Annotated in this window: 35 protein-coding genes (1 of these 35 running past the window's edge); 25 read left to right on the top strand and 10 right to left on the bottom strand. The window is 47.5% G+C overall.

Features of this window, described 5'->3' with window-relative positions:
* The 3 genes from DDR33_RS21635 to DDR33_RS21625 all read left to right on the top strand — a co-directional run.
* Positions 1–1,118 carry the 3' portion of a putative sensor domain DACNV-containing protein gene (locus DDR33_RS21635; protein ID WP_109417896.1) on the top strand. It extends 19 nt beyond the left edge of the window, so 1,118 of the gene's 1,137 nt are visible here — the last part of the coding sequence; its start codon lies off the left edge, out of view; the stop codon is at positions 1,116–1,118.
* Positions 1,119–1,245: 127 nt separating this feature from the next.
* Positions 1,246–3,966 (top strand): carboxypeptidase-like regulatory domain-containing protein, encoded by a 2,721-nt coding sequence (locus DDR33_RS21630; RefSeq protein WP_109417895.1) that lies wholly within the window; start codon positions 1,246–1,248, stop codon positions 3,964–3,966.
* Between the two features lie 121 nt (positions 3,967–4,087).
* Positions 4,088–4,858, top strand: a complete 771-nt coding sequence (locus DDR33_RS21625; protein ID WP_109417894.1) for an N-acetylmuramoyl-L-alanine amidase family protein — start codon at positions 4,088–4,090, stop codon at positions 4,856–4,858.
* 20 nt (positions 4,859–4,878) lie between these two features.
* Here the strand turns inward: DDR33_RS21625 and DDR33_RS21620 are convergent, their stop codons facing one another.
* The 4 genes from DDR33_RS21620 to DDR33_RS21605 all read right to left on the bottom strand — a co-directional run bounded on the left by DDR33_RS21620 (position 4,879) and on the right by DDR33_RS21605 (position 7,268).
* Positions 4,879–5,748 (bottom strand): DUF4349 domain-containing protein, encoded by an 870-nt coding sequence (locus tag DDR33_RS21620; protein ID WP_109417893.1) that lies wholly within the window; start codon positions 5,746–5,748, stop codon positions 4,879–4,881.
* A 127-nt stretch (positions 5,749–5,875) separates the two neighbouring features.
* A complete protein-coding gene (locus DDR33_RS21615) occupies positions 5,876–6,268 on the bottom strand; it encodes a DUF2721 domain-containing protein (RefSeq protein ID WP_109417892.1) in 393 nt (130 codons plus the stop codon).
* A gap of 1 nt (position 6,269) precedes the next feature.
* The gene (locus DDR33_RS21610; RefSeq protein WP_109417891.1) at positions 6,270–6,683 is read right to left on the bottom strand and encodes a DUF2721 domain-containing protein; all 414 of its coding nucleotides are present in this window, start codon (positions 6,681–6,683) and stop codon (positions 6,270–6,272) included.
* A 42-nt stretch (positions 6,684–6,725) separates the two neighbouring features.
* A complete protein-coding gene (locus DDR33_RS21605; protein ID WP_146198824.1) occupies positions 6,726–7,268 on the bottom strand; it encodes a hypothetical protein in 543 nt (180 codons plus the stop codon).
* 82 nt (positions 7,269–7,350) lie between these two features.
* On the opposite strand from DDR33_RS21605, the gene DDR33_RS21600 reads away from it, so the two are divergent.
* The 9 genes from DDR33_RS21600 (at position 7,351) to DDR33_RS21560 (ending at position 25,419) form a co-directional block, all read left to right on the top strand.
* The gene (locus DDR33_RS21600) at positions 7,351–8,979 is read left to right on the top strand and encodes an ABC-F family ATP-binding cassette domain-containing protein (protein ID WP_109417889.1); all 1,629 of its coding nucleotides are present in this window, start codon (positions 7,351–7,353) and stop codon (positions 8,977–8,979) included.
* Between the two features lie 164 nt (positions 8,980–9,143).
* Complete coding sequence (locus DDR33_RS21595) at positions 9,144–11,240, top strand: sensor histidine kinase (protein ID WP_109417888.1); 2,097 nt, start codon at positions 9,144–9,146, stop codon at positions 11,238–11,240.
* Between the two features lie 8 nt (positions 11,241–11,248).
* The gene (locus tag DDR33_RS21590; RefSeq protein WP_202913813.1) at positions 11,249–15,286 is read left to right on the top strand and encodes a two-component regulator propeller domain-containing protein; all 4,038 of its coding nucleotides are present in this window, start codon (positions 11,249–11,251) and stop codon (positions 15,284–15,286) included.
* Positions 15,287–15,435: 149 nt separating this feature from the next.
* Positions 15,436–16,749, top strand: coding sequence for an IPT/TIG domain-containing protein (locus tag DDR33_RS21585; RefSeq protein WP_109417920.1), 1,314 nt, complete (start codon positions 15,436–15,438; stop codon positions 16,747–16,749).
* A gap of 18 nt (positions 16,750–16,767) precedes the next feature.
* Positions 16,768–17,748, top strand: a complete 981-nt coding sequence (locus DDR33_RS21580; RefSeq protein ID WP_202913812.1) for a glycoside hydrolase family 43 protein — start codon at positions 16,768–16,770, stop codon at positions 17,746–17,748.
* A gap of 45 nt (positions 17,749–17,793) precedes the next feature.
* Positions 17,794–20,805, top strand: coding sequence for a SusC/RagA family TonB-linked outer membrane protein (locus tag DDR33_RS21575; RefSeq protein WP_109417885.1), 3,012 nt, complete (start codon positions 17,794–17,796; stop codon positions 20,803–20,805).
* A gap of 19 nt (positions 20,806–20,824) precedes the next feature.
* Entirely contained in the window at positions 20,825–22,387 is a 1,563-nt protein-coding gene (locus tag DDR33_RS21570; RefSeq protein ID WP_109417884.1) for a RagB/SusD family nutrient uptake outer membrane protein, read from the top strand.
* Positions 22,388–22,414: 27 nt separating this feature from the next.
* Positions 22,415–23,365, top strand: coding sequence for a glycoside hydrolase family 43 protein (locus DDR33_RS21565; RefSeq protein ID WP_109417883.1), 951 nt, complete (start codon positions 22,415–22,417; stop codon positions 23,363–23,365).
* 41 nt (positions 23,366–23,406) lie between these two features.
* Complete coding sequence (locus DDR33_RS21560; RefSeq protein WP_109417882.1) at positions 23,407–25,419, top strand: hypothetical protein; 2,013 nt, start codon at positions 23,407–23,409, stop codon at positions 25,417–25,419.
* Between the two features lie 104 nt (positions 25,420–25,523).
* On the opposite strand, the gene DDR33_RS21555 is transcribed toward DDR33_RS21560, so the two are convergent.
* On the bottom strand, positions 25,524–26,267 hold the full coding sequence (locus DDR33_RS21555) for a hypothetical protein (protein WP_109417881.1): 744 nt from the start codon (positions 26,265–26,267) through the stop codon (positions 25,524–25,526).
* A 223-nt stretch (positions 26,268–26,490) separates the two neighbouring features.
* On the opposite strand from DDR33_RS21555, the gene DDR33_RS21550 reads away from it, so the two are divergent.
* From DDR33_RS21550 to DDR33_RS21520, 7 genes are all read left to right on the top strand, one after another.
* Complete coding sequence (locus DDR33_RS21550; protein WP_109417880.1) at positions 26,491–26,685, top strand: cold-shock protein; 195 nt, start codon at positions 26,491–26,493, stop codon at positions 26,683–26,685.
* Between the two features lie 76 nt (positions 26,686–26,761).
* Positions 26,762–27,211: a cold shock domain-containing protein gene (locus DDR33_RS21545; protein WP_109417879.1), complete on the top strand. Its 450-nt coding sequence runs from the start codon at positions 26,762–26,764 to the stop codon at positions 27,209–27,211.
* Between the two features lie 66 nt (positions 27,212–27,277).
* Positions 27,278–27,847 carry an RNA polymerase sigma-70 factor gene (locus tag DDR33_RS21540; protein WP_109417878.1) on the top strand — a complete coding sequence of 190 codons (570 nt, stop codon included), beginning with the start codon at positions 27,278–27,280 and terminating at the stop codon, positions 27,845–27,847.
* Between the two features lie 67 nt (positions 27,848–27,914).
* Positions 27,915–29,045, top strand: coding sequence for a FecR family protein (locus tag DDR33_RS21535; protein WP_109417877.1), 1,131 nt, complete (start codon positions 27,915–27,917; stop codon positions 29,043–29,045).
* Between the two features lie 179 nt (positions 29,046–29,224).
* The gene (locus tag DDR33_RS21530; RefSeq protein ID WP_109417876.1) at positions 29,225–32,662 is read left to right on the top strand and encodes a SusC/RagA family TonB-linked outer membrane protein; all 3,438 of its coding nucleotides are present in this window, start codon (positions 29,225–29,227) and stop codon (positions 32,660–32,662) included.
* A gap of 11 nt (positions 32,663–32,673) precedes the next feature.
* Positions 32,674–34,158, top strand: coding sequence for a RagB/SusD family nutrient uptake outer membrane protein (locus DDR33_RS21525; protein ID WP_158280828.1), 1,485 nt, complete (start codon positions 32,674–32,676; stop codon positions 34,156–34,158).
* A gap of 39 nt (positions 34,159–34,197) precedes the next feature.
* Positions 34,198–35,694 carry a TlpA disulfide reductase family protein gene (locus tag DDR33_RS21520; RefSeq protein WP_158280827.1) on the top strand — a complete coding sequence of 499 codons (1,497 nt, stop codon included), beginning with the start codon at positions 34,198–34,200 and terminating at the stop codon, positions 35,692–35,694.
* A 46-nt stretch (positions 35,695–35,740) separates the two neighbouring features.
* Here DDR33_RS21520 and DDR33_RS21515 read toward each other — a convergent pair whose 3' ends face one another.
* From DDR33_RS21515 to DDR33_RS21505, 3 genes are all read right to left on the bottom strand, one after another.
* On the bottom strand, positions 35,741–37,423 hold the full coding sequence (locus DDR33_RS21515) for a RagB/SusD family nutrient uptake outer membrane protein (protein WP_109417873.1): 1,683 nt from the start codon (positions 37,421–37,423) through the stop codon (positions 35,741–35,743).
* Positions 37,424–37,441: 18 nt separating this feature from the next.
* Positions 37,442–40,429: a SusC/RagA family TonB-linked outer membrane protein gene (locus tag DDR33_RS21510; protein WP_109417872.1), complete on the bottom strand. Its 2,988-nt coding sequence runs from the start codon at positions 40,427–40,429 to the stop codon at positions 37,442–37,444.
* 799 nt (positions 40,430–41,228) lie between these two features.
* Entirely contained in the window at positions 41,229–41,624 is a 396-nt protein-coding gene (locus tag DDR33_RS21505; protein ID WP_109417871.1) for a hypothetical protein, read from the bottom strand.
* A 221-nt stretch (positions 41,625–41,845) separates the two neighbouring features.
* Between DDR33_RS21505 and DDR33_RS21500 the strand changes: the two genes are divergently transcribed.
* Both DDR33_RS21500 and DDR33_RS21495 read left to right on the top strand, forming a co-directional pair.
* The gene (locus tag DDR33_RS21500; protein WP_109417870.1) at positions 41,846–42,808 is read left to right on the top strand and encodes a hypothetical protein; all 963 of its coding nucleotides are present in this window, start codon (positions 41,846–41,848) and stop codon (positions 42,806–42,808) included.
* Position 42,809: 1 nt separating this feature from the next.
* On the top strand, positions 42,810–43,445 hold the full coding sequence (locus tag DDR33_RS21495; RefSeq protein WP_109417869.1) for a hypothetical protein: 636 nt from the start codon (positions 42,810–42,812) through the stop codon (positions 43,443–43,445).
* 7 nt (positions 43,446–43,452) lie between these two features.
* On the opposite strand, the gene DDR33_RS21490 is transcribed toward DDR33_RS21495, so the two are convergent.
* The gene (locus tag DDR33_RS21490; protein WP_109417868.1) at positions 43,453–44,568 is read right to left on the bottom strand and encodes an acyltransferase family protein; all 1,116 of its coding nucleotides are present in this window, start codon (positions 44,566–44,568) and stop codon (positions 43,453–43,455) included.
* A 523-nt stretch (positions 44,569–45,091) separates the two neighbouring features.
* On the opposite strand from DDR33_RS21490, the gene DDR33_RS21480 reads away from it, so the two are divergent.
* The 3 genes from DDR33_RS21480 to DDR33_RS21470 all read left to right on the top strand — a co-directional run bounded on the left by DDR33_RS21480 (position 45,092) and on the right by DDR33_RS21470 (position 48,421).
* The gene (locus DDR33_RS21480; RefSeq protein ID WP_109417867.1) at positions 45,092–45,925 is read left to right on the top strand and encodes an SMP-30/gluconolactonase/LRE family protein; all 834 of its coding nucleotides are present in this window, start codon (positions 45,092–45,094) and stop codon (positions 45,923–45,925) included.
* Positions 45,926–46,162: 237 nt separating this feature from the next.
* On the top strand, positions 46,163–47,239 hold the full coding sequence (gene rsgA / locus DDR33_RS21475; protein WP_109417866.1) for a ribosome small subunit-dependent GTPase A: 1,077 nt from the start codon (positions 46,163–46,165) through the stop codon (positions 47,237–47,239).
* 222 nt (positions 47,240–47,461) lie between these two features.
* The gene (locus DDR33_RS21470; RefSeq protein ID WP_109417865.1) at positions 47,462–48,421 is read left to right on the top strand and encodes a bifunctional helix-turn-helix transcriptional regulator/GNAT family N-acetyltransferase; all 960 of its coding nucleotides are present in this window, start codon (positions 47,462–47,464) and stop codon (positions 48,419–48,421) included.
* A 243-nt stretch (positions 48,422–48,664) separates the two neighbouring features.
* On the opposite strand, the gene DDR33_RS21465 is transcribed toward DDR33_RS21470, so the two are convergent.
* Entirely contained in the window at positions 48,665–49,723 is a 1,059-nt protein-coding gene (locus tag DDR33_RS21465; protein ID WP_109417864.1) for a hypothetical protein, read from the bottom strand.
* 383 nt (positions 49,724–50,106) lie between these two features.
* On the opposite strand from DDR33_RS21465, the gene DDR33_RS21460 reads away from it, so the two are divergent.
* Positions 50,107–57,671: RCC1 domain-containing protein (locus DDR33_RS21460; protein WP_109417863.1), on the top strand; the 7,565-nt coding region annotated here is incomplete at its 3' end.

The following is a 57,671-nucleotide window of genomic DNA, read 5'->3' as shown; positions in this document are numbered from 1 at the left end:
ATAAACCGGCACGAATGGTTGCGGCTGCAATAGAAACACATTTCAAAGAGAATCTGAAAACTGCATCCCTGAAGGATACGGGCGATGTTGCCAGCATACCTTCGGCGCAGGTGATTGAAGCGATCATTGATGCGGCGTTCTGGGCCAGCCTGCGGAAGGAGGAAGGGAATCCCCCGAAGATCTCTATTGCGTTTCTTACTCCGGAACAGGCCGGTGACCCGCTTTTGTTTGAGCACCGGATGCCTTTGACTACTGGCATTCTAACCAAACTGGCACCGGGATTGGAGCGCGCCGGCATTCATCTGGGTGTTTGCCTGGAAGACGGCGAGTTGTTTATATGGGGCACCACCCTGAAGATTCCTAACCTTTGTTTTGTCCTGGATGTATCCGAACCAGGTCTGCTGGTGATTAAACACAGGCGTGTATGTGGTTTTGGTAAATTCTCGAACGTGGCGGTGCTGAAGGGCGACCAGGTGAAAATAATAGATAATAAGGGAACGCTGCTGTCTGATTGCCCTCCCTTGCTGAAGATACTGCTTGACCTGGAAGCGCCCGGTGACTGGAGCGATCCGATAAACATCCTGATCCAGCTGGCTGTTTCCATGCGTTCTCACCGGCACGGAGGAGCACTATTGATCGTGCCTGACGATACCGAAGCATGGCGCAATTCTATCATTCATCCTATTCAATATTCTATCTCGCCGGCATTCTCGGGACTGGCCTCGTTGACCAGGAACAGCGACCTGCATGGGGCTGACCGGCAAAGTTCACTGAACCGGGAAGTGGATCATCTCGCAGGGCTTACAGCCGTTGACGGAGCTACTGTTATTAACAGGCGGCATGAACTGCTGGCTTTCGGTGCCAAAATTGCCAGGAAGAGGGGAAATGATGATATCGGTTTTATCTCGCTGATAGAGCCGGTGCAGGGAGGCACAGTCAGTGTGGTGCACCCCGGACAAATAGGAGGGACGCGGCACCTGTCGGCGGCCCAGTTTGTGTATGATCAGCGGGATGCCCTTGCGCTGGTTGCGTCTCAGGACGGCCATTTTACGGTGTTTTCGTGGTCGGACGCTGCTGAGATGGTGGCCGCATACCGGATCGAGTCGCTGCTGCTCTAGCTCCGGTCCACCGGCAAGGGGCTTTGTATGATCTTCGTTAAAAAATGTAAAAGAATTGTTCCGGCTTGCCCCCGCAAACCGGAAATGAATATATTTACCATTCAATTAGAAGATCAGGGGACATTAGATGAATACCAATAAATTTTTGACTTCGCTGTTTGCATTCATATTCACCATCAGTTTTTCTGTTTTTTCGCAGCCAGATACGATCAGTATTAACTCGATTGTAGAAAAGGCGCAGGCAATTACAGAGGGCCGGCCGCTGGAAAAGGTGCACGTACATTTCGACAAACCTTATTATGCTGTGGGGGATACGATCTGGTTTAAGACTTATCTGACCAGTAATCTTCACCTGCCTTCCCAGCTGAGCAAAGTGGTCTATGTGGACATCAGTAACAGCCGGGATTCTATTATAGAAACCCTGAGGTTACCCGTTCGGAACAGTGTGGCCTCCGGCAGCCTGACGCTTTCCCCGATGAACTTCAGGCAGGGAAGTTACCAGTTCAGGGCATATACCCGCTGGATGCTCAATTTTGCGGACGCCTATTTCTTCACTAAAACGATCAACATAGGGAACACCATGAATAAGGAACTTACCACCCATATTTCCCTGCAGGGCGAACCCGCTGATAAGGGATATAAGGTTAATGCAAAAGTTCTTTTTAAGGATGAAACCGGGAAACCCTACGTAAATAAGAAGGTAAACTGGCGGATCATTGCCGGCCTTGAAACTTTGAGTAAAGGCCGCGGAACGACCGATCAGAGCGGTTACCTCGTGGTAAATGCCGTCCTTGCCTCGATACCGGTAAAAACGCCGCAGCTTGAAACGGTGATTTCGGTAAGCGATCAGAAGGATCTGACAAGTACGTTCTCTGTTCAGCCTGCATTCAGCAAGCCTGATATGCAGTTTTTTCCCGAGGGGGGAAGGCTTATTTCGGGGGTAAGTTCGAATATTGCGTTTAAAGCCATCAGGGCTAACGGGATGGGAATAGAGGCAAGCGGTACTGTTACCGACAACAGCGGTACAACCGTGGCAAAGTTTAATTCGCGCCACCTCGGAATGGGGATGCTGAACTTTACTCCCGATGCGGAGAAGACATATAAAGCGAATGTCACCTTTGCTGACGGATCGAAGGCATCTTACGATCTTCCGAAACCGCGCACATCCGGCATTGGCCTCGCTGTGAATGCCATGGCACCGGATAATATTGCGGTCAGGATCGCTGCCACACCTGCCTACCTCGAGCGGCACCAGGATGAGCCTTTTTATATTATCGCGAGGAGCGGGGGGGTAACCTGCTATGCAGCTCAGACCCGTCTTCAGAGTGCCGTACATAACGCTGCTATTCCAAAAGATAAGTTTCCTTCAGGGGTGGTAGAGATTACTCTTTTTACGGCTACGGGATCTCCGGTAGCAGAGCGCCTTGTTTTTATTACCCATCCGAATACACCGGGAATTACCATGAATTCGGATAAACCGGCTTACACGACCCGCCAGAAGGTAAAGCTGGGGATCACTGCAAAATATACGGGCCAACCGCTGGAAGGGTCTTATTCTGTAGCGGTTGTAGACGAGAGTAAAGTGCCTTATGACGAGGATTCTGAAACCAGTATCATGAGCTCCCTGCTTCTCTCTTCAGATCTTAAGGGGTATGTTGAAAAGCCGAATTACTACTTCCACCAGATGGATGAAAAGAAAATAGCTGATCTTGATGTTCTCATGCTGACGCAGGGATACCGGTCTTATTCTTACCGCGACATCCTCGACGATAAAGTGCCTGCAGTGAGCTATTTACCGGAACAGGGCATTGAGATATCAGGAACACTGAGGATGAAGAACGGGCTGCCGGTGAATAAGGGAGTAGTTCAGTTCATTGTTCCTGAAAAAGGGGTGTCGGCAAGTGCCCAGACAAATGCAGAGGGCAAGTTCAGGTTTACCAACCTGGTATTTCCCGACTCTTCAAAGGCGATCCTTAGTGCCCGGGGGAATGTCAATTCGCGCAACATGATGATCATGGTGGACGGCGATGTTTTGCCGGGAGCTACTCCGAATGTGAACCAGGGTGATGTGATGATCAATATCGACAGTACGCTGAACCCCTACCTGGCGAACAGCAAAAAAGTATACAGGACGGCTGTGGTGCTTCAGGAGGTTGTGATTAAGAGCCGGGCCACTCCGAAGCCGAGCCATAAGGATTATCCGGCATTGAGCGGTCTTAGCGCCATGCCTGACCAGCTGATCCCCGGGGATCGTTTTCAAAGCTGCCCGTTTCTTCTCGATTGTTTAAAGGGAGGTACGATGGGGATGATGTTCTCGGAAGAAAACTTCTATATCACGAGGGATTATAATTCGGGAAACAGGACACCTGTCCAGGTATTCCTGAACGGGATGCCGGTAGATGCGATCAACCTGAGTTCGGTTAATTCTTCCGAAGTGGAATCTGTTGAGATATTCCTTCGCGACGATCTGGGGACTGTAAACCGCCTTTATAACACCAACGGGGTACTGGTGGTAAACACGAAGAAACCGCCTAAAGGAACTCCCGTGAAGTTGTCGGATCTCCAGGAGCTGCTGCCCCAAAGCAATCTGATAAACTTTACTCCTATGGGCTATCAGAAAGCCCGGCAGTTTTACTCTCCGAAATACGCGGTGGTGAGAAGCGGGCCGGTTACGAACGACCTGCGGAGCACCATCTACTGGAATCCATCGGTGGTGACAGATGCTGAAGGGAAGGCCAGTGTTGAATTCTTTAACGCTGACGGACGAGGCCCCTACAGGGCTGTTGTGGAAGGAATGGATAAGGACGGAAATATGATGAGAACGATTTATCGTTACACTGTGAAATAAGTAAACTTTATAGCGTTACAGACGTAGAACCGGCAGAAAATACCAGCTATTTTAAACATCTGCGGAAATAGTTTGTATGGTAGTTTGTAAATTATAATTTTTGCCCAAAGTACAGATTTTGATGATTAGACTATTTTTTTACGTTGCTTTTGCTCTCTTTGTATCCCTTTCGGTGTATGCTGATAACCTTCCCTCAAACGGGGCGGCAGGGACTTTTACAGTTGTTGTGGACGCAGGCCATGGCGGTAAAGACGGTGGCACCCGGAGTGCCCGCACAAATGAAAAAGACGTAGCGCTGGATGTTGCTTTAAAGCTGAGCCGGGCTCTGAAAACAAAGGGAATTAAAGTGGTTCTGACGCGGAGTACGGATGTGTTTGTCCCTTTGTATGAGCGTATAGAAAAGGCCAACGACGTAAAAGCTGACCTCTTTATCTCAATCCATTGTAACTCGCTTCCCTACAATAAAAAGAACAGGGCCGCAATCAGGGGGGTAGAGACCTATGTTTCCGGTTTTGGCCGCCTGGATGAGCAGGACATCGCGATCCGGGAAAATGCTTCTATCCTCCTTGAAAAGGATTACAAGAAGAACTATAATGGCTACGATCCAAAAGACCCGGAGAGTATCATTTTGTTATCGCTGATGAAAAATGCCTTCCGCACTAAAAGCATCCAGCTTGCCAGCCTTCTGCAAAAGGAGTATAAAAAGGTGGGAAGGATTGACCGGGGCGTTCACGAAAAAAGCCTGGCGGTGCTGGCCAGAGCTTCTATGCCTGCAATTCTGACTGAAATCGGCTATCTCAGCAGTCCTTCTGAAGAGACTTATATGAAATCGGACAGCGGCCAGGAAGAGATCGTATCCTGCCTCCTGAACGCTGTCCTTGCATTTAAATAATTCTCTGCTTCTTCAGAATTTTAATTCTCTTTAGGGTGCAGGATCAGCTTGTTCCTGGTTTTCAGGTAGCGGTATATAAACCATATTGCGGCGGCTAACAGCAAGATTGCCCATAGGTTGCTCAGGGCGATCACAATCTCAAGTAAGAAATACCACCCATATTCAAGAGCATCTGTGAAGCGGTTATAAAACGGCTGCCGGTATGCAGACAGGTCGCCGTTTGCTGCTTTCTCTTTTCTCACCGATTCATTCTGATAGAAGGACAGGGCAACCATGCTGTACTTTACGTCCTGGTCAATCCTTTGTGTATTTGCCTTTTGATCAATCATTTCATCGGACCTGGCGATCAGGTCTGTCACTTCTCTGCTTTTAACGGCTTTGTCTCCCGCGTCTTTCAGTAATTTTTCCCTGCTTTGCTGCTTCAGCTGTGTGGCAATGTAGTCTACACTTTTGTCGTCAATCTGAAGCTTGCTGTTGTTGAGATAGGAGGATAAAGCATTTACCTCATTGATGAACTCTTCGAGGTGGAGGGAGGGGACCCTTACGTTCATCACAGCCCTCGTGGTATACGAACCAACCAGAAGCACAGAATCCTCTGATAGCTTGATCGTCTTGCTGCTGTTCTCCATACTTTCAATATCCAGGTTCATAACCATTCCGCCGAGACTTCGTGCCTTATCGGAGATAAGCCGGCTGCTTTTATTGACATCGGATACTTTAAAATCCATACTGGCCGTTTTTACCAGTTTCTGAGAGGGGTCTGAAGCCGGGTAATCACTGCTGGCAGAATCGGCAGCAGAGTAGACACTACTTTCTTCCGTTTTGTTAGAACTGCAACCAGCTATGAGAACAGCCGTTGCAAACAGGATAAGCTTTTTTGATACTTTCATAGAGGTTGGTTTTTATATTTAATCCTGATGAGGATTGAAATGTAACCCGGAGCGGGATTTATTTTCCGGTCACCAGGCGCTGGCTGTGCCGTGATAAGACAGCCGGGAAGTTGGCAGAGAATGGAAATTACCGGGGTGTTTCGTCGTCCAGGGCGCGTTTTAAGGCATCTGAACTGAGCCGGATCTCCCTGAATGACAGGTAAAGCGCAGTCATAAGCAGGATCATGCTGATCCAGAAGGTGTAATATGCCAGGGTTTCCAGGGAGCTGAACAGCAGAAAGATGGTGGCGATACAGAGAAAAAAGCTTAACGTACCGAAAGCCTGCATGTTCTTTATCAGGTAGATACGCCTTTTGAGGTTTTCTATCTGTTCAACCAGGTGAGTAGCACTGTTGTTCTCATATTGCTTTTTTAATGTCCGCACCAGGCGGGCCAGCTGGACAAACTTTTCTGTATAGGCGAGCAGGATCAGCGATATCGCCGGGAACAGAATAATCGGTGTGCTGACAGAAAGGGTCATCTTATCGCTTTTTGTCTTCCCTTATTGATTCTTCGAGATCGCTCAATTCTATTTCCAGTGCTTTTACCGAGATCTGCGTTTCCCTGAAGGAGATGAGCAGCGAAATCATCAGGAGCAGAAGGCTGAAGCCAAATGCATACTCTGCGATCTTTTGCTGATTGCTATAGAGAAGCCACATAGACAAAACGCAGATCAAAAAGCCCATAATTCCGCAGGCCTGCATATTCCTCACCTGGATAATCCTTTTCCTGATATTGCTGATCTGGCCGAGCAGGTTAGGATTTTTGTTTTCGGAATACTGGTTTTTTAAGTTCCGGATCAGGCTTGCCAGTGCCAGAAAACGGTTGGTGTAAGCAAGAAGCAACAGAGAAATAGCCGGGAATAAAAGAGCCGGGGTTGTAAGAGTTAATTCCATCGTAACGGCTGTGATTTAACAGTGCAATAATACAGAATGTATTTATTTTGCGGCCAGCTTATGCAGGATCTTTTTTCCACGGCTTTGGATCGCCGCAGTACCATCCTTCATCAGGAACTCTATCTGCGCCCTTAGTTCTTCCCCGATCCAGTCCTCTTTCTTCCTGAGCATGAAAAGGATGCTCATGCAATTTGCTTTTACGGCAACGGGGATTTGTTCATCAGCCAGCCACACAAAGGTGGGTTCGATAATAGCGGCGTAATCAAATGGTTCAGGAATGGCGTTCGTTTTGAGCAAATGCATCATGATCTTGCTGAAGTGACGCTGGCAGCTGTTATTTGACTGGTCTCCGTAGCGCTGCAGAAAAACCGGGATATTTTGCCTGAACCCTTCCGGGTATTGCAGTGCCGATGTTTCCAGTACCCACGCAGCCCTGAAAGCAATTTCGGGCTCATGATGGAAAGACAACAGGAGCAGTTCGTGCATTAGAGCAGGTTCACTGACACAGATATCAGCGATTCTCTGGCTTCCCCGTTTGGTTAAGCTGGCTTTAAGTTGTTGGATTAACTGGTCTTTTGTCATCATAAAAACATGCTAAAATAAACCTTTTCAGGCTTTTGCGATATTAAATTGATATCCCTACCTTTGCCACCTTATTTGGCAAGGCATGATCACGGTATCCAATCTATCTCTACGTTACGGCAAACGCACTCTCTTTGAGGACGTTAATCTTAAGTTCTCGCATGGCAACTGCTATGGGGTCATCGGCGCTAACGGCGCAGGAAAATCTACTTTCATGAAGATCCTGAGTGGTGAAGTAGATCCGAGCTCGGGTTCGGTGAGTATTACACCGGGAGAACGCATGGCTGTATTGAAGCAGAATCACTATGAATTTGATGAATTTTCGGTGATCGAGACCGTACTTATTGGTCATAAAGAGCTGTATAGTGTGATGAAGGAAAAAGATGCCCTCTACGCGAAGGAAGATTTTACAGATAAAGACGGGGAAAGGGCAGGAGAGCTTGAAAACATCTTTGCTGAAATGGACGGCTGGAATGCGGAGAGCAATGCTGCAACCTTGCTCAGCAACCTGGGAATAAGTGAGGACCTTCATTACAAGCTGCTGAAAGAGCTGGACGGAAATCAGAAGGTGAGGGTGCTTTTAGCCCAGGCTCTCTTTGGAAATCCCGACATCCTGCTGCTGGATGAGCCTACTAACGACCTCGATATTGATACCATTGCATGGCTGGAAGATTTTCTGGCGGGATATGAGAATATCGTGCTCGTGGTTTCTCACGACCGTCACTTCCTGGACACCGTTTGTACGCATATAGTGGATATCGACTTCGGAAAGATGACCATCTTCTCCGGTAACTATTCATTCTGGTATCAGTCGAGCCAGCTGGCCTTACGTCAGCGTGCCGATCAGAACAAGAAGATGGAAGACAAGGTGAAAGAGCTGCAGGAATTCATCCGTCGCTTTAGCGCGAATGCTTCCAAATCAAAACAGGCTACCAGCCGTAAAAAGGCCCTTGATAAGATCAACCTGGATGAGATCAAGCCTTCAAACCGTAAATATCCTGCTATCTTGTTTAATAACCAGGGGCGCGAAGCCGGTGATCAGATCCTTCAGATTGAAAACCTGCGGAAGGAATCTGCGGGTGAAGTGATGTTCTCCGGTATCGACCTGATGGTGAATAAAGGGGATAAGATTGCGGTACTTTCTCAGAACAGCCTGGCTACAACAGCTTTCTATAATATCCTGATGGGAAGGGATACCGATTTCAGCGGTAGTTTTAAGTGGGGGGTAACCATTAACCCGGCTGATATTCCGACAGATAATGCTGAATACTTTGAAGGTAAAGATCTCAACCTGATAGACTGGCTGCGTGAATATTCGGAAGTCGACAAAGACGAGCAGTTTATCCGCGGCTTTTTAGGAAAGATGCTTTTCTCGGGAGAGGAAGTGTTGAAGAAATGTTCGGTGTTGTCGGGAGGAGAGAAGATGCGTTGTATGTTCTCCAAAATGATGCTTCAGCAGGCAAATGTACTCCTGTTTGATGAACCTACCAACCACCTCGATCTTGAATCGATCACCGCCCTCAATAACGGCATGAACGATTTCAGGGGAACAATCCTCTTTACATCGCGTGACCACGAGCTTACCAACACGGTGGCTAACCGCATCATAGAGCTTACCCCCGGCGGACTCATTGATAAACTGATGACGTATGACGAGTATATCAGCAGCGAAACAGTTAAACAACAGCGGGACGAATTGTATTCGCTCGCCTGAAATAAAAGAAGACAGAAATAAAAAAAGCCGGTATGCAATAACAGCATACCGGCTTTTTTTATGATCAGTTATTTAGTGTAGGACTCTTTTATTATTTTTAATGGATTTATGCTGACTGTCGTTGAAATATTCAGTCGGCTAATCTTTAAATAATATGGTAATTGATGAGTATCGGGGAGAGACAAGGAACAGGGTGTAATGATCTTGCGCGTCAGGCGCTTGAGGCGGGCGGAGCAGGGTATTTAGGGGACATGGAGCCTCTTCAGCTTAACGATCAAATCGGAATGCTGAACGAAGCAGAAGATAAAAACGCTCTTAAGACCGCGGAAGAAATGCTGTTTCATACAAAAGGACTGAAAGAAAGGAAGGATCTCCTGAAGGCGACTATTGATAGCTCCATTGATATGATCCAGGTTTTCAGGGCTGTGCGCAATGATAAGAATGAGATCGTTGACTTTGTCTGGATATTGAATAACTCGGCATCTGAAAAGGTGTATGGGGATGTCATCGGGAAAAGCCTCCTGACGCTTAACCCGGGTGTATTACAGGTGGAGATCTTTAATACGTTCAAAAAAGTACTGGAAACGGGTATCCCTGACAGAAGCGAAAGGTATTACGTTAGTGAACAATTCAATGGCTGGTTCCATCAGTCAACTGTGAAGCTGAACGATGGGGTTGCCACTACTACCAGGGATATTACCGAACGGAAAATAGCAGAGCAGGAAAACTTATGGTTAAAAGATGAAATTGCCCGCAAAGCGGAAGACAAATATCATGTCCTGTTTAATTATATGGATGAGGGGTATTGTATTATCCAGATGTTATACGACGAACAGGGGAAACCGGTTGACTGGCGCTTTCTGGAAGTGAACCCTGCATTTGAAAGGCATAACGGACTGTCTGAAGCCAGCGGGAAAACAATACGCGAACTTACACCGGATATAGAGCCTAAGTGGATGGATATCTATGGGAAAGTGGCTGAAACAGGCGAGAGCATCCGGTTTGAAGAGAGTTCGGATGCCCTTCACCGTGTTTTTGATCTGTATGCTTTCCGTATTGGTGAGCCGGAAGAAAGGAAGGTGGCGGTATTGTTTACCGATATCACGAAACGTACAAGAGAAATCGCAGAAAAGATCAGGGCCGAAGAGGCTTTGAGGAAAGCTGAAATGCAGTACCGCATGCAGCTGGAGTCGGAAGTAAGACAGAGAACAGCTGAACTGGAACATAGCCATCATCAATTGCAGTCGATTTTCGATGCCACCCTGGTTCAGATGTTTATCCTGGAAGCCAGGAGAGACAACCTCGGAAACATTGCAGACCTGGAGATTAAAATTGTGAACAAGAAGATGGCGAGAGAAACAGGACGGCTTGACCTGGTAGGAAAGCGATATGCAGAGGAATATCCGGAGATACGAAAAAATGGCCTTTTCAATCTGATCGTCAATACTATAAATACCGGACAGCCTCATGCCACAGAGTATTTTCAGCAGTATGAAGGGGCTGAAAAATGGTTTTCCTGCGTATTTGTAAAGATGGGCGACGGAGTTGTAGCCACCAGTATGGACATCACCGCCCGTATGCAGGCTGAAGAAAAGATCAGGCGGATGGAAGCGGAACAGCGGCTTGAGATTTTCAGGGCGAGCCTGAGTGCGCAAGAGGAAGAAAGGAGACGGATCTCAGAAAGTCTTCACAACGGATTAGGGCAGATCCTTTATGCCGTTAAACTCGGATTAGCCAATCTTTCAGAGGAAAATGCAAGGAACAATCCGGAGAAATTCAGAAAAAACAGCCGGTACACAGACGACTTGCTTTCCAATGCAATAAAGGAAACCCGGAGCATTTCGCATGAGCTGATGCCCATGATGCTTCGCGATTATGGCCTCCAGGCTTCACTGGAGGATGTTTGCCGGCAGCTGGGGGAGAAGATCACGATTAAGTGTAACGTACACGGGCTGTATAAACGGCTGGACGACTATCTTGAACTCGCCGTCTACCGCTTTGTCCAGGAGCTGCTGCTGAACGTGGTAAGGCATGCAGACGCTACCATAGCGGGTGTAGATCTCAATGTAGTTGGCAGGAATATCAAAATACGGGTGAGCGATAATGGTAAGGGCTTTGACAATGGTAAAACCTCGAAAAAGGGAATCGGACTTTCCTCGATGCGAAATAAGGTAAGTCTTCTGAACGGGAGTATGCAGGTATCGTCAAATGCGGGGAAGGGTACTGTCGTCAAGATCGAGATGCCTCTTACAGCGGGATAAATAAAGTGATGGGCCGGTACCGTAATTTTGTACTTTTGAGGATGTTGCCGGTTGCGGGGTTTAGAAATCAATGCAGAGCGAAAGCTTTTTGGTGTATAGTTTTTTTCTTTTTTGCTTTCCATTCGCTGTCCCAGCCGGCGCAATCCTACTATTTCCGGAAACTGGACATAACCAACGGCCTGTCGCAAAATACAGTAAATGCCATTCTTCAGGACAGGAATGGGTTTATGTGGTTTGGTACTAAAGATGGCCTGAACAGGTATGACGGGGTAACCGTAAAGGTATTTAAGGGCAACGATGGGAGTGCAACCGGGCTGGATCATAGTTTTATTACCACCTTATTTGAAGACAGGGAAGGGAATATCTGGGTCGGCACAGATGTGGGCGCCTATCTTTATAATCCCCGTAAAGAGCAGTTTGAACGGTTTTCAGTTGTTGCCCGCAATGGCCGGTCTGTTGACAGGACTGTTAATAAGATTGGATCAGGGCCGGGAGGCAGCATTCTGTTTGCAGTGCACGGACGCGGACTTTTTAGCTACAATACGGTGCGTAAAGAGCTCCTGAACTTTCCCTTTGAGGATAAAGGGTCTGTGAGGGATTTTTATCCGGATAGACAGAATGGCCTGTGGATCAGTTTTTACAAGGGACTTTATGTGACGCACGATCACTTTAAAACGCTGAAACCTTATACGTCTAACCAGGGTAAAGAGCCGTTTAAGGATGAACTTATAAATAGCCTGTTCCTGGCGGAGGATAATAAATTGTATGCCGGTTCGGAAACTAACGGAATGATGGAGCTTGACCTGCATACCGGGGAGGTAAAGAAGCTGGCATTGCCGGCAGCTCAGACAGGCCCCCTCTTCGTCAGGTGTATTTATCCCTATTCTGCGAATGAACTCTGGATCGGGACAGAAATAGGCGTTTTCGTTTATGACCGCCGAACGGGCACCAGCAGGCACCTGCAGCATGCCAGGTCAGACCCTTTCTCTATATCGGATAATGCTATTTATTCGTTGTACAAGGATAAAGAAGGGGGCATGTGGATCGGTTCTTATTTTGGAGGGGTCAATTATTTTCCCGGGCAGACAACTTATTTCGAAAAATACTATCCGACAGACAACAAGGGAGCATTAAAGGGGCAGCGGGTCCGGGAAATCGTCAGGGGGCATGGCGATCAGCTATGGATCGGGACGGAAGATGCCGGACTATTCCGCTTTAACCGGTCGGACAGGACCTTTGAGCATTTTGCGCCGAGTAAGGGCTTTTCCAATATCCATGGTTTGTGCATGGACGGCGATCTGCTCTGGGTTGGGACTTTTTCCCAGGGAGTCCGGGTCATTAATACGCGTACAGGGCAGATTAAATCATATACTGCGGGGGACCATCCCGCTACTATCCGGAACAATTTTGTGTTCTCTGTCAGGAAAGCAAGTACCGGGCATATCTGGCTGGGGACATCTATGGGCCTGATCAGGTACAACAAATCAACAGGGGCTTTTGAGACGGTGCCTGAGCTCGACAATAACCTCGTTTATGATATTCTTGAAGATAGTAAGGGCAATATCTGGGTAGCTACTTATACCAACGGTGTATTCCTGCACGATGCTGTCCATAAAAAATGGATGCATTTTCAGCATTCAGACGACAAAAGAAGCCTGCCGCACAACAAAGTGCTGAGCATTTTTGAAGACAGCAATAAGCAGATCTGGCTGACTACCGAAGGAAGGGGCTTCTGTAAATTTGAACCGGAACAGGGTACTTTTAAAAGGTATCCGGCCCGGCCGGGCCCTTTAAACGGGGTGGTGTATCAAATGGTGGAAGATGGTAAAGGTTTCTTCTGGCTTACTACCAACAGCGGACTGGTCAGGTTTGATCCGCGCAACGGCCTTACTAAAACATATACCCAGGCCAGCGGACTGCTGGACAAGCAGTTTAATTATAAGTCGGGCTACCGGGACGACGATGGCACCATACTGCTCGGATCTATCAACGGCCTGATCGCCTTTAAACCGGATACTTTTACGGAAAACAGGTATATCCCCCCGGTATATATTACCGGCTTCCTGATATTCAACCAGCCTGCTGTAGCAGGGCAGCCCGGCTCTCCGTTGCATAAAAGCATTATATTTTCGGATTCCATCACCCTGAAGCATGATCAGGACCATTTTTCGCTCCGCATTGCTGCACTTAGTTACCAGGCGCCGGAAATCAACTTTCTTCAATATAAACTTGAGGGGCTTGAAGATAAGTGGCAGAGAGTGACCGAGTCATCCCTCGTCAGCTATTCGAATCTGGCTAGCGGCAAGTATGTATTCCGGGTACGCGGTTCTAATAACGACGGGTTGTGGAACCCGCAGGAAAGGCGCCTGCACATCACGATCCTGGCGCCTTTTTACCTTACCCGGTGGGCCTACGCCATTTATACAGGGGTGTTTATCGGACTAGTGTACATGCTGGTGCGATTCCTGAAACGACGGCAGCGGTTCAGGCAAACTTTGTTTATACAAAAACTGGAGCAGGATAAGGAACGGGAGATCCACGATGCGATGATCCGCTTTTTTACAAATATCACGCATGAGATCAGAACTCCGCTTACCCTTATCAGGGGACCCCTGGAAAACATTATGGTGCAGAGCAACCTTCAGGATGAGGATACCCTGGACGACCTGCGGATCATGAAGAAAAATACAGACAGGCTGCTCGACCTTACGAACCAGTTACTGGATTTCAGGAAGATCGAAAAGTCGGTTTATACGCTCAACGTATCGGAGTGCAATATTTCGAAGTTGATCACCGAACTGCAGCAGAGTTTTTCGCCCCTGGTTAAAGAGTACAACCGGACATTTGCACTCGAAATGGATAACGACGATTTTACTGCGGTTATAGATAAGGAGGCAGTGACCAAGATCATCAGTAATCTTTTCAGCAATGCAGTTAAATATGCTGCGCACACTATCAGGGCGGAGCTGATAACTATACAGGCAGACGGGATGTTTGAGATCCGTGTGGCGACAGATGGACCGGAGATCGGTCCTGAGCAGTACGACGACATCTTCAAACCCTTCATCCGCCTTCACGAACATGGTCAGATAAATGGTACCGGCCTGGGGATGCACCTGGCCCGTACGCTGGCAGAGCTGCATGGGGGAAGCCTGCGCATACTCAGGGACGAGATTTATAATGTATTCTCCCTGGTACTTCCCGCACACCGGGAAAATGCCGTCACGGTACCCGTCTCTGCAGAAGAGAACAGTACCGCCGGCCTTCCGGTGTATTCAGCAGGCAGTGAACCTGCTAACAGGGTGCATACTATACTGATTGTGGAGGACAATGGAGATATGCAGCGGTTTATCAGGAAATTACTGGCTGATAAATACCATGTGCTGATGGCAGCTAACGGCACAGAAGCCCTGGAAGTTCTGAAAAAGAATATGGTGACCCTCGTGATCAGCGATATTATGATGCCGCAAATGACGGGGATAGAACTATGCGGGAAGATCAAGTCGGACATTCGTTACAGTCATATACCCCTTATCCTGCTGACGGCTAAGACTAACCTTCAGTCGAAGATAGAGGGAATGGAGACCGGAGCTGATGCCTACGTTGAGAAGCCGTTCTCCCCGGAATACCTGGCGGCAATGGTTGCCAACCTCATCCTTGGAAGAGAAAAACTGAGGGATGCTTTCCTGAAGAATCCCATGGTGACCTCCAGCACCATGATCACAACGGAAACGGACAAAGTATTTCTTGATGCCCTGCGGGAAGCTATTCACCGGAATATTCAAAATCCCGACTTCAAAATGGAAGATCTTGCGGAATCGCTGAATATAAGCAGGGCCAGCTTTTACCGGAAGATCAAAGGAGTACTTGATATGAGCCCGAACGAGTACTTAAGGTTAGAAAGACTTAAAATGGCCGCCGTACTGATCAGGAAAAATAAATACCAGATCGGCGAGATATGTCACCTGGTCGGCTTCAATTCTCCTTCCTACTTTTCCAGGTGTTTCCAGGAGCAGTTTGGTGTGGCTCCAAAAGACTTCAATTGATTAAGTTGCTTTTAATGAGTGTTTTACTTGTTTTTGAGAAAATAAATCTGATACGATTTTTTCAATAAATGAGACTTTTTTGATAACGCCGCATAGCTGTCCCGCCTAGTTTTGGAGAAACCAATTGTACTATTTAAATCAAAACTAACATGAAAATTGCGTTAAAAAGAAATTATGCAAATCGCCTGTTTGCAGCTGTACTGGCATTCGCGTTTTGCGCTGGTGCCTGCAGTAAACCTGACCCCGGCCCCGAAGGGGGTGAACCGGTTGTTGAAGGATTCTCTCCGCAAACAGGCGGCGGCGGATCGGAACTGACGATCAATGGTAATCACTTTGGCAGCAGCGCGGGCGATGTTAAGGTCTGGGTCAACAATGTTGAGGCAAAAGTTGCAGGTGTCACCCCAACGCGCATCTACGCTATTGTCCCGCAAAATGCCGGCAGCGGAGCCGTGAAAGTGACGGTAGGTGGTGCTGAGTTTAGTCCTTCAGTTCCCTTTACGTACACCTATACCAGGAATGTTTATACCTTCAGCGGCAGTGGTGCTGCGGTTTCTGTAGACGGAAGCTTACGCCAGGCAAGCTTTAACAGGCCGTACTGGCTGACATACGACCGCAAAGACAACGCCTTATTTGTGCTTGAAGAGGGCAGGAAGGTGCGCCGCATTAAGGACGGAAGGGTAGAGACCGTAGCGACACTCTCCGGGTCTGTAAACAACCCGCGCAGTATTACCATGTCGGTCAGCTGCGACACTCTTTTTATCGGCAATGACAATGCAGGGAACAATAACAATGTGACGGTAGCAATACTGACGCGGAACAGTGGCTTTGCCGTGCAGCAGGATTATGTGCGCTCACAGAATGAGACCAGGCACGTCAATTTTGCAGGCATACATCCCACAGATGGCAGCCTGATATTTTACTGCTGGCCAAGGAAACTATATACCTGGGATAAAAGTGAAAACCGCATAAAGCTCCTTTATGATTTTGTTGGATTCCCCGGAATTAACGCTGATTTCTATGCCAGTTTCTGCTTTTCCCCGGACGGGCGGCAATTGTACCTGATCGCAAAATATCCCTATATCGGGATCCTGAAAGCCGGGTATGACCCTGCTACCAAAAGCATTACGGGCGGTTTTCAGAAGTTTGCGGGTACCGGCTCCTGGGGGGCGGTTGACGGTACAGGTGCACAGGCCAGCTTTGATCAGCCCGCGCAGGCAACCGTGGATGCCAGTGGTAATCTCTACATCGCCGAGAAATTCAATCATTGGGTGCGGCAGGTGAGCCCCGACGGAAAGGTAGTTCGGTATGCTGGTGACGGAGGGGCGGGTAACCAGGGCTTTCTTGACGGCGGTGCCGGCAGTGCCAAATTTAATGAGCCCGAAGGGATTGCCTTCGACAATGAAGGCAACATGTATGTCGCGGATCTCCGCAACTCAAGGATCAGGATCATCAAAAACGAATAAAACTTATATAACAGAACAATGAGAAAACTCCATGGATTTGCAGGTATATGCTTATATGCCGTGATGGCTGTGTCATGTAATGTCAGGACGCTCAATAGCGCGAACCCGCTATCATCCGGCAGGGAAGCTGTTGTGACAGTGGCCCCCAATGTACCCATCGCCGATCCTTTTATTCTTTTCCATGAGAACACTTATTATGCGTATGGAACCAGCTCCGACGAAGGCTTTGAGGTATTTTACTCCCGGGACCTGAAGTCGTGGAAAAAGCATGGAGAGATGCTGCTGAAAAAAGCTGACTCCTACGGTACCAAGTGGTTCTGGGCACCGGAGGTGTATTACAATCCGGCAACCAGGAAGTTCTATTTGTTTTATTCGGCAGAAGAACATATTTGTGTGGCAACGGCCGACTCGCCTCTCGGGCCATTTAAGCAGGACAACAAAAGGCCTATGCGCGATGAAAAGGGAATTGATTCGTCGCTGTTTATCGATGAGGACGGGACCCCCTACATTTACTTCGTTCGCTTTACCAACGGGAATGAGATCTGGGCTGCCCGGCTGGAAGACGACTGGCTGACCATCCGGGAAGAAACACTGACAAAATGTGTTACCGCCTCCGATCCATGGGAAACCGTGATGGGCAAGGTGGCAGAAGGAGCCTCTGTGCTCAAATACAATAACCGGTACTACATGCTTTATTCGGGAAATGATTTCCGCAGCCAGGACTACGGCATAGGGTACGCTACTGCCGGCTCGCCACTGGGGCCGTGGAAGAAAAGTGAGCATAACCCCATCCTGCAGCGTCCGGCGGCTGGCATGGCAGGAACAGGGCACGGGGCTTATTTCAGGGACAAAGACCAGAATTTTAAGTATGTATTTCACGCGCACCACGACACCACTAAAGTGTCACCGCGGCTGATGTATATTATCAACATGGCGATACGTGATAACACGATTACGTTTGACAGGAACTCCATTATATCGCCATCTACTATTAAATGAGAAGCATAAAATTAACCAAACGATTATTAGACTATTGACAAAAGCATGGTAAGGATAACTTTATTACTACTACTTGTTGCCTGCATGGGGATCGCCCGCGGTCAGCAGACAGCGATCGGCGGGCGTGTACTGGATGCTCAGAAGCAGGCCCTGCCAGGAGTAAGTATACGTATAAAAGGTACGTCGCAGGGGACTACCACCAACGAAAATGGAAACTTTTCAGTGCGGGCAGCGCAAAACGATACCCTGGTATTTTTCCAGATAGGCATGGCCCGGCAGGAGATCGTCTATAAAGGGCAGAAAACGATCGAAGTGATTATGAAGAACGACGGACAGCAACTGGAAGAAGTGGTAGTCATTGGATACCAGACGGTGAAAAAGGCCAATCTTACCGGTGCGGTTTCAGTGTTTAAACCGGATGAGATGAAAAATACCATCGTAACCGGAACCGTCGGCGATGCACTGGTGACCGTGCCCGGAATCAATGTGCGTTCGTCGGGAGCGCCCGGTAGCGAAGGAAAAGTAGAGATTCGCGGTACCGGCACTTTTGGCAACAACAATCCGCTGTATGTCGTAGATGGAGTGATCTCGGGCGCAAACAGGGATTTCAATTTCAACGATATTGAAACCATCCAGGTGCTGAAGGACGCTTCTGCTGCGGCCATCTACGGCTCCAGGGCTGGGAACGGGGTGATCATCATCACCACTAAAAAGGGCAGGGAAGGCGCCATGAAGATCGATGTGTCTTCGCGGCTGACCACCCAGTGGCTTCCCCGCTACAACCTGACAAACCGCGGGCAGTGGATCAAATTGAATGATCTCGCATTTATGAATGCTATTGCCGATGGAAATCCAAATCTCAATGGGTTAGCCAACCACTTTGAGGCTGATACCGACTGGCAGGAAGAAGTATTTAAAAACGGAGCGGTCCAGGATCACAATATTTCATTTTCGGGCGGCGGGAAAGCCAGCCGATATTTTATCTCCGGTAACTACCAGGGTAATACGGGTACCACGATCGGAACAAAAAGCGAACGCTTTACGCTGCGTTCGAACACCTCCGCCAGCCGGGATTTTGGGAAGCATGTTCAATTTACGATTGGTGAGAATATAATCCTGAGCCATTTTGGCGTAGACCAGATGGACACTAACCCGATCATTGATGTGTACCGGATGCTGCCCACCATTCCGATCCGTGATTCAAGGAACTACGGAGGGTATGGATTTGGCAACGGTACCTATGATATCACCTTCGGAAGTAATCCTTTTGCTAAGGAAGATTTTACAGATACCCGCAACAGCAATCTCCGTATCAGGGGGAACGCCTTTACGGAGCTGGAAGTGGTGAAGATGTTTAAGTACCGGTTCAATTTCGGCTTCGATATCAGTAACGACCGGTATCGCTATTTACGTAAAATAGGGTCATGGCAAGCCAACCAGCCGCAGGACCCTTCATCGCTGAACAGGAACCAGGGGCAGTCGCGCGAATTTGTCTTTGACAACACCCTGGAATTTAACAGGAAGTTCGGCAGGCACGGAATTTCGGCGGTGGCAGGCATCAGTTTCCAGCCATTCTTTTACGAACAGGTATGGGGGACCAAAAATGGAGTGCTTACCAATAGTTTGACGGGAGAATACTATGACCAGCTTAACGCCACACTGGTGAATCCCAGAACAGGTAGCTATCTGGATGAATCGAAATTGTTCTCGGTTTTCGGCCGCGTGAATTATGATTTTGATGAGCGCTACCTGCTCAGCTTTACCATGCGCCGTGATGAGTCTTCGCGCTTTGCACCTCAGCATCGTGCCGGGTATTTTCCGTCGGTGGCCGGCGGTTGGCGGATCAGCAAAGAAAACTTTTTTGATGTATCCTGGATAGATGATTTGAAACTCAGGGCCAACTATGGAATATTAGGTACTTCAAATATAGGTTTCTGGGACTGGGTTGCTTTGGTGAATGCTTTTCCGCAGGCCGTGTTTGGTGATAACACCGTCGTTTCCGGAATGACCCAGGTGCAGCTCATCAACGAAGATCTGAAGTGGGAAAAGTTGTCGCAGCTCAATTTAGGTGCCGACGCTTCCATGTTTAAAAACAGGCTGAATGTGTCTGCAGAGTATTTTCTTAAGGTAACGCGTGACGTATTAACCCCTATGCAGATCCTCCGGTCAACGGGGAATAATGGTGGCAATCCTTTTGTAAATGCTGCTACACTGGAAAACCGGGGAGTGGAGCTGGCTTTGAGCTGGAGGGATAAGATTGGCCGTGATTTCGGCTACAATATAGATGTCAATGGTTCTTACCTGAAAAATAAGATCAGAAAGCTCGGATATGACCGCCAGCGTTTCACTCAATGGAATACAATGTCTGTAGTGGGAAGTCCGGTTGGCGAATGGTATCTGATAAAGACCGGTGGATTATTCCGGTCTGAGGAAGAAGTGATGTCGCACCGCAACAGCCAGGGGAAATTGATCCAGCCAAATGCAAAGCCCGGCGACATCCGGTATATCGATTACAATGATGACGGCATGATCACGGATGCCGACAGGCAGCATGCGGGCTCGACCATTCCGTCGTACCAGCTTGGCATGAACCTCGGGTTCAGCTATAAAGGATTTGACCTGCAGGTACAGATGACCGGTGCTTTTGGACATAAGATCTTCAACGGACCGCGCAATGGCTTCGATAGTTATAATGATAATTCCAATTACCGTGCTGATTATGATCCCTGGACTCCGCAGAATCCAAACGCCGCAGATCCGCGGCCAATATTCGGCGATTCGCGTAACTCGCGGGCCGATCAGGACCGCTGGCTCGAAAACGGCAATTATGTGCGGATAAAGCAGATAGCCCTGGGATATAACCTGCCAAAATCGCTGCTGGGTAAGGCATTCGACAGTGCCCGTTTTTATGTGAACGGGCAGAACCTGTTCACGTTTACCTCCTATACCGGGCTCGATCCTGAGTTCCTGAATACCAATATATGGGACCGTACTTATGACGGAGGAGCTTTTCCAACACCAAGAGGGATCACATTCGGTACACAATTATCATTTTAATCATTAACGGTAGAAAGAGATGAAAAAGTTTTTATACATCGTATGGGTAGCTATCCTGTTCAATGCATGTAAAGTGGATGTAGACAATCCGAATTCGATCACAAAAAAGAATTTCTGGTTAACGGAAACCGATGCGGAATACGGCGTTAATGCGATTTACAACATGTTTTATAAACCCGGAACCTATGCCCGCTGGCTGTGGTTCAGGCATGACCTTACTTCTGATGAAGGGTTCAGCCAGAGTCCCTGGGCAGAGCTGAAGGAGTGGACTCAGTTCAGATACAATAATTACAACTTTGCCGAAGGCAATGCCGTAACCTATTCAGAATGCTACCAGGCTATTTTCAGGGCCAACCAGGTGCTTGCTTATGTGCCTGCTATCCAGTTTGCCGATGAACAGAAAAAGAACCGTCTCCTGGGGCAGGCGTATTTCCTTCGCGGATTGTATTATTATAACCTGGCGGTGCTATGGGGGACCGGCAACAAGAGCCTGCCGGTCGTCCTTGAACCATCCACTCCCGATATGCAGCCGGAAGGGCATACGGAAACAGAAGTCTTTATGCAGGCTATCAGTGATTTTACTGCCGCCCAGAATGTACTTCCGGCAGTGTGGCAGGGGGCAGATAAAGGACGGGCTACCAAAGGGGCTGCGCTTGCGTTCAGGGCCAAGTGTTATATGCAGCTGCATAAATGGAATGAAGCAAGAACCGATCTTCAGTGGCTGGTAGAAGGTGAAGGCAAGTCGTACTACAACCTTGTTCAGAATTATGGCGACAACTTCAGCGACCGGACGGAAAATAATATTGAATCGGTATTCGAAATCCAGTATTCAAGCGCAAACCCGGCACCGGCAGGAGATGGTGTTAACGATGTTAATCCTAACCTTGGCCTGCACAGGGGGCAATTCTTCGCGCCGCCGGGCATAGGCTGGAATGATGGTGAGCTTCGTCCATGGCTGGTTACTGAACTAAAGCGTGAAAAGAATATCAGCAACGGAAATGATATTCGCCTGAAATACACTGCGTTCTATCAGGGAATGGAAGCCGATTTTACGGACAATAACCTGGTGTACAGGCTGGTAAGCAATAACGCCCTGTGGCAGCAGTCCAACTGGAACGGCCGCGTATTCTTCCGGAAATATGCTTCGTATGAGCGGGGGTTTGATGACTATTATAATCCTATAAATGTGAGGGTGATCCGCTTCGCAGACGTGCTTTTAATGTATGCGGAGTGTATTGCTGAGTCTGGCGGCGACCTGTCTGCGGCTGTTGCGTGTGTCGACCGCGTGAGGGCACGGGTGAATATGCCTTCTTTATCGGTCAATCATTTTACCGCTACTACCGGCACCGACAGGTTCCTGAAGCGCCTTCAGATGGAGCGTGTGCTGGAGCTTTCGACGGAAGGCCACCGCTGGGCCGATCTTAAGCGCTGGGGCTTGCTGGATAACCAGGCAGGCATAGATGAACTTAAGCAGCGCGATGCCGACTTTAATAATTTCGAAATAGGCCGCCACCGTAGTCTGCCTATCCCGTCAGACGATGTAAGCAATAATCCTAATGTAAAACAGAATCCTGGGTACTAACAATTAGTACGGCTAAAGAAGATTAATATGAAAGCAATAAAATATGTGTTCTTTGTATTTATACTGACGGTGATCCTGTCGTGTGAAAAAGATAAAACAACAGATTTTGAATATAACACCCCTGTATTACTGGGTGACCCTTATATCCTGCTCCATGAGGGAAAATACTATGCTTACGGCACTAATGCCTCCGATGGCATAGAGGTATACACCTCGGATGATCTGCAGACGTGGAAAAGATCACCGGCTCTGGCACTTCATAAAGACAGTACCTGGGCGGGCCGCTGGTTCTGGGCGCCTGAAGTTTATTACATCAGGGAAAAAAACAAATTCTTTATGTACTTCACTGCAGACGAGCATATTGGAGTTGCCACAGCAGATTCGCCGATGGGCCCGTTCAGGCAGGAAACCAAAGGAGCGATGCTCACTACAGAGAAGGCAATTGATAATTCCCTGTACATCGATGAAAACGGAAAGGCCTATCTGTACTTTGTCAGGTTCACAGACGGATCGGTGATATGGATGGCTGAGCTGGAAAGCGATCTGAAAACGATAAAGCCCGGGACAATGACGCGTTGCTTCAATGTGTCGCAGCCCTGGGAAACCATCCAGGGACGAATCAATGAAGGGCCTTTCGTGATCAAACATGAAGGTGTTTATTACATGACTTATTCGGCTAATCATTTTGAAAGCCAGTATTATGGAGTGGGATACGCTACTGCTGCATCACCTGCCGGCCCCTGGACCAAGTACAGCGGAAACCCGGTGTTGCAAAAGCCGGGTAACCTTGTTGGGGTAGGCCATCATTCTCTCTTCAGGGATAAGGCCGGACAGTTAAAGATGGTTTTTCATGCGCATTATTCCAGCAGCAAAGTTTTGCCCAGGGTAATGTATATAACAGATGTCAATTTCACAGGAAGCGGAATCCCGGTAATGCAAACGGGTGAAAATGTGCAGCAGCCCCTTGTGGTGAGATAATGACTCCTGCATGGATATATTTGAATTAACAACAGAAATAAATGAAGAGAAGATTATTTGCGGTTACCTTATTGATAACAACCTGGGCATTTAGTTCTGCCCAGGTATCTGAAACCCGAACAGAGTACAGGATCACCTTAAAAAAGCCGGGGAACCCGGCTTCATCACATTTGCTGCTGGAATCACCGTCAGGAGAGCTCCGGGCAAATGAAACCCTGCCTCTCGAAATCAGGCAGCGGAAAATACAAAATGGTGATATTACCCGCATTACGGTTACGCTGAAAGCGAACCAGCCTGTTTATTACAATTTCGAAGAGGTATATAAACTTCCGGACGCCATCAGGCACAGCGACTGCCAGTTCCTGATGCCCGGCTTCTGGTATCGCCGCAACCTGCGTTCGCCCAAAGAGGCGCCTTCCTTCCATACCAGCGATAGCTGGCAGGTGAGGGAAGACCGCCTGAGTGCACCGCTAACGGGTATTTATAACGAAAGGACAGGTGATTATTATACTGTTCTGAGGGTTGATAAATTTGAACATGAGAGCCTTTCGGCGCATAATTCCGGAGAGGTGATCCTTTCCGGGAAAACCTCCCTGGGGCATACCGGATTCCGCAATACAGACGGCGGAACGGCCCTGGTATTCGGGTTTCCGTATCATGAAGCGCCTCAAACATATATCCGCAAACTTACACTGGCTCCCGGTGTACAGGCATTTGAAAAACTGGAGCAGGGTGAAACCCGCGAACTGGTTTGGGAGATCAGGAGGGGCAGGGCCGCAGATTATTCTGCATTTGTAGCCGATGTATGGAACTACTCGTTTGATGCCATGCGTCCTCAGCAGGTCGCCGGCACCATGAATACTGCGGAAGCAAAAGCTGCCCTGTCTAACTTCTTTACAGAAAGTTACGTGGATAAATATGATCTAAAGTACTTTTCGGGAGTTCATATGAGAATCGATGACTGCCAAAGTACAGGTTCCGTAGAAGTAGGCTTTGTAGGCCGTGTTTTGCTTAACGCCTTCAACGCGCTTGAGTATGGAGAGCAGAACAGCAAACCTGACCTGGTAGCGAAAGCAAATGCGGTGTTTGACAGTTTCCTGAAAGCAGGATTTACCCCCGCCGGATTCTTCAGGGAGTTTGTTGATTATGATCACCATTCAGAGACCAAAGAATTCAGCATACGCCGTCAGTCGGAAGGCGTGTTTGCAGTTCTTAACTACCTGGGATATGAACGGAAAAGAGGGCGCTTGCACCCTCAGTGGGAGACCAGGATGAAAAAGCTGCTTGATAACTTTCTGAAACTACAGGAGCCGGAGGGCAGCTTTCCGCGTAAGTTTGATGATAATTTCAGCTTAACAGATGCATCCGGCGGGAGCACCCCTTCTGCGACATTGCCGCTGACAATGGCATATGCTTATTTTAAAAACAAGCAATACCTGGAGAGTGCTAAGAGGACTGCCGTGTACCTGGAGAAAGAACTGATCTCAAAAGCCGATTATTTTTCTTCCACACTCGACGCTAACTGTGAAGACAAAGAAGCTTCCCTGTATGCCTCTACGGCCATGTACTACCTGGCTATGGTTTCAAAAGGGAAAGAGCGTCAGCGTTACACGGATCTCTGCAAGAAATCAGCTTACTTCTGCCTGTCATGGTATTATTTGTGGGATGTGCCGTTTGCGCGTGGACAGATGCTCGGAGATGTTGGGTTTAAATCAAGAGGGTGGGGGAATGTCTCGGTTGAAAACAACCATATTGACGTGTTCATTTTTGAATTTGCCACGGTTCTTGACTGGCTGGCCCGCGAACGGAAAGAACCCCGGTTTTCTGAGTTTTCTTCCGTTATCAGGAGCTCCATGCTGCAGCTGATGCCGCAGGAAGGTAATATGTATGATATCGGGAAGGCAGGCTATTACCCCGAGGTAGTACAGCACACCAACTGGGACTATGGCAAAAACGGCAAAGGTTTTTACAATGACATTTTTGCGCCGGGCTGGACTGTTGCCTCGCTCTGGCAAATGCTCAGTCCGGAGAGGGTTTCCGGCTACTTCAGGTAGTGCGGTCCGGAGGCTGCCGCTGAAAAGAAGGCGTCTGTATGAAAAGAGGCTGTCCGGCTTTTGAAGTTCATTTCAAAGCCGGACAGCCTCTTTTTGAAAATACTTTATCTTATCGTGATGTATTCCAGCTTAAATTCACGGTAAGGGGTTCTCACTCCATCTTTTATTTTGACCTCAAGCATCCCCTCGGGGTAGCCATGAAGGTCAAAGGCGTATGCGAAGGCCTTGGTCTCGTCTTTGGTTGATAACAGGTTGGTACTGCTTCCAAAGGGAAACAGGTCTTCAACGATGAACCACCAGTAAGGAGTGGTGCAATTGGAAGCCATGCCCGAATTGTCGTCAAACACATAGAAGTCTGCAACATTTTGCGTGCCATCCGTATATACCTTGATCTTTTTCACCATGTTGCCGTTCTGGTCGTATTCATACATATACTTATAATCCCCCCTGGGTTGTTCAAGCAGTTGATTTTGTGCGTTGATCACGAATGAAGAGGAGCTCGTTGAAGTGATCCCGTCACTGGAGTAACCCGTTTTTGTCCGGGTAACAGTATTACCCTCATACGAGTAGCTGATGCTTTCGTCCAGGCCTTCAGTATCATACTGGTCGAACTTAGCCACTCTTCCCGCAGCATCATATGAAATAACGTCGCTGTCGCGGCGGCTGTCACTTTTAAACCGGATGTTGATTAAGCGGTGTCTGCTGTCGTAATCATATTCCTGGACAGTTGAACCGTCGACGTTGGAAATTTTCGTTACCAGGTTTACCGGCTGGTCTTTATCACCCTTTTTACACGCTCCGAATAAGGCCAGGGCGAAAATACCTGCGGCCAGAAAGGTTTTCTTCATTTCTTTTCTCTGTTAATTAAATAAATTCTTTTTCGGCAGTCAGAAAGAATAAGGTCTGAGTGCCCGCTGATTGCTACGTTAGGCTCTGAAAAAGGTTACATAAGAAATTAAATAAATCTTTTCGTCTCCGGGCGTGATTCCTAACTTTTAGTATATTTTTTTTCAAAATGGGGAGGATGTCGGAAATTAAGCCTATATTGCACACTTATTAAAAAATAATATAATGCAAAAAGAAGGAACAGTGAAGTTTTTCAATACCCTGAAGGGTTTTGGATTTATTTCGCAAGATGGTACGGGATCAGATATCTTCGTACATTCTACTGGCTTGATTGACCAGATCCGTGAGAACGACAAAGTGAGCTTCGAAGTGGAAGATGGCAGGAAAGGGCTGAACGCAGTAAACGTTAAAGTAATTTAATTATCACTATAAGATTTACTTCGAACACCTGCCCACCGGCAGGTGTTTTTTTTATCATATAATTTTAACAAACCGAATGGGAAGATCCAACGAGACATTTAACAAAAAAGAAAAAGAAAAGAAACGCCTTAAAAAGCAACAGGACAAGAAAGCTAAAGCAGAGAACCGGAAAGCCAATTCAGACAAAGGCAAAAGCCTGGAAGATATGATGGCGTATGTGGATGAGAACGGTAATCTCACCACCACATTTACAGAATTTATGGCTCCAAAGCCTGTTGATCTGGACGACATAGCAGTGGCTATACCAAAACAGGTACAACGGCCGAAAGACGCCCCGAATACCGGCGTTATCAACTTTTATAACACGGCGAAGGGCTTCGGATTTATCCGCGACAGCGAGACGAAAGAAGATGTGTTCTTTCATGTGAACAGCCTGACCTACGAGGCTAAAGAGAATGATAAGGTAACTTTTACAACAGAGCGCGGCCCCAGAGGTCTTCAGGCTGTTGGAGTGGCTAAACTGTAAGCTGCCGGGACTGTACCGGGTTCATGGATTTGATCTTTGTCGGAGAAAAGCTTATATTAGGGTCTCATGAGCTCCTATAGCGTTTTGACCGATAGTGAATTAGTTGTCCTTCTGCGGGGGAGTAACACCGCTGCATATACACAAATTTATACCCGGCATTGGTCGGCACTCTATCGTTCCGCCTACAATGTATTGCGTGATGAAGCTGCAACGCTCGACGTGCTGCAGGAGGTTTTTGCCTGGATCTGGTCTAACAGGGAGAATTTCCACGTAGACAATCTACGGGCTTATCTCTATGCGGCTGTCCGCTTTAAGGTAGCAAATGCCTTGAGGGAGGGCAAAGCCAGGAGCGGCTTCTTTACTGCACTGGAACAAATAAGCGGTCATGAACCTGGGTTTAGTGATGAAACATTAGAGCTGAAAGAGCTCAAAAATGTGATTGCTGAATTTACCAGGTCTTTACCGGAAAAAGCCAGGGAAGTATTCCGCTTAAGCCGTTATGAACAACTGTCCAACAAAGAGATTGCCAGCCGCCTCGACATTTCTGAAAAAACAGTGGAAAACCATATGACTTCAACGCTCAAAAAACTACGGGTCACACTAAGCCGCTTATCAGCTTATATGATCTTCTTTTAATCAGCGTGTTAATTTTTTTTTAAAATTATATAGGGGCTGAAGGTCCTTTTTGTGCCATACACATGATATGGAACAAAAAGACTTCCTTGAACTGGCGGCTAAAGTTGCCGGCGGGAAGGCTTCAGACGAAGAACTGAGGCTTTACGCGTCAATCTATGAGCGCTTCCAGCAGGATAAGCGATTATCATGGGACGCCGCTAAATATGGAGACGAAAATCGTCTTGCAGCTCTGCTCGACAGTCGTTTACGTCCGGCTCGCAGAAGACGGGCATGGATTCCTGTCTCAGCAGCGGCTACGATCCTGTTATCCATTATCATTGGCAGCTACTTCTTTCTGAACAGATCTGCAAAACAATCTTCGCAGCAACTTGCCTCTAAAGACGACGTAGCCCCCGGCCATTCGCGGGCTACGCTTGTTCTTGCTAACGGGAAAAAGATAACGCTCACCCGGAGTCTGAACGGAGAGATCGCAACCGAGGGGCAGACCCGCATAGATGCTCTCGACGGGCAGCTTGTTTATCAGTCTGCCAGCGGAAACCAGGAAACCGGATTCAATACTTTAACGACAGCAAGGGGGGAACAATCGCCCTATCCTGTTGTGCTGGCCGACGGAACCAGGGTTTGGCTAAATGCTCAGTCAAGCCTCACCTTTCCTGTGAACTTCAGCGGCGCGGAGCGTGTGGTGAAACTGAGCGGTGAAGCTTATTTCGAAGTGACCCATCACGCTGCGCATCCATTCAAAGTGCAAACTGCCGGCGGAATAGTGGAAGATATAGGTACCCAGTTCAATATCCACGCGTATCCGGATGAAAAACATGAATCTGCCACCTTGCTGGAGGGTGCAGTGAAGATCACCACGAAGGAGTCTTCCCGGCTTCTTAAGCCCGGAGAACAGGCAAAATACAGGCAAGGAAACATCGAAGTGAGGGATGTGGATACAGAGGAGTCGGTTGCCTGGAAAAACGGTTATTTTATGTTCAATGACGTGGCGCTGGCTAGTGTGATGCAGGAGCTGGGCCGCTGGTACGACGTAGACGTCAGGTTTGAAGAAGAGTCTTTAAGGCAGCTCACCTTTGTGGCCAGCATCACCCGGTATACTAATATATCGAAGGTATTGCAGGTGATGGAAATGACCAGACAGGTCCGTTTTAAAATCGAAGGCAGGGTGATAACGGTATATCCGGGAAATGTCCGTTAAACGCTGAAAATTATTTGCTACACTGATAAAAGGAGGAATCAACAGGGAAATTACCAAACGGCTTACAGAGCGAAAGGAAGTGCTGTCAACACTCCCTTTCTCAGGCTCTTAAATCTTTCCCGGTAAGACCGGGGAATGACTGCGTCTCAAACAATTATTCACGATTTAAAAGTATGTAAATGTATAGAATTTTTACCAGGAATTTTATGCGGCTGCCACGCTGCGTCCCTAATATTCTCCGGATTATGAAGCTCACGTTCCTTCTCGTTTTTGTTTCGCTCCTGCAGGTAAGCGCTTCCTCTTTCGGGCAATCCGTCACCTTCACTCAGAAGAGGGTTTCCCTGATTAAAGTGTTTAAGGAAATCAGGAAACAAACAGGCTATAACTTCGTATGGTCGTCTAAAGAGGTGAATAAAGACCTTTCTGTGGATGCAGATTTCAATAAAAGCGAGCTGGCAGATGTTTTAAAACAATTACTGGGTAAGTATAACCTGGGCTATACTATTGATCAGGAAAATAAGATCATCCTGATTGAAGGAAGGAGAAAGCCTGTGCCGGTACAGGAAACGAAGGCTGCCCCGGACAAGGTGACCATCTCGGGAACAGTTAAAGACGAGAAGGGGCAGACCATGCCGGGAGTAACGGTGAAGGAGAAAGGGAAAAGCAATGTGGTAATATCGGATTCCGAAGGCCATTTCAGCCTGGAAGTGACCAGCCGCGATGCTGTTCTTGTTTTTTCATTTATCGGGTACGAACCGAAGGAGATCAAAACCGGGACGGAGACCGTTTTCTCAGTGACACTTTCCCCCGCTGCCGAACAACTTAAAGATGTAGTGGTATCCGGTTATACCGTTCAGAACAGGGCTGAGTTCACCGGTTCTTCAGCACGGATTGACGGCAGTGCGATTGAGAACAGGCCGGTTCCAAGTTTCGACCAGGCTTTAGCGGGGCAGGCAGCAGGCGTTAAGATGACATCGAACGGCGGTTCCCTGGATGCCACCCCGGTATTCCGTATCAGGGGAACTAACTCCATCAACCTGAGTTCTTATCCGCTGATCATTATTGACGGGGTTACATCATTTACCGGGAATGCCGGCTTTTCGGCGGCTACCGGAAACAATCCCTTGTCCAGCATCAATCCAAATGACATTGAGTCTGTTGAAATACTAAAAGACGCTTCAGCAACAGCGATTTACGGCTCCCGCGCTGCAAACGGCGTGGTGGTGATCACCACTAAAAAGGGCAAAGCCGGTAAAGCAAGGGTGTCTTATGATGCCTACGCGGGAATTACCCGAAAACCCAAGTTACCCGAATTGCTGGGTGCGCAGGATTATGTGACGATTAAGAACGAAGCCCAGGCCAACTCGGGCCTCAAGCAGGCATACGCCCTTGGACAAAATGCTGACGGCTCCATACAGGAAACCAACTGGTACGATTACTTCTATCAAACCGGCCGCTCGCAAAATCACAATCTCAGTGTTTCCGGAGCTTCGGAAACCACCAGTTATTTTGTGTCGCTCAATTACAGCGACCAGACGGGATTCCTGGTAAAGAATAAATTCCAGCGTAAGTCGGCCAGGGCAAACCTGGATCACCTGCTGATAAAAGGCTTGCATATCGGAACTAATTTCACTTACAGCAACGCTGTCAACAACAACCTGACCACAGGTGTCAATAATTCTTTCGGCAGGAATAACCTGACGCGCGAGTCTATGGTGCTGCCGCCCAATGTGCTGCCCTATAACCCGGACGGCTCGTATAATGTCAGCGCCAACAGCCTTGGCTTCGGTCCCAATACCATCCTTGTCGGCTACTATAACCCTTTGCCGATAATCGATCATGATAAGTATGCTTCTGAAAGCAATAACTTCCTGGGACTGGTATACGCCGAGTGGGAACTGTTTAAAGGATTTAAGGTAAAAACAAACTACAGTATCAACAGCCTCAATGTGGCTAACACCAGTTTTGGTAACCCACTCCAGGGCAGCGCGTTTGGCAGTAATGGTTCTGCTTCCAGCGACTACAATACCAACTACCGCACAAGCTTTACCAACGCCATTAGTTATAAAACGACAATAGCGGGTGATCATCATATCAGTGCGCTGGCAGGTTATGAAGAGATCCATACGGTAATGAATGGAACATCCGCCACCCGTACCGGTTTGATCGATCCCTACTTTGATTCTTATGCCGGTGGGTTCACTGACATAAGCGATGCTGAGGGGACCCATACGGAAAATGGGTACAGGTCTTACTTCAGTAATGTTTTTTATGATTATAAGAAAAAGTACCTGTTAAGTGCGAGCTTCAGAAGAGATGGATTTTCGGGGCTTGCGCTTAATCATAAGTTCGGGAACTTTGGCGGAGGCTCTGTTGGCTGGAACCTTTCCGAAGAAAACTTCTACCGCAACTCAGTCCTGGCAGGAACGGTTTCCTCCCTTAAGCTTCGCGCCAGCTACGGCCAGGTAGGTAACGTTAACATTGGTGATTATGCCGCATCGTCATTGTACAGTGCAGGCACTTATGGGGGAGTTGCCTCGATTGCTCTCTCGCAAACGGGAAACCCTGACCTGAAGTGGGAGACCAGCAAGAAAACAGATATAGGGGTGAACATCGGGCTGTGGCAGAATAAAATTACCCTCGACGCTGATTATTACCATAACAGTATCGACGGACTAATCTTAGCCGCTCCCCAGGCTCCTTCAAAAGGTATTCCGGGTAATTCCATTAATACGAATGTGGGATCCATGTTTAACCGGGGCTTCGAATTTGATATCAAGGCCCATGTTATGGATCGCGGCGCTTTCCAGTGGACCTCCGGGTTTAACATCAGTACACTAAAAAACCGCGTTACCGCCCTGGCCAACAATACCGATATCTGGACGGCCAGCCTGGAAACCTCTAATATTACCCGGGCCGGATACTCAGTAGCTTCGGTGTATGTAGTTAAAACAAATGGGGTAAATCCGGAGAATGGATTAAGGACGTATATCAACAGGGACGGTGCAACCGTACAGTATAACCCTGTAGGAGGCAAATGGTCTTACCTGGATGGAACCGCAGCTCCTGCAATGGATGCTTATGGCGATGGGGTGATTATGGGGCCATCCCTGCCCACCTGGTATGGCGGATTCAACAATACTTTCAGATACAAACAATTCGATCTCTATGTAAATGTGGTATTCTCGGGCGGCAACCTGATCTATAACGGGACGAAAGCCACATTGCTGAATAATAATTTCTTTAATAATCAGAAAGATATCTTACGCAGGTGGAGAGCTCCGGGGGATGTGACAGACATTCCGGCCGTGTATTATAATGATCAGCAGGCCAGTGGTTCTGTATTGCCTAATTCTTTCAATGCAGAGAGCGGAACATATATCAAACTGGGTACCACTTCTCTCGGATACACCATCCCTGTAAAGCTGTACGGGAAGACCGGGATCTCATCGGTCAGGGTGTATGGTTCGGCCAGCAACATTATTTTACATACGAAGTACTCAGGTTCCGATCCGGAAATTTCTGCCAACGGCGATTCTAATACGGCCTCCGGACGTGATAAGAATTCTGTACCTGCAGGCAGGTCGTTCATCATCGGAGTTAATGTAGGATTTTAATGACAAACACAATGAAAACCATCAGAAGATATCAAACAATCATTATAAGAGCCTCACTGCTAGGCTGCCTTTTAACGTCGGGCTTTGCCTGCAAAAAAGACCTCCTGGACCCTGCCAACCGGACCAGTATCTCCGATGCTACGGCATTTGATAATGAAACCCGCATCACAGCCCAGATCAACGGACTTTACGCGTCTTTAAAAAGTGTTTTCTTTTATGGCGGAGGGGTGATCATCTACAACGAACTGCGGGGCGACGAATTTATTATGAATAAGCCCAACGTCACCACCGGGCAGCAAAGTTGGCTGCAGGCCGTTAATCCCAGTACCACAGAGGTGATTAATACCTGGAGCACCGGTTATGCGGCAATTAATGCTGTAAACACCTTCCTGGCGGGCCTGGAACAGAACAAAAATAAAATTACAGCAGAGCAATATGCCGGTTTTTCCGGTGAAGCTAAGTTTATCAGGGCCCTTTGCTATTTCACCCTGGTACAAATTTATGCCCAGCCTTATACACGTGACGGAGGAGCCTCACCTGGCCTGCCTTTACGGTTGAAGGCGGAAAGATCCAATGAAGGGAACCAGCTGGCACGAAGTTCGGTTGCTGAGATCTACAACCAGGTGCTCGAAGATTTAAATGATGCTGAGGGGGCTTTGCCGGTTCACTATAGTACCACCGTTTTAAATACTACCAGGGCCACAAAAAATACAGCCGTCGCGCTTAAAGCAAGAGTGGATCTGGCTAAAGGCGATTATGCCGGGGTTATCGCCGAAGGTAGTAAAATTGTATCAGCTGAGGCTCCCTTTCAGGCTCCCTCCGGCGGTGTTAACAATAAACTGGAGGCCAGCATTGCAACTGTATTCAGCGGCAGCTATGCCGGACCGGAGTCAGTTTTTTCACTGCCGTTTACCTCTACGGAGCCGGGCTTGCTCGCGAATTTTTTCAATATCGCTCCTTTCAATGGCTCGTATTATCTTAATGCTTCGGCAACTATCTCTGATCCTGTTTACAGTTCAGCAACGTCTGCCGATGCACGCAAAAACTTTGTATTTACCAACACCAGCCAAAAATGGTTAAGTAAATTCAAAGTCCCCGTTTCTTATTCCGACTGGGTGCCGGTGATCCGTTATGCTGAAGTGCTCTTAACGTACGCAGAGGCTTTGACGCGTACCGGCGGCGAAGCCAATCTCACAAGGGCCAGGGACTTGCTTGCCGCGGTAAGGAACAGGTCGGATGCTTCTTATGTGTTCCCCTCAGGAACTGTTAATACACAAACAACCCTGCTCGCTTCCATATTACAGGAGAGGAAGATCGAACTGCTGGGAGAGGGCTTTCTCGTTCCGGATTTGCAGCGCCAGGGCTTAACATTGCCCGCTAAATCAGGAGCCCAGGGTAATGCACCCGCTATACCGGCAGCAGACAACCGCTACATCTGGCCTGTACCGAGCTCGGAGACAGCGATCAATCCACTGATTGTTCAGAATCCTTTATAATCAGCTGTTTTATCCACTCTTTATGAATAAATGGACACGATGAAATATAAAGGTGTTTTTGTCTGTGCGGCAGTACTGCTTTCTGTGGTAACTCTTCATGCACAGCCGCAAAACGGGATGAATCCTGACAGCGTCAAAAAACAGTTAGACCGGTTAGCTGCATCTAAAGACCCGGCAGTCCTGCAGCTGCTGAACAGTCGCCTCAAGGCTTTAGCTGCCAGCTCCCGTGAAGATGATATGGGGATAGCCGCGAGCTATTACTTCCGGATTAACAATACAAAGGCGTTCGATTCGGTGGTGACTGCTGCGATCAGGAAGTTCCCGCGGGGCCTGGAAGCCCGGAGCAAGGCACAGCAGGAAATCACCCGGATGAAAAGCCTGCCGGAAATGGAAGAGGGATACCGGGCATTCATTAAAAACTTTCCTCCGGGAAACTACCCGCGATTACCCCTGGGCGAGGACAGGCTGCCTTATGATCGTATACGCTATACCCTGGCTAAAGGCTACGCAATGGAAAAGAATAAGGCTAAGGCAAACTATTATGCCGGTTTACTGGAGGCAGATTTTTGGAAGCGGAAGCCCTATCACGATCTGTCTGATATTTTTCATGCCAACGGCGACTTAACAAACGCCGCTTTATACCAGAAAAAGGCGGTGGAGGCCACTTTGCCCTATGCCGAAGGAAAAATAGGTAACAGCACAGCGGCTAAGTGGGCCGCTTCAGGCTATGCTGAAATGTGCGGAGGATATGCCCGGATATTATATGAACAGAAAAAATATCTGGAAGCATTGAAATATATAGAGATCGCTGACAGTGCCGCAAAAGGAAGAAGCACCCCGGTGAATTTCACTTATGCCAATATCCTGATAGCACTTAACCGGGACCGCGACGCTTATGACAAGATCGAAATGGCGGTAAGATCGGGAGAGACAACGGAGGAAATGTGGGAGGTATTCCGGATGTTATATGTGAGAGTTAAAGGAAGTAATGCAGGTTTGGAGACCTTGACGGAAGATATTCGTAAAGGGGCCGGCAACGATCTGAAAGAACGACTGATGAAAAAAATGATCAGTGAACCGGCTGTCGATTTTACGCTGACAGACTTAAACGGGAAGAAGGTTACCCTTTCTGCCTTCAAAGGAAAGATCGTCATTCTCGATTTTTGGGCAACCTGGTGTGTGCCCTGTAAGGCTTCTTTTCCTGCGATGCAAATGGCTGTAGATAAATATAAAGACGATCCTGACGTGAAGTTTTTATTTATTCATACCTGGGAAAGAACCCCAGATCCGGCAGCGGACGCCAGGGCATATATTGCCGGTATGAAATATGATTTTCATGTATTGATGGATACAAAGGATCCTGAAACCAAAGCAAACAAGGTGGTAGCGGATTACCATGTATCAGGCATCCCGGCAAAATTCCTTATCGACGGGAAAGGGAATATCCGTTTTAAGCTGACCGGGTTCAACAGCAGCAGGCAGGCAGCGGTGGATGAGATCTCCCTGATGGTTGACATGGTGAGGAGCGAAAAATAAAAAAGTACAGGGGGCTGGCCGGCAAGCCAGCCCCTGTACTTTTTTATCAATAGCCCGGGTTCTGCTGCAGATTGTTATTTCCGGAGATTGCCTGTGTGGGTACCGGAAACCGTTTCAGGTGATCGGACCCGGAAGGATTATGATCCCACCATTTTTCTGTCGTAAACATATTCCAGCGCAGCAGGTCTGTACGCCTGCGCCCTTCTCCCAGGAATTCAATGCTCCATTCATCAATAAACCGGTATTTATCAAAGTTTGCAGCCAGAACCGGATTGGGATCGGCTCCGTTGACAAAGTTGCGTTTCCGGACGGTATTGATTAATCCGGCAGCGCCTGCTATGTCGCCTCTGCGCCATTTACATTCTGCCAGCATGTAATAGATCTCTGTGAGGCGGATGACTGGGTTGTCGGCACCCCAGCGCAGGGAGTTGTCGGCTAAAGTAGGGATAGGCACCTTGACCAGGCGGACACCGGTATTCTCTTCTCCCTCTGACATGTTAGACGGAAGTTGGGCAACGGAACTGTATTTTTTTCCCGGCCCCACTTCTGAGAACCGGCCCACCTGGTCGCGCAGGAAGAGTGGCCGGCGATCATATTCCTGGGTACCGTTAATAACACCGCCATCCGGTTTACGTTGTTCTCCAACCAGGAACATGCCCTCATAATTACTGCTTCCGAGATACCGGTAGGGCTTTTTACGGAGATCGCCGTTGTCGAATTTTTCAAAGGGGGAGCCAAGCTTCCATTCGTTCCGGTAAAGCGTGGAGTCGGGACGGCGTGAAGGGGTCATGTGTGTGCCGTTATTGGCACCCATATCCTGTCCGAAATATTCGCGGCTGTTATAATGGTAAAAACTGCTGTAGAACCAGTCGTACTGCAGCTTATTGAACTCAGAGGGGATCGACCAGATAATCTCGGGAGATCTGTCGTTTTTAAAACTATGCGGGCCATACCAGGTGGCATCCAGCTGGTAGGGGCCGTACTTCCCGTCTATAATGTCCTGTGACAGCTGCTGGCATTCCTGGTACATAGGACGGCCGATATATACTTCGGCATTGAAATAAAGCTCCGCAAGCATAGCTGCGGCTGCTGCCTGCTTCAGCTCGCCGGCAGCAGGTTCATCTAACTGACTTTTTGGGGGTAATTTTTCTATGGCCGTCTTCAGCAGTTGTTCAATATGAGCAAACACTTCCTGGTCGGTGTTACGCGGGAGGTTTTCGCCTTCGAGACTGTTAAAGATGGGTAAGCCTCCGAAAAAGTCGAGCCCCCTCATATAGAAATAAGCAATCAGGGTATTTAGCTGGTTGATATGTGCCTGCTGATCGTCGGTCGTCAGGGCAAATTTGCTGTAGTCGAGCTTCTCGAGGTCGCTGCGTGCATCAAGGGCAAGGGCTATCCCCATCAATGTTCCGCGCCAGCTTCCCCAGATCCATCCGTCGTCGGGCGTCCAGCTGTGGTAATGATAGCGTTTGTTTTCTCCGCCGTTTTCCCAGTGCGGTCCTTTGGTGGTAATAGCGAAATTGTCAGCCGTATGTTCCTGTAAATACCAGCGGTCTTCGCCAACATACCAGCGGGCATGGGTAAAGGGCCTGTTCAGGGCTGCCAGGATGTCTTTTTCACTTTTGAAAAATGTTCCGGGAGTAACCTGGCTGTAGAACTCCTGATCTAATTTTGTACAGCTTCCGAGGATCAGCAGCGGAAGGAGCAGATATATGAAAAGCTTTTTCATTTTTGTTCTTTTTGAGTTTTAAAATGATGCCTGCAGACCAAACATGAACGTGCGGGTTTTCGGATACACATCAAGCACCTCAAAGCCCGGCGTGAGCCCGTTAATATTTGTTTCAGGATCCAGTCCATTGTATCCGGTGATGACAAACAGGTCCCTTCCTGCTGCATACACGCGGATACTGCGGAACGGCCCTGTCCATTTCTTGTTAAAGGTATATCCAACGCTGATCGCGTCCACTTTCAGAAAGTCTCCCTTTTCGAGCCAGTAATCGCTCAATTGTTTCTCTTTTACATTCTGAAGTTCCCCTAAGCCGCTTTTCAACGCATTCCGGCCTTTAATATTCGGAATGCCGTAGTACATATTCATCATGTTGAACACATCATATCCCAGCCAGCTGCGCAGGTAGACGCCGGCATCCCAGTTTTTGTAGGAGGCAGTATGGTTCCAGGAGAGCTGCAGTTTGGGGATGGCATTGCCGGTAAAGCGTTTATCTTCCGGCTTTTTATCACCAGCCGGGATCACCTCATTATTTTTATTGTAGAGAAGCCATTCACCATCTTCTCTGAAACCGGCAAATTTCCAGATGTAATATTGCCCGATGGGCTCGCCCGGGTAGAGGCGTACGGCAGTTCCCGGTGAACCTGGTGCCGGAAAGCTCATCTCATCCTGGAAGGTTTGACTGCCATAGAGGCTGCGCAGCGTTGTTTTGTTATGTGCTGCTACAATGGAGGTCGTGTATGATAAATTCTTTGTTTTGACAGCATTATAATTCAATTCAAACTCCAGTCCACGGTTCTCCATACTGCCCACATTCATCGTGGTTTTGTCGTGGATCGCCGGGGGCTGAGAAACGCTGATGTCGTAGATCAGATCATCGATCACTCTTTTGTAATAGTCAAACCTGCCGCTTAATTTATTGGCCAGGATGGCGAAGTCTATACCTGCATTGAACTCTTTCTTTACTTCCCAGCGAATGCCGGGATTCTGATTGTGTTTTACACCGAAGGTGCGGTTCCAGCCGCCATCAAAAAGCCACCAGGTATCGGCAGAGTACATCCGGGTGGAGACTTCCGCACCGAAGCCTTCGTTCCCTGTTTCGCCATAGCCACCCCTGATCTTGATATCATCAATGAAGCTTATGCCTTTCATGAAGGGCTCCTGGCTCAGCCGCCATCCCACGGATACTCCGGGGAACGAGCCCCAGCGGTTTCCCGGGGCGAATTTTGAGGAACCTTCATGCCGAAGGTTAGCGGTAATAATATAGCGGTCTTTGAACGAATAATTGATGCGGCCGAAGAATGCAGCGAGTTTTACCCAGGGATCTTTCCATGATCCGAGGCCTGCTCTTCCGTCGGCAAGCCAGGTACCTGAACCCATGTCGTGCTCCGCCAGGCCGTCGACCGGGAAGTCCGAATTTTCTGCCCAGAATCCCTGCCCGTTAAAGTCCTGGTAGCTATACCCCGCAACGGCGTTGATCTGGTGATCCTCGAGCCTTTTGGTGTACCCGACGGTCCATTCGAAGATGCGGTCGTCCCAGCGTTTGTATTCCTGCTTGGCATAGCCATCAACGTTCTGTTCACGCGATACGCGGTGCTGCGAGGACCGGAAGAAGCTTGGGTGTTCCGTATTGTTCTTGATTCCGAACATGGCTGATGTGTAGAGGTCTTTCGTGATGTTCAGCTTCACCGTGGCATTAGCAAGCAGGTAGCGGTATTGATTTTCCTTTTTCCTGAGCATCACCTCTGCCAGAGGGTTCCATCTGTCGAATCCGCCTGTGAGGACGTTGTACCCGGTAGGGTCGGAGGCATCGTATGGCGAGATTGTCGGATCAAGGCCGATGGCGATGTTGTAAAGGCTGTTGTTCTCATCCCTGAAATTGCCTGGTGCGCTGTTGCCCGGAAAATCAGCATTGACCTGGTTATAGCTTACATTGGTGGTCAGCTCAAGCAGGTTATCGAAGAATTTGAAGTTACTGTTTAGCCTGCCGCCTATTTCGCCCCGTTTTGAGCCGATGGAAATCCCTTTGGCGTCCCGCTTAAAGAAGGTGGTATATACATTGGCCGTCTCCGATCCTCCGCTTACGTTGATCACCTGGCGGTTACTAAACGGGTTCTTATTTGTGACGACGTCGTACCAGTCCGTTCTCGCTCCTTTATCATCTCCGAGTCCAAGAGCAACATATTCGTCACCCGAAAGCAGTTCCGGTTTTCTCCGGACACTCTCTACGAAATACTCGGAAGTGAAATTAACGGCTGCCTTTCCGGCTTGCGGCCTTTTCGTGGTGATGAGGATGACACCTCCCGATGCCCTGGTTCCATATATAGCGGCGGCTGAGGCATCCCGCAGCACGTTGACTGATTCAATATCTTCTTTGGCAACCGAATTGATGTCGCCTCCCGGTACTCCGTCGATTACGACCAGCGGCCCCTGCGATGCCTTAACGGAATTAACCCCTCTCAGTTGCAGGGATACACTGGCATTGGGATCAGACCCGTTGCCGGAGGAGATATTCAGGCCGGGTACCTTCCCCTGAATCGCAATCAGGGGCGAAACGCTGCCCGCAACCAGATCGTCCTGTTTCAGGTTCGATACGGCGCTGGTGAGCTCGCGCCGGTCAATGGAACCATAGCCCACCACGACCACCTCGCTGAGCGTGTTGGCCTGTTCCTGCAAGCGTACGGTCAGGTCCGGCTGGCCGGTTGTTACCCGCACTTCCTTTGTCACGTAGCCGATGTAAGAGAAGATCAGTGTAGCACCAGCAGCGGGTACAGCGATCTCGAAAGCGCCGTTCTGATTGGTAGAGGTGCCTCCCGAAGCGCCCTTGATCTTTACACTTACGCCGATCAGTGGCTCCGAGCCATTCGAGTTCGTAACGGTGCCTTTAATAGTTGTTTGTTGAATCTTCGCTGCATAGGATGCTTTATTGCCGGGGATTGCATACAGACGCCCTCCGAGCAAAATGCAGCCAAGCAGGATAGGTAAAAGCCATTTCTTTTTACTTTTCATACAGGGTTAATTTTAGGTCAATCAACAGCGCTAAACAGACCGGTTCAGCTGTTGGTAAAGAGTTAATTTCCGGGATTGCTGCCTGCAACAGATCTTATAAGGTCTGTTATTAGATGCGGGAGGTTTCGCTATACCGGTTTATTAGCTGCTGGTAATTGGCTGGTTCGATTAATTTGTTTTTTGTTTGTTCTCCGTCTTTTATACAAAATCCGACGCTTTGCATTAAGAAGGGTGTCAGAAGCAGGCTTGATTCCTCAGACCTTTTCAGCATCCGGAGGAGGTCCGGATAGCCCTTGTCCTAACATTAAATGCTTGTTGAAATTTCCCATAGAATCTTTTGATTAAGTAGCAGGTCAAAGTTCTGTAAATGCTTTTATACCCGTTTTGATTACCGCCGGAAACTCATTAAAATCTAAATTTGAATAATGGTAAGAGGTTGATATGTAGTGTTATGTGTTTTTAATGCATGTGTAGAATCTAACTTTATTCTTTTAGATCCCCGTTACTTATCTCTGTTTATTGTTGCCTCATATCTGGACACAAGGGAGGAAGGACCCAGTTGAGAACCCGATGCTTACAAATTGAGCAGAAAGGATTAATGTTAATTGTGACGGTGTGCCCATGCAAACAGCTTGGCGATGGCCATATAGTGATAAACTGAAAAACACCCAGAGCTGATAGAGCAACTGACTCCTATTTTGGTCGAAACTGTATTGCTTTAAGTGCACTTGAAATTTAGAATAATGAAAAAAGGGCTGCATGCAGCCCTTTTTTCATTATTCTAAATTTCGGAAAATGTTTATTTCTTGAAGCTATAGGTGGCGCTAGCACTTAAAATTTTTCCGGTAGACTTATTTTCGATCTTTTTCTCCCCATCTACCCAGATTTCAGCGACTAAAGTGGAATTATCAGCCGGTCCCATTGCATTGGCTCCGAATGAAACAACCTGTGCTGATGATGGAACAATGTATTCCTGGCTGGTCCAGGTAGATCCGGACAGGCTCGTGAAACTTTCATTTTTTCCGGCTCCATCTGTGTATACAGCCATGGAAATGTCCACATTGGCTGATCCAATGGCTTTGAAAACAACTTTGTGTGAACCGGATGGTGAATTGTCATCATCATCTTTACAAGAAGAAAAAACGGTAAGACCAAGGGCCAGGCCCATGAAAAGGAATTTTGAAAATTTGTTCATATTGATGTGTTAAGTAAAAAACATGTCCGTTTACAAATACAGTGCCATCAGGAGTTACTGATTTTAACGGGCTGTTAATTTCATTGGAATTTTTTTGAACAACTTATCATTCGCGATGTTATTGGGTATAATCGGCCAGGAGGCCGTTTTTTTAGCTTAGGCCGGTCATCAGTGTGAAGTATCTTCCGGGACAATAAGCCGGCCGGTTAACTTCTTTATTAATGAAAAAAGTATTCGTTTTATTCTGGTTATTATTTTTCTTTTACTTCGTTTTTGTTCATCCTGCGATTATCTACTACGGTGCGTCATTTCCTAAAACCAATCTGGCTTACAGCGATGCAACATGGGCCCTGGTCTGCCTGGGCTTAAGTCTTTTTCTCTGGTTGGTGGTTCTGCTGGTCAGCTTCTACCTTTTATTTAAATACTTCGTGCGGTCTGCGAGGAATACGAATTATATAAAAAAGCAGGGCAGAAAGCGGGAAGCAAGGGTAATTAGTTCTGCTGCCGGCGGTGATCATGCAGGGAATTTACTTTTGGAGTTTGATAACCTTCAAAACGAAAGGGTACGGCACAGGATGCTTTTGAAAAGCGATGAGACAGCTACCCGCATACCTCATCCTGGAAGCCTTGTTGCGCTGCGAATAGATGAATCATTTTCCAGGTTTCCGTACATTGCACTGGAAGAAAGCGCCCCCAGGGCCAGATGGACCTGGATGCTTCTATGGGCGTGTCTCCCTTTTCTCATTGCCTGCGCGTACTTTTTTGTCTATGATCTTGAAAGCGCAGGATATGGCTGGCGTTTTTTGAGTCTGGACCACCCGCTTCTTATGACTCCCCTGGTGCTCCTGTTTTTCTCCTTCATTATCTGGGCTATTTTTAAATTCATAATTTTGCGAAAATTGAATATCGGGAAAGATACCCTGATCCTTAAATTCAACGGGAGAAGAGCTGTAGCAAAAGTGCTGGCATTAAAACAAACAGGAACCTACATCAACGAGCAGCCCGAAGTGGAGTTCGAGATCGAATTTCCCGATGCTTCAGGCCGTACAAATCTTACCAGCATAAAAAAGATCGTTCCCCTTATTGAACTGCCGGGCATAAAAGCTGGAGATGAGGTCGTGGTATTTTATGATCCGCAGAATAAAGACAAGACACTTTTTGAAAAAGATATAGAAGATAATTAGTATGAAAATAATAAACCTGACGATCATCCTGTCTGCAATGCTTGGCATAAGCAGCTGCGACTGGGTATCCCAAAGCATAAAAGAAACAAAGTCCGGAAGTCCTGCAACCCGTGTAAGTCCGGAAGCCGGTCCGGCGGCGACCGTCCCTGTTGAAAAAGTGGCTCCAAAAGAATTTGCAGCATCACCGGAGGCATTGGAGCGCGCAGAGGAGGCATTCAGAAATCTTCCCGGACTGAAGGGAAAGAAGATCAAAATTTACAAGTCTATTCATTTCTATGATAATCATCGTATTATCTTATCCATTCAAAATCCGGATAACCACCGGTATGTAGATGAGTATGTTTACGAAAAGGGAGCCTGGCAGGCCCCCAGGCCTGTGGTCCTTTCAATAAGTGAAAATATCGGCAAAGATGTCGTTGATCTCGACAGCGTCCCTTTCCGCAACGCATCCCGTGTTTATAAAAGCCTGAAGGAGAAATTGAGTTCAATAGGAGGGAACACGAATGATATCACCGTATATGTTACGATCTATAACGGGAAAATAAGATGGCATCCCGGAAGTATTTCCAATGAACGCTTTAACTACGACATTGAATTCAATACTGACGGGTCCCTGAAGTCCTTTGAGGGGGAGTGAAATTCTATTATGCAATTGTCCTTTTTCTCAGCCATCTCCGGACCGGCTCGTCATACCATTTCAGACTTGCATATGCCAGAATAATACTTCCGGTCAGGATCAACAAGGCGTAGGGCCAGGCTTCTATGATGGTCACACCTTTTTGATTGCTGATCCAGGCGACATAAAAGTATACCAGAGGATAATGCACCAGGTAAAGCGGGTAGGATATCTCCCCTAAGAATTTGCAGATCCTGCCTTCAGTGTGGCTATGAATCACGCCGCTGGCACCAAGGTAAACGATCAGCGGAAAAATGAGGATGATACATACTGATTCATAAATTCCATTCATCCAGAGATGCTCTGCGCCGCCTATGCGCGGCATATACAAAACGAGGGCGATCAGCAGGCTGCACCAGAGAAAGGCGTTCCTGATACGGGCTGGTTTGGCTATGCGTGATAGGAGCAACCCGGCAAAAAAAGGGTACATCGTACGGGTGATGCCTACGCGAAGATGTTCCGCGTTTAATGTCCAGCCGCCGCTGACGTCTCCGTTAGGACTGGTAACTGCCAGATGAGCGAGAGCTATAGCCGCTGCTGCAACCAAAATAGCCAGCGCTGTTTTTGAGAGTTTCCTGATGCCGATCGCGTACAGGATATTGGCAACGTATTCAAAGAATAACGACCAGCCCACGCTATTGAGCGGGTGCATCTCCTGCCATCCACGTATATCCAGAGACAGAGGAACAGGCAAAATGGTATAACCGATGAGCATCACCAGCAACATCTTCCACAGGGGAACGGTATGAATGAGCGGCCAGATCGTCGAATCGGTAAAATAAAACCCGATTGCCCCCAGGCTCATCCCCAGCACCACCATCGGTTGCAGCCGTTCGATCCGGCGCCTGAAGAAAGTACCAATAGTCATTTTTTTCCAGCGGTCGTCATAGGCATAGCCGATCACAAAGCCCGACAGCAGGAAGAAAAAGTCGACGGCCAGATAACCGTGGTTAACGAGGATATCCAGGTGCCCCGTCCCTAACGGTTCGGTCAGATGGAACGTCACGACGATGATGGCTGCGACGCCCCGTAATCCGTCCAATATCGGGTAATGCGGTTTTACTGAAACGCTGTAATGATTCATTGGTCTTTATATTCCCGTGTTTCATCTTCATGCTTGTCCGGGATTGCTTATAATTGCTCTTTAACAGCTTGTAAAATTAAATAAATAAGCTGTCTGAGCCGGGTTAAACAGTCTCATTATTTAGACGAATAGTCTCATTTTAGTCCTGTAGATGTAGAGAAACAATTCCCGGTCCGGCAGCAAGCATTAGGTCGTCTTATTTTAAATCGATCTGGTAGATCTTCGATTCCTCTTCCCAGGGATGGTATCCCTGACCGTAATAATAAAAACCATGTTTTTCATAATAGCCGGTATGGTCGGTACAAAGATTCAGATACCGGAAGCCAAACGTTTCCTTACTGAAATAATATTCATCCTCTTCAAATATGGCCTTTTTTTTGAATTTGAAAAGCCTTTTCGTCGTGCACAGAATTTTTTTATAATTTTATCCCTAAGCATCCTCATGTTTATGCTGTTGTTAGTCAATGCTTAAAGTTGAGGTACCTGCCGGTTAACTTATTATAAACCTGAATAAACCAGAGAAATGAATAGGATAGTTCTGACAGCTGTGATCATGTTAAACGCAATTGTAAGTTTTTCACAGAATCTCTCGCTGAAATGGGAAACGGATACTTTGTTCTTAAAGCCTGAATCTGCATTATACAATCCGGTTGACAAGGTGATTTATATCTCAAATATTAATGGAGATTACCTGGCCAGAGACGGGAACGGATTTATCTCCAAAATAGACCCCGACGGAAAGATTGAAGATCTGAAGTGGTGTACGGGACTGGATAACCCGCAGGGATTGGGATTTTTCCGTGGTAATTTATACGTTGCTGATATAGATAGAGTTGTAAGGATAAATGTGAAGGAATCAAGGATTGAGAAAGAGTTTAAAATAGAGGGAGCGCAGTTTTTGAATGACATCACGATTGATAAAAATGGAGATATCTATGTCTCCGACTGCCGGAAAAATAAAATATACAGAATATCAGATGAAGTAGTGAAACTTTGGTCGGATGATCCGGGCTTGTCGACCCCTAACGGTCTGCTTTGTACCGATAAAAATTTGTTCATTTTAAATATGGGACGGGGCGATGTTTTCATTGGAGACAAAGCGGGTAAACAACTGACCTTGTTCTGCGAAGGCATTAAGAACTGCGATGGGATTGTCAGCGATGGAAAAGATGGTTATTTTATCTCTGGTGCCTGGCAGGGACAGATCTTTCACCTGAATGCAAAAGGTGAAAAAAGGCTGGTACTGGACTTAGGGGAGAAAAAGATCATCACCGCTGACATAGAGTTTATCCCGGAGCATAAATTATTGATCATTCCCACCCTGGATAAAACGGTACTGGCTTATAAGTGGGAGTAACTGTTTTTGTTATTCGTATTTAGAACGATTTCCGTAGCTTTGTCTCATGTTAAAGACTTCACGTAAATCGGATTTGGTGTAGTAAACAATCTGTACATCCTGTATAGATTGTCCTTTCGTTTGCTCCCGGAAAATTCTATCCGGAGCTGATTTTCATTTTATAGATTTTGACTTTTTGAACCTGCGTGCAGTTGCAGAAGCATCATTATGCTTTGCTGTACGCAACACTTTAAAATAATGAACAACGAATTTAAAGCTACCATTGATTTGAATTTTTATGGCTGGAATAACATGCTAGACCAGCTGAAACAAGAATCAGAATACAAGGTTTTGCCCCACGGCCGGGTGAGTATAGTCCATCGGACTTGCTATGAAGTGATTTCCGGAAATGGGCTGTTTCAATGCGAACTTGCCGGAAACATGATATATGGAAAGCCGGACTTTGAATTGCCTTGTACAGGCGATTGGGTGATCTTTCAACCATTCGACGGCAACAAAGGAATTATTGTTGGGATGCTGCCCCGTGAACGTACCTTGTGCCGTAGGAAAAGCGGAACAGTTGCCGACAAACAAGTCATTGCTTCGTATGTAGATAAGGCGTTTATTGTTCAAAGCCTTGATGATAACTTCAATGTTCGCAGAGCCGAGCGTTTAATGATTCAGATACTGGCAGAAAATATCCGGCCTGTTTTGGTTCTTAATAAAGCCGATTTAGATTTTGATGAACGGAAGGTTAAAAAGCAACTCGGCCACATTGCCCGTCAAATGCCGGTCTTTTTCACCAGTGTTCTTTATCCCGGGAAGATTCTTAAATTAAGAGAATCCATAGCAGAAGGAGAAACGGTAGTATTTGTGGGTTCTTCGGGTGTAGGGAAAAGTTCTCTGGTTAATGCGCTTTGCGAAAAATCGTTATTACTCACCTCTGGCATCAGCCAATCAACCGGAAAAGGACGGCATACTTCTACCCGTCGGGAAATGGTATTGATGGAGGGCTCGGGGATTCTGATTGATACTCCGGGTGTGCGCGAATTTGGTCTGGCTGTTGGCAATCCCGGATCTGTTAATGAAATATTGGATCTTTCTGACTATGCAGAATCATGCCGGTTTAAGGATTGCGGGCATATCAGCGAACCTGGCTGTGCTGTTTTAAAGGCGGTACAAGACGGAATAATAGAACGGAAAGTATATGAGAGCTACCTGAAACTTCGGCGTGAAGCCTTGCTTTTTTCCTCTTCTGAGCATGAAAAGCGCAGAAGAGATAAATCTTTTTCAAAAATAGTAGAAGAGGTGAAGAGACATAAGGCGAACCCTTAAGGCTGCCCTGGCAGTGCAGGTATTCTTTGAAAAGAATATCTGCACTGGTTCTTCTGAAATCCGGGCGGCGGTGTCCGCATCTTTACAGATGACAAAAAGAAAGTCACAAACACTGTAACTGTAAACGCATATTTTCAGAAAGATGGAACAGCATGATGAATTTCTCCTGATAATCTAAAATTATTTTTCTATTATTGCATAACTAGTTATGTAATTGGCTATATGAATCTGTTTGAAAAGACCGGCAAGATGGCATTAGGAAGCCGCTTGCGTTTGTTTACAGCACGTATTACTGAAGATGCTGCGAAAATATATGAGCTCTATGATGTTGATCTTGTGCCGAAATGGTTTCCCGTATTCTTTGTTCTTTCGGAGGACGGAGAAAACACCGTTACTGAGATAGCCAGTCAGATAGGGCATTCGCAGCCATCTGTGAGCAAAATTGTAAAAGAGATGACTGCCGGCGGCCTGGTTAAGGAAAATATGAAGTCTTCGGATAAACGCAGGACGGTTGTGGCTTTGACAAAAAAGGGCAGAGCCATATCTGAAAGGCTCAGGATACAGTGTTTGGATGTCGACGCCGTTATTGACAGTATTATTTCCGAAGCCCGTTCGAATCTTTGGGAAGCGCTGGAAGAATGGGAATACCTTTTGGATCAGAAATCTTTGCTTAACCGGGTACAGGAACAGCGAAAGCAAAGAGAGGGCAGGGAGATAGAGATTGTGGAATACCATGAAAAATATCAGGAGGCCTTTAAAGCACTGAATGAAGAATGGATCTCTAAATACTTTGTAATAGAAGATACCGACCGTAAGGCGCTGGACAATCCGAAATCCTACATATTGGATAACGGGGGCAGGATATTCGTGGCTTTATACAAAGGTCAGCCTGTCGGGGTATGCTCATTGATAAAGATGAATGATCCGGATTACGACTACGAATTAGCCAAAATGGCTGTGTCTCCTGCAATGCAGGGGAAAAACATCGGCTGGCTGCTCGGACAAACTGCCCTTGCCGCCGCCCGGGAGTTGGGTGCTTCCAAGTTATACCTGGAAAGCAACACTTTGTTGAAACCTGCGATAAACCTGTATCATAAACTAGGGTTTAAAAAAGTATTTGGCCGGGCAACGCCTTATGCGCGTGCCAATATTCAGATGGAATTAAGCCTGGGCGAAGATTAATTTTATCTGGCTGCTGGAAATGGCAGCATAAAGCGATTTTTAAGGTGCTGTTGAGGCCCTCGTGCGGAACGGGCCGGGACCGCTGGTGAGCTTGTTCGACACTCGGCCGAGCCCTCGTGCGGACAGCTTCGGCAAAAAGGTACAAAAGTGCACCTTTTCGGGTGAAGGTGAGTGGCAGAGGGCTGCACTACGATTACTAAAGCATAAATTTACTGAAAAATATCTTCATGAAGTCTGATTGATCTATTGATTCGGTTTGATTCGATACATTTTTGAGGCATCCGGGGCATAAAGTGCAAAGCCGGAAGGTGAGTGGTAAAATTTAGTACTGATGAGAACGACGGATGACTTTGGTTCCTTAGCTCCATAAAGCCGTGTTTTAAAGCCGTCAGAACGCTCCTTTTCCACTACCAGATCAGGTATACTGAAGTGAAAGGGCTTTTTGTCTATTGTAGTTTTAAAAAATCCGGTTCCACGCCAACCAACTGCTTCTGTGGCCGGAGCACCGCCGCCAATGTTGTGGTAATATTTTATCCGATCTTGCTGATGGAAATATTCCAGTTGCACATCTGTTTGTAAGGTTGGATCATTATCGCCACTTCGGTAAAGATCGTTCTGATAACGCATTGCGCTTTCTGAATCCCTTTCCGACTCGTAGCCAGGTGTTTTTTTCCAAAGCGTGTTCCACTCCCCGCCTTTGCAGTAATAGAGGGCACGGGTGAATACACGATTGTTTACATAAGCGCGTACAAAATGGTATTGACTTTCTCTTGTGGCTTTTTCCCAGGTGGCTTCCAGTTCTGGCCCGGGCATGGAAAAATCTGCATTATATACCCGAAAACGTTTCCTTGTGGTATCGCCATTGAGTGGCCACGAGGTGAAATAAGCTTCCGATTCTTTGGTGGCAACCGTAAAGCTATCGATCAAAACCGTCCAGAACCCGCTGTATTTGACATAAAGAGAATCGGTTATCGTTCCATTTCCGGCGATCTTGTAATATTGGTTATCGCCTTTGCTGGTCTCATCATCTCCGCGTGCGCAATTAATGATAATCTGGTCGTTAACGGATTCATATGCCTTTACCGGATTGGGGGATGCTGACAAGGAAATATTGGTGCTGCAAATTTCTTCTATTGAGAAATCGGTACCTTGATAAGCGGGCGTAACGGGCTGGTAAGCCTGGTAGGGAGACGGTATTTTTTCATCATTGCGCTCATAAACACCGCTGTTTTTCTTCATGATGAACCAAAAGCCAAGCGATGCCAACAATACAATAGCAACAAAAAATATCATCCTTTTCATTAATTAATGAATTACAGACAGATACAACATAATTTAGCTGTCAATCAAGGCCACATTTACCTTTACAAGCAAACAGGCTTGAAAACAAATTTATCATAAATAAATTAACAGCTGCTTTTGTTTGTAATCAGCTCAGATTAATTATTTACGAAAACGCCGCAGTTATATGCAAAATTGGTAACTAGTTAAGATTCCCATGGGCATACTTGTCTGAATAGCAAAGCGATCATCGCTCAGGCACTCCGGTTGATCTGCCAGCATAGGTTTTATAAATATTTATACATACTGAAATAGACCAGAAGGTTTTGACTGTCTGGGTGGTGTAACTTTTATCGTAACATTTCGTAAACAGAAAGGCCGTATTATTAGCCGGTACATCCTTTATGAAACGTTTGTTAACGCTGTTTCTCCTTCTTTCAGCATTGCCTTTTGCTTCGGTACTCGGGCAGATAACAGTTTATTCCTGGGGATTGGCTCCGGGCACTGGCTCCAGTCAGGCTTATTCTCCTACCAAAATAGGAGCGGACGGTGCATGGGCTGCTTTTGAAACAGGCAGTAACATGTGTGGCGGTATTAAGACGGACGGATCTTTATGGACGTGCGGCGCCAATTTTGACGGGCAATTAGGAAACGGGACAACCACCCTGAACTATACCCTGACTCAGGTGGGTACCGAAAAAAATTGGGCTGCAATTTCTGCGGGAACTGCCTATTTCCTCGCGCTAAAGAAGGATGGAACACTATGGGCCTGGGGTGATAATAGCTACGGCCAGCTTGGAGACGGCACGCAGTCAGATCGTTTGGTCCCTACAAAAATTGGAACTGCTACTGACTGGGTAGCTGTAAAGACGGGTCAGTCGAACAGCATGGCCCTGAAGCAGGACGGTACGCTGTATATTTGGGGAGATAATTCGTTTGGCCAGTTAGGAAAAGGAACCAGCGGTTCTACTCCGGCTTTGGTTCCAACTAAATTGAATAATGACACGGACTGGGCCTCTATGGCTTGCGGGATGGCGCATGCAGTTGCGATTAAAAAGAACGGCGAGTTGTGGGCCTGGGGCACTAATATATATGGAAATTTTGGAGACGGCACTACGACTAATTCGTTTGTGCCCAAACGTATTGGCACGGCCCAGGACTGGCAGGCAGTTTCTTTGACCGCACAACATGTTCTTGCCCTAAAAACTAACGGAGATCTTTACAGCTGGGGTGTTAATAGTAAAGGACAATTGGGGGATGGAGGAACCTCCAACCGGTCTTCGCCTTATTTTGTCGGTTCAAATTATAATACAATTGCAGCGGGATTTGAAAATTCATCAGCTACTAAAAAAGATGGTACACTGTACACCTGGGGGGCTGACAACATGGGTACTCTTGCAAATGGAAACTCAACTTATTCTTCAACAGCTTATCGGAATACTCCGGGGCAGATTACTGTAGGAACAGTTAAATTTTCCGGTACTAAATATTACTATGTGTCTGGTCATGCCTGGGTAGTGACCGGCGCTACTGTGCTGTCAATGGCTTCAACGGGGCCATTGGTGACGAATGCTTCATCCGTGAGTTACACCGTAACTTTTGATACACCTGTTACAGGACTTACAACCTCTAATTTTGACCTGGATCCGGCCTCTACAGCTACTGGAGCCTCTGTAGCAAGCGTTACGGCGGTGGCTGGTAATACACAATGGACGGTGGTAGTGAATACTCCATCTGCCACAGGGACTGTAAAGCTCAGGATGAATAACGCTACCGGAGCGAGCCTGAATGTGTTGAATCTGCCGTATAGCAGTACGAATGTATATACTCTGGATAAGACAGCACCGGAGCTGAGCAGCATCATAAGAAATACGCCGGCATCTGCCCTTACCAAAGCTACTTCCGTCATTTACAAAGTGAAATTTAATGAAAGCGTTACGGGGGTAGATGCTACTGACTTTAATACAATGGTTTCGGGAACTACGCCCGGAACTATTACTGTAGCAAATGGAAGTGATGCGTCTGAATACCTCGTGACTGTCCCGGTAACAGGAAATGGAACCTTACAATTAAAATTAAATACAACGGGAACAGGGATAACTGATCTCGGATCGAATGCGTTGAGCAGCACTCTACCCGATGGTGAAGTGTATACTATTGATCAGACCGCACCGACGTCGGTGAGTCTTTCACGGTATAATCCAACGGGTGGGATAACTAATTCAACTTCGCTTGTCTACAAGCTCACTTTCAGTGAAGATGTTTCCGGAGTTGACGCTACAGATTTTTCTGTTACCAAAGCAAGCACCGTTACGGCTGGCGCATTAACGGTAAGTGCCGGCGCCACTGCCGCAGAATATTTTATCACTATTCCGTCGGTAAGTGGTCATGGGTCTTATTATATTACCCTGAATTGGTCGAACGGAATTGCTGACATGGCCGGTAATGCACTTCCTGCCGGAATTTCTAGTCAGACCTACATGATCGATCAGACACCACCTTCTATGATTTCCATAACCAGGTTGGGCCCTTCTCAGCAGAATACCAACTCCAGCAACGTAATTTTTCGTATCAAATTTTCGGAATCTATTTCATCGGTAAACCTCGACGCTTTTACCGCCGTAACCGATGGAACTTTAATTGCAGGAACATTCGTTTTAAGTGGAATAAGCAATACTGAGTATGGTATAAGTGTTCCTGTTACCGGCAGCGGAACGATACGTCTGGATCTTAAACCAGGCACGACTGGTATGGTGGACGATGCAGGTAACCCGCTCCCGGGGGGGTATACAGGAAATGAAACATTTATAGTAGACCGTGATCAACCGGTAGTCACCAGTATTGCCAGGTATAATCCAACTGCAAATTTAACCAATATCAGCCCAGTTATCTACAAAGTTACCTTCAGTGAAAATGTTACCGGGGTAGATGCCGCCGATTTTACTGCTATGGTCGGGACTGGTCTTACAGCCGGAGCATTGTCTGTAAGTAACGGCGATAATGCTGCCGAATACCTGGTCAGCGTTCCGGTAACGGGAAACGGCAACTTGTTACTCGGCCTCAACGGCTCGGGGACAGGTATTGTTGATGCTTTTGGTAACGGGATCTCGGGCGTTTTTGTTTTAGGCGACAGCTACGTGGTTGACCAGACCGCTCCGTCAGTGAGCAGCATAATTCGCAAAACACCTTCGGCTCAGAATACGAATAGCACTTCAGTGACCTACACTGTTACTTTCTCAGAAGCAGTAAGCGGTGTGGATGCGGCTGATTTTACGGCGACTGCTGTATCTGGTACACTGAGCAAAGGAATTCTCAGTATAAATGCCGTTTCTGCCTTAGTTTACAATATAACTGTACCGTCAATCAGTGGTAACGGAACACTTCGCCTGGATTTGAATGCATCCGGTACCGGCATCAGTGATGTGGCTGGCAATGCCATTGCAGCAGGCTTTAACTCTGGTAGTACATATGTCATAGACCAGACATTACCGGCAGTGAGCAGCATTGTCCGCAAAATGCCTGCAGCCCAGAATGCCAATGCGGCTTCAGTAACCTACACAGTAACTTTCTCAGAAGCAGTAAGCGGTGTGGATGCAACGGACTTTACAGCGACTACCGTTTCCGGTTCCATTACTAAGGGAACTTTAACAGCGGCAGCAGTTTCTTCATCGGTTTACGATATAACTGTACCGTCTATCAGTGGTAACGGTACACTTCGCCTGGACCTGAACGCTTCCGGCACCGGAATCAGTGATGCAGCCGGTAACGCGGTTTCTGGTGGTTATACCACTGGTGACACATACCTGATTGACCAGATATTACCGGCAGTGAACAGTATTGTCCGTAAGACACCTTCGGTACAGAACACCAATGCCACTTCGGTGACCTATACAGTAACTTTCTCTGAAGCGGTGAGCGGTGTGGATGCAGCTGATTTTACAGCAACCACTGTATCTGGTACACTGAGCAAAGGAACTTTAACAGCGACAGCCGTTTCTTCATCCGTTTATGACATCACCGTTCCGGCTATCAGCGGTAATGGTACACTTCGTCTGGATTTGAATGCTTCAGGCACAGGAATTAGTGACGCGGCAGGAAATACAATTGCTGCAGGCTTCACGACAGGTAATACATATCTCATTGACCAAAGTCTGCCGGCAGTGAGCAGCATTGTCCGCAAAACACCGTCGGCTCAGAATACGAATGCTACTTCAGTAATATATACAGTAACTTTCTCAGAAGCAGTAACCGGCGTGGATGCAACAGACTTTACAGCTACCACCGCATCGGGAACTGTTAATAAGGGTACACTTAGCATGACTAGCGTCTCTGCATCCGTTTACGACATCACCGTACCAGCTATCAGCGGTAACGGTACACTTCGCCTGGATTTGAATCCTTCTGGTACAGGCATCAGCGATGCGGCTGGTAATATCATTGCAGCAGGCTTTACCTCAGGAGAGACTTATCTCATTGACCAGACATTGCCGGCAGTGACCAGCATTGCCCGCAAGACACCTTCAGCACAGAATACCAATGCCACTTCGGTGACCTATACGGTTGCCTTCTCTGAATCAGTGAGCGGTGTAGATGCGACTGATTTTACAGCTACCACCGCATCGGGAACCGTTAATAAGGGTACGCTTAGCGTAGCTACTGTTTCTTCATCCGTTTACGACATCACCGTACCATCTATCAGCGGTAATGGCACCCTTCGCCTGGACCTGAACGCTTCAGGTACCGGCATCAGCGATGTAGCAGGTAATGCCATTGCAGCTGGCTTTACAACAGGAGAGACTTATCTCATAGACCAGACATTACCGGCAGTGACCAGCATTGTCCGCAAGACGCCTTCAGCACAGAATACCAATTCAACTTCTGTAATATATACAGTCACTTTCTCAGAGCCAGTGAGCGGTGTGGATGCGGATGATTTTACAGCTACTACTGTATCTGGTACACTAAGCAAAGGCACTTTAACAGCGACAGCAGTTTCTTCATCCGTTTATGACATCACCGTTCCGGCTATCATCGGTAATGGTACACTTCGTCTGGATTTGAATGCTTCAGGCACCGGCATCAGCGATGTGGCTGGAAATATCATTGCAGCAGGCTTTACCACAGGAGATACTTATCTCATTGATCAGGCCCTGCCAGTAGTAAGCAGTATTGTCCGCAAGACGCCTTCAGCACAGAATACCAATTCAACTTCCGTAATATATACAGTCACTTTCTCAGAGCCAGTGAGCGGTGTGGATGCAGCTGATTTTACTGCGACTACCGTATCAGGTACATTGAACAAAGGGGCGCTTGGCATCAATGCAGTCTCTTCATCGGTTTACGACATCGTTGTACCGTCTATCAATGGTAACGGCACCCTGCGTCTGGATCTGAATGCCTCAGGTACCGGGATCAGTGATGCGGCTGGCAATGCTATTGCAGCAGGCTTTAACACCGGTAATACTTATCTCATTGATCAGACATTACCGGTAGTAAGCAGCATTGTCCGCAAAACGCCGTCTGCACAGAACACGAACGCTGCTTCGGTAACTTACACAGTAACTTTCTCAGAAGCAGTAAGCGGTGTGGATGCAACAGACTTTACAGCGACTAACGTATCGGGAACGTTGAGCAAGGGTACCCTTAGTATCAGTGCCGCCTCTTCCTCAGTTTACGATGTAACTGTACCAACTATCAGTGGTAACGGCACCCTTCGCCTGGACCTTAATGCTTCTGGTACCGGGATCAGTGATGCAGCTGACAATATCATTGCAGCAGGCTTTACCAGTGGCGATACTTATCTTGTTGATCAAACCCTTCCGATAGTGAGCAGCATTGCGCGTAAGACACCTTCGGCTCAGAATACGAATGCCACTTCAGTTACCTATACAATTACTTTCTCAGAAGCAGTGAGCGGTGTGGATGCAACAGACTTTACAGCTACTACCGTTTCCGGATCCATTACTAAGGGCACTTTAACAGCGACAGCTGTTTCTTCATCCGTTTACGATATCACTGTACCGTCTATCAGTGGTAACGGTACACTTCGTCTGGACCTGAACGCTTCCGGCACCGGAATCAGTGATGCAGCCGGTAACGTGGTTTCCGGAGGTTATACTACTGGTAGTACTTATCTTATTGACCAGACATTACCGGCAGTGAGCAGTATTGTCCGTAAGACGCCTTCGGTACAGAACACCAATGCCACTTCCGTAATATATACAGTCACTTTCTCAGAGCCAGTGAGCGGTGTGGATGCAGCTGATTTTACAGCAACCACTGTATCTGGTACACTGAGCAAAGGAACTTTAACAGCGACAGCTGTTTCTTCATCCGTTTACGACATCACCGTACCGTCTATCAGTGGGAACGGCACCCTTCGCCTGGATCTGAATGCCTCAGGTACCGGGATCAGTGATGCAGCCGGTAATGCCATTGCTGCAGGCTTTAACACTGGTAATACGTATCTCATTGATCAGACATTGCCGGTAGTGAGCAGCATTGTGCGAAAGACACCGTCGGCTCAGAATACGAATGCTACTTCAGTAATATATACAGTAACTTTCTCAGAAGCAGTAACCGGAGTTGACGTAACTGATTTTGCAGCTACTACCGTATCAGGAACATTGAGCAAGGGTACCCTTAGTATCAATGCCGTCTCTTCATCCGTTTACGACATCACCGTACCAGCTATCAGCGGTAACGGAACCCTTCGCCTGGACCTGAAGAACTCAGGAACTGGTATTGTTGATGTCGCCGGTAATGCCATCCCTGCAGGATTTACTGCAGGTAATACGTATCTCGTTGACCAGACATTGCCGGCAGTGACCGGCATTGTCCGCAAGACACCGTCGGCTCAGAATACGAACGCCACTTCAGTAACCTACACAGTCACTTTCTCAGAAGGAGTAAGCGGTGTAGATGCAGCTGATTTTACAGCAACCACTGTATCGGGTACATTGAGCAAAGGAACTCTTAACATCAATGCAGTCTCCTCCTCTGTATACGACGTCACCGTACCGGCTATCAGCGGCGACGGAATCCTTCGCCTGGACGTTAATGCTTCAGGCACCGGGATCATTGATGTATCAGGTAATGCAGTTTCAGGTGGTTATACTGCCGGAGATACTTACCTGGTTGATCAAACCCTGCCGCTAGTGAGCAGCATTGTGCGAAAGACACCGTCGGCTCAGAATACGAATACTACCTCAGTAATATATACAGTCACTTTCTCAGAAGCAGTAAGCGGAGTTGATGCAACTGATTTTACAGCAACTACTGTATCGGGTACATTGAGCCAGGGTACTCCTGGCATCAATGCAGTCTCTTCATCGGTTTACGACATCACTGTACCGTCTATCAGTGGTAACGGAACCCTTCGTCTGGACCTGAATGCTTCAGGTACCGGGATCACCGATGGTTCAGGCAATGTCATTACCGCAGCCTTTAGTACCGGCGAACTCTATACTATTGATCAGGCAAAACCAACGATCAGTATCATCCGTATTGCTTCAGATAACACCAATCCGGAGCTGGCCAAACAAGGCGATATGGTAACGGTCTCTTTCCAGGTCAGCGAAGAACTTGACTTAAATGCTTCAGGAGCCTATCAGATCCAGATCGGCAGCCAGCAGGCTACGGTAGAAGCAGACGCGGTGAACACCACCCCGGAAGCCTTTTGGTATAAAGCCAGTGCGGTGATGAATGCTTCAGAAGCTGCAGATGGAAACGGGAATATTAAGATCGGCATTACTGGTTACAGGGACCTGGTAGGCAACACCGGAGACGCTAAGACTTCTACCACGGATGCCAGCAAGGTTATGCTGGATACCGAGGCTCCTGATAAACCAGTAACACCGGACGCTCCGGGTAACGGCGGTCATGTGAACACGACCACGCCGACGATCAAGGGTGTGACAGAACCCAACGCTACCGTAGAGATCCTCGTAGATGGCGTTAAAGTTGGTGA

Source organism: Pararcticibacter amylolyticus, from assembly GCF_003130405.1.
Lineage (GTDB): Bacteria > Bacteroidota > Bacteroidia > Sphingobacteriales > Sphingobacteriaceae > Arcticibacter > Arcticibacter amylolyticus.
The sequence above is the reverse complement of the archived record's forward strand: the minus strand, read 5'-3'. Positions and strand labels throughout refer to the sequence as shown.

What these genes read in the sequence shown, in the direction of transcription:
- DDR33_RS21630 (WP_109417895.1), top strand. Translation starts at nt 1,246, where the DNA reads ATGAATACCAATAAATTTTTGACTTCGCTGTTTGCATTCATATTCACC.
- DDR33_RS21625 (WP_109417894.1), top strand. Translation starts at nt 4,088, where the DNA reads ATGATTAGACTATTTTTTTACGTTGCTTTTGCTCTCTTTGTATCCCTT.
- DDR33_RS21620 (WP_109417893.1), bottom strand. Translation starts at nt 5,748, where the DNA reads ATGAAAGTATCAAAAAAGCTTATCCTGTTTGCAACGGCTGTTCTCATA.
- DDR33_RS21615 (WP_109417892.1), bottom strand. Translation starts at nt 6,268, where the DNA reads ATGACCCTTTCTGTCAGCACACCGATTATTCTGTTCCCGGCGATATCG.
- DDR33_RS21610 (WP_109417891.1), bottom strand. Translation starts at nt 6,683, where the DNA reads ATGGAATTAACTCTTACAACCCCGGCTCTTTTATTCCCGGCTATTTCT.
- DDR33_RS21605 (WP_146198824.1), bottom strand. Translation starts at nt 7,268, where the DNA reads ATGATGACAAAAGACCAGTTAATCCAACAACTTAAAGCCAGCTTAACC.
- DDR33_RS21600 (WP_109417889.1), top strand. Translation starts at nt 7,351, where the DNA reads ATGATCACGGTATCCAATCTATCTCTACGTTACGGCAAACGCACTCTC.
- DDR33_RS21595 (WP_109417888.1), top strand. Translation starts at nt 9,144, where the DNA reads ATGAGTATCGGGGAGAGACAAGGAACAGGGTGTAATGATCTTGCGCGT.
- DDR33_RS21590 (WP_202913813.1), top strand. Translation starts at nt 11,249, where the DNA reads ATGGGCCGGTACCGTAATTTTGTACTTTTGAGGATGTTGCCGGTTGCG.
- DDR33_RS21585 (WP_109417920.1), top strand. Translation starts at nt 15,436, where the DNA reads ATGAAAATTGCGTTAAAAAGAAATTATGCAAATCGCCTGTTTGCAGCT.
- DDR33_RS21580 (WP_202913812.1), top strand. Translation starts at nt 16,768, where the DNA reads ATGAGAAAACTCCATGGATTTGCAGGTATATGCTTATATGCCGTGATG.
- DDR33_RS21575 (WP_109417885.1), top strand. Translation starts at nt 17,794, where the DNA reads ATGGTAAGGATAACTTTATTACTACTACTTGTTGCCTGCATGGGGATC.
- DDR33_RS21570 (WP_109417884.1), top strand. Translation starts at nt 20,825, where the DNA reads ATGAAAAAGTTTTTATACATCGTATGGGTAGCTATCCTGTTCAATGCA.
- DDR33_RS21565 (WP_109417883.1), top strand. Translation starts at nt 22,415, where the DNA reads ATGAAAGCAATAAAATATGTGTTCTTTGTATTTATACTGACGGTGATC.
- DDR33_RS21560 (WP_109417882.1), top strand. Translation starts at nt 23,407, where the DNA reads ATGAAGAGAAGATTATTTGCGGTTACCTTATTGATAACAACCTGGGCA.
- DDR33_RS21555 (WP_109417881.1), bottom strand. Translation starts at nt 26,267, where the DNA reads ATGAAGAAAACCTTTCTGGCCGCAGGTATTTTCGCCCTGGCCTTATTC.
- DDR33_RS21550 (WP_109417880.1), top strand. Translation starts at nt 26,491, where the DNA reads ATGCAAAAAGAAGGAACAGTGAAGTTTTTCAATACCCTGAAGGGTTTT.
- DDR33_RS21545 (WP_109417879.1), top strand. Translation starts at nt 26,762, where the DNA reads ATGGGAAGATCCAACGAGACATTTAACAAAAAAGAAAAAGAAAAGAAA.
- DDR33_RS21540 (WP_109417878.1), top strand. Translation starts at nt 27,278, where the DNA reads ATGAGCTCCTATAGCGTTTTGACCGATAGTGAATTAGTTGTCCTTCTG.
- DDR33_RS21535 (WP_109417877.1), top strand. Translation starts at nt 27,915, where the DNA reads ATGGAACAAAAAGACTTCCTTGAACTGGCGGCTAAAGTTGCCGGCGGG.
- DDR33_RS21530 (WP_109417876.1), top strand. Translation starts at nt 29,225, where the DNA reads ATGTATAGAATTTTTACCAGGAATTTTATGCGGCTGCCACGCTGCGTC.
- DDR33_RS21525 (WP_158280828.1), top strand. Translation starts at nt 32,674, where the DNA reads ATGAAAACCATCAGAAGATATCAAACAATCATTATAAGAGCCTCACTG.
- DDR33_RS21520 (WP_158280827.1), top strand. Translation starts at nt 34,198, where the DNA reads ATGAAATATAAAGGTGTTTTTGTCTGTGCGGCAGTACTGCTTTCTGTG.
- DDR33_RS21515 (WP_109417873.1), bottom strand. Translation starts at nt 37,423, where the DNA reads ATGAAAAAGCTTTTCATATATCTGCTCCTTCCGCTGCTGATCCTCGGA.
- DDR33_RS21510 (WP_109417872.1), bottom strand. Translation starts at nt 40,429, where the DNA reads ATGAAAAGTAAAAAGAAATGGCTTTTACCTATCCTGCTTGGCTGCATT.
- DDR33_RS21505 (WP_109417871.1), bottom strand. Translation starts at nt 41,624, where the DNA reads ATGAACAAATTTTCAAAATTCCTTTTCATGGGCCTGGCCCTTGGTCTT.
- DDR33_RS21500 (WP_109417870.1), top strand. Translation starts at nt 41,846, where the DNA reads ATGAAAAAAGTATTCGTTTTATTCTGGTTATTATTTTTCTTTTACTTC.
- DDR33_RS21495 (WP_109417869.1), top strand. Translation starts at nt 42,810, where the DNA reads ATGAAAATAATAAACCTGACGATCATCCTGTCTGCAATGCTTGGCATA.
- DDR33_RS21490 (WP_109417868.1), bottom strand. Translation starts at nt 44,568, where the DNA reads ATGAATCATTACAGCGTTTCAGTAAAACCGCATTACCCGATATTGGAC.
- DDR33_RS21480 (WP_109417867.1), top strand. Translation starts at nt 45,092, where the DNA reads ATGAATAGGATAGTTCTGACAGCTGTGATCATGTTAAACGCAATTGTA.
- rsgA (WP_109417866.1), top strand. Translation starts at nt 46,163, where the DNA reads ATGAACAACGAATTTAAAGCTACCATTGATTTGAATTTTTATGGCTGG.
- DDR33_RS21470 (WP_109417865.1), top strand. Translation starts at nt 47,462, where the DNA reads ATGAATCTGTTTGAAAAGACCGGCAAGATGGCATTAGGAAGCCGCTTG.
- DDR33_RS21465 (WP_109417864.1), bottom strand. Translation starts at nt 49,723, where the DNA reads ATGAAAAGGATGATATTTTTTGTTGCTATTGTATTGTTGGCATCGCTT.